At 42.4% G+C, this 57,671-nt stretch carries 56 protein-coding genes (2 of these 56 cut by a window edge); 31 read left to right on the top strand and 25 right to left on the bottom strand.

Annotation, left to right across the window (positions count from 1 at the left end; genetic code table 11):
• The 3 genes from MORIYA_RS21475 to MORIYA_RS18505 form a co-directional block, all read right to left on the bottom strand.
• Positions 1–58 carry the 5' portion of a hypothetical protein gene (locus tag MORIYA_RS21475; RefSeq protein WP_232011667.1) on the bottom strand. The gene continues 98 nt to the left of window position 1, outside the view, so 58 of the gene's 156 nt are visible here — the first part of the coding sequence; its start codon is at positions 56–58; its stop codon lies off the left edge, out of view.
• A gap of 424 nt (positions 59–482) precedes the next feature.
• A complete protein-coding gene (gene erpA / locus MORIYA_RS18510) occupies positions 483–815 on the bottom strand; it encodes an iron-sulfur cluster insertion protein ErpA (protein WP_085983555.1) in 333 nt (110 codons plus the stop codon).
• A 207-nt stretch (positions 816–1,022) separates the two neighbouring features.
• Positions 1,023–1,718, bottom strand: a complete 696-nt coding sequence (locus tag MORIYA_RS18505; RefSeq protein ID WP_112717601.1) for a DUF6776 family protein — start codon at positions 1,716–1,718, stop codon at positions 1,023–1,025.
• Between the two features lie 203 nt (positions 1,719–1,921).
• Here MORIYA_RS18505 and hemL point away from each other — a divergent pair, with 203 nt between their 5' ends.
• On the top strand, positions 1,922–3,214 hold the full coding sequence (hemL, locus tag MORIYA_RS18500) for a glutamate-1-semialdehyde 2,1-aminomutase (RefSeq protein WP_112717599.1): 1,293 nt from the start codon (positions 1,922–1,924) through the stop codon (positions 3,212–3,214).
• 374 nt (positions 3,215–3,588) lie between these two features.
• Positions 3,589–4,263: a TIGR04219 family outer membrane beta-barrel protein gene (locus MORIYA_RS18495; RefSeq protein WP_112717597.1), complete on the top strand. Its 675-nt coding sequence runs from the start codon at positions 3,589–3,591 to the stop codon at positions 4,261–4,263.
• A gap of 115 nt (positions 4,264–4,378) precedes the next feature.
• Here the strand turns inward: MORIYA_RS18495 and mrcB are convergent, their stop codons facing one another.
• Both mrcB and MORIYA_RS18485 read right to left on the bottom strand, forming a co-directional pair.
• Positions 4,379–6,610: a penicillin-binding protein 1B gene (gene mrcB, locus MORIYA_RS18490; RefSeq protein WP_112717595.1), complete on the bottom strand. Its 2,232-nt coding sequence runs from the start codon at positions 6,608–6,610 to the stop codon at positions 4,379–4,381.
• A 128-nt stretch (positions 6,611–6,738) separates the two neighbouring features.
• The gene (locus MORIYA_RS18485) at positions 6,739–7,227 is read right to left on the bottom strand and encodes a GNAT family N-acetyltransferase (protein WP_112717593.1); all 489 of its coding nucleotides are present in this window, start codon (positions 7,225–7,227) and stop codon (positions 6,739–6,741) included.
• A 174-nt stretch (positions 7,228–7,401) separates the two neighbouring features.
• Between MORIYA_RS18485 and arfB the strand changes: the two genes are divergently transcribed.
• Complete coding sequence (gene arfB / locus MORIYA_RS18480) at positions 7,402–7,815, top strand: alternative ribosome rescue aminoacyl-tRNA hydrolase ArfB (protein WP_112717591.1); 414 nt, start codon at positions 7,402–7,404, stop codon at positions 7,813–7,815.
• Here the strand turns inward: arfB and MORIYA_RS18475 are convergent.
• From MORIYA_RS18475 to hrpB, 4 genes are all read right to left on the bottom strand, one after another.
• On the bottom strand, positions 7,805–9,121 hold the full coding sequence (locus tag MORIYA_RS18475; protein WP_112717589.1) for a peptidoglycan DD-metalloendopeptidase family protein: 1,317 nt from the start codon (positions 9,119–9,121) through the stop codon (positions 7,805–7,807). The two genes, arfB and MORIYA_RS18475, sit on opposite strands and share 11 nt — an antisense overlap.
• Before the next feature lie 136 nt (positions 9,122–9,257).
• The gene (locus MORIYA_RS18470; RefSeq protein WP_232011666.1) at positions 9,258–9,551 is read right to left on the bottom strand and encodes a DUF1294 domain-containing protein; all 294 of its coding nucleotides are present in this window, start codon (positions 9,549–9,551) and stop codon (positions 9,258–9,260) included.
• A 106-nt stretch (positions 9,552–9,657) separates the two neighbouring features.
• A complete protein-coding gene (rlmF, locus tag MORIYA_RS18465; protein ID WP_112717585.1) occupies positions 9,658–10,608 on the bottom strand; it encodes a 23S rRNA (adenine(1618)-N(6))-methyltransferase RlmF in 951 nt (316 codons plus the stop codon).
• A 75-nt stretch (positions 10,609–10,683) separates the two neighbouring features.
• The gene (gene hrpB, locus MORIYA_RS18460; RefSeq protein ID WP_112717583.1) at positions 10,684–13,194 is read right to left on the bottom strand and encodes an ATP-dependent helicase HrpB; all 2,511 of its coding nucleotides are present in this window, start codon (positions 13,192–13,194) and stop codon (positions 10,684–10,686) included.
• Positions 13,195–13,307: 113 nt separating this feature from the next.
• Here hrpB and MORIYA_RS18455 point away from each other — a divergent pair, with 113 nt between their 5' ends.
• The 9 genes from MORIYA_RS18455 (at position 13,308) to panD (ending at position 21,417) form a co-directional block, all read left to right on the top strand.
• On the top strand, positions 13,308–14,567 hold the full coding sequence (locus tag MORIYA_RS18455; protein WP_112717581.1) for a sugar fermentation stimulation protein: 1,260 nt from the start codon (positions 13,308–13,310) through the stop codon (positions 14,565–14,567).
• Positions 14,568–14,679: 112 nt separating this feature from the next.
• A complete protein-coding gene (gene sfsA / locus MORIYA_RS18450; RefSeq protein WP_112717579.1) occupies positions 14,680–15,387 on the top strand; it encodes a DNA/RNA nuclease SfsA in 708 nt (235 codons plus the stop codon).
• A gap of 153 nt (positions 15,388–15,540) precedes the next feature.
• A complete protein-coding gene (gene dksA / locus MORIYA_RS18445) occupies positions 15,541–15,984 on the top strand; it encodes an RNA polymerase-binding protein DksA (RefSeq protein ID WP_112717577.1) in 444 nt (147 codons plus the stop codon).
• Positions 15,985–16,068: 84 nt separating this feature from the next.
• Positions 16,069–16,947: a tRNA glutamyl-Q(34) synthetase GluQRS gene (gene gluQRS / locus MORIYA_RS18440; RefSeq protein WP_112717575.1), complete on the top strand. Its 879-nt coding sequence runs from the start codon at positions 16,069–16,071 to the stop codon at positions 16,945–16,947.
• A 148-nt stretch (positions 16,948–17,095) separates the two neighbouring features.
• Positions 17,096–18,595: a polynucleotide adenylyltransferase PcnB gene (pcnB, locus tag MORIYA_RS18435; RefSeq protein WP_408632092.1), complete on the top strand. Its 1,500-nt coding sequence runs from the start codon at positions 17,096–17,098 to the stop codon at positions 18,593–18,595.
• The gene (gene folK / locus MORIYA_RS18430; RefSeq protein WP_112717571.1) at positions 18,588–19,142 is read left to right on the top strand and encodes a 2-amino-4-hydroxy-6-hydroxymethyldihydropteridine diphosphokinase; all 555 of its coding nucleotides are present in this window, start codon (positions 18,588–18,590) and stop codon (positions 19,140–19,142) included. The genes pcnB and folK overlap by 8 nt, the downstream gene beginning before the upstream one ends.
• Positions 19,143–19,160: 18 nt before the next feature.
• Entirely contained in the window at positions 19,161–19,955 is a 795-nt protein-coding gene (panB, locus tag MORIYA_RS18425) for a 3-methyl-2-oxobutanoate hydroxymethyltransferase (protein WP_112717569.1), read from the top strand.
• A gap of 33 nt (positions 19,956–19,988) precedes the next feature.
• Complete coding sequence (gene panC / locus MORIYA_RS18420) at positions 19,989–20,840, top strand: pantoate--beta-alanine ligase (protein ID WP_112717567.1); 852 nt, start codon at positions 19,989–19,991, stop codon at positions 20,838–20,840.
• Positions 20,841–21,036: 196 nt separating this feature from the next.
• Entirely contained in the window at positions 21,037–21,417 is a 381-nt protein-coding gene (gene panD, locus MORIYA_RS18415; RefSeq protein ID WP_006032843.1) for an aspartate 1-decarboxylase, read from the top strand.
• A gap of 221 nt (positions 21,418–21,638) precedes the next feature.
• Here the strand turns inward: panD and tkt are convergent, their stop codons facing one another.
• A complete protein-coding gene (gene tkt, locus MORIYA_RS18410; protein WP_112717565.1) occupies positions 21,639–23,627 on the bottom strand; it encodes a transketolase in 1,989 nt (662 codons plus the stop codon).
• A 398-nt stretch (positions 23,628–24,025) separates the two neighbouring features.
• Between tkt and clcA the strand changes: the two genes are divergently transcribed.
• Positions 24,026–25,411, top strand: coding sequence for a H(+)/Cl(-) exchange transporter ClcA (gene clcA, locus MORIYA_RS18405; RefSeq protein ID WP_112717563.1), 1,386 nt, complete (start codon positions 24,026–24,028; stop codon positions 25,409–25,411).
• A 73-nt stretch (positions 25,412–25,484) separates the two neighbouring features.
• Here clcA and MORIYA_RS18400 read toward each other — a convergent pair whose 3' ends face one another.
• Positions 25,485–26,021, bottom strand: a complete 537-nt coding sequence (locus MORIYA_RS18400) for a YfaZ family outer membrane protein (RefSeq protein WP_112717561.1) — start codon at positions 26,019–26,021, stop codon at positions 25,485–25,487.
• Between the two features lie 579 nt (positions 26,022–26,600).
• Here MORIYA_RS18400 and metK point away from each other — a divergent pair.
• The 6 genes from metK (at position 26,601) to MORIYA_RS18370 (ending at position 30,408) form a co-directional block, all read left to right on the top strand.
• Complete coding sequence (gene metK / locus MORIYA_RS18395; RefSeq protein WP_112717559.1) at positions 26,601–27,752, top strand: methionine adenosyltransferase; 1,152 nt, start codon at positions 26,601–26,603, stop codon at positions 27,750–27,752.
• A 136-nt stretch (positions 27,753–27,888) separates the two neighbouring features.
• Entirely contained in the window at positions 27,889–28,407 is a 519-nt protein-coding gene (locus MORIYA_RS18390) for a SprT family zinc-dependent metalloprotease (protein ID WP_112717557.1), read from the top strand.
• Between the two features lie 149 nt (positions 28,408–28,556).
• Positions 28,557–28,787 carry a hypothetical protein gene (locus tag MORIYA_RS18385; RefSeq protein ID WP_112717555.1) on the top strand — a complete coding sequence of 77 codons (231 nt, stop codon included), beginning with the start codon at positions 28,557–28,559 and terminating at the stop codon, positions 28,785–28,787.
• Positions 28,788–29,040: 253 nt separating this feature from the next.
• Complete coding sequence (locus MORIYA_RS18380) at positions 29,041–29,799, top strand: endonuclease (protein WP_112717553.1); 759 nt, start codon at positions 29,041–29,043, stop codon at positions 29,797–29,799.
• A 94-nt stretch (positions 29,800–29,893) separates the two neighbouring features.
• Positions 29,894–30,145, top strand: a complete 252-nt coding sequence (locus tag MORIYA_RS18375) for a type II toxin-antitoxin system Phd/YefM family antitoxin (RefSeq protein WP_112717551.1) — start codon at positions 29,894–29,896, stop codon at positions 30,143–30,145.
• A complete protein-coding gene (locus tag MORIYA_RS18370) occupies positions 30,145–30,408 on the top strand; it encodes a Txe/YoeB family addiction module toxin (protein WP_006033866.1) in 264 nt (87 codons plus the stop codon). Before MORIYA_RS18375 ends, MORIYA_RS18370 begins: the two co-directional genes overlap by 1 nt.
• A 37-nt stretch (positions 30,409–30,445) precedes the next feature.
• On the opposite strand, the gene MORIYA_RS18365 is transcribed toward MORIYA_RS18370, so the two are convergent.
• Positions 30,446–31,372, bottom strand: coding sequence for a LysR family transcriptional regulator (locus tag MORIYA_RS18365; protein WP_112717549.1), 927 nt, complete (start codon positions 31,370–31,372; stop codon positions 30,446–30,448).
• A gap of 108 nt (positions 31,373–31,480) precedes the next feature.
• Here MORIYA_RS18365 and MORIYA_RS18360 point away from each other — a divergent pair, with 108 nt between their 5' ends.
• Together MORIYA_RS18360 and MORIYA_RS18355 are read left to right on the top strand one after the other, a co-directional pair.
• Complete coding sequence (locus tag MORIYA_RS18360; RefSeq protein WP_112717547.1) at positions 31,481–32,092, top strand: LysE family translocator; 612 nt, start codon at positions 31,481–31,483, stop codon at positions 32,090–32,092.
• Positions 32,093–32,229: 137 nt separating this feature from the next.
• Complete coding sequence (locus tag MORIYA_RS18355) at positions 32,230–33,519, top strand: alpha/beta fold hydrolase (RefSeq protein WP_112717545.1); 1,290 nt, start codon at positions 32,230–32,232, stop codon at positions 33,517–33,519.
• Here MORIYA_RS18355 and dsdC read toward each other — a convergent pair.
• Both dsdC and dsdA read right to left on the bottom strand, forming a co-directional pair.
• Positions 33,516–34,460 carry a DNA-binding transcriptional regulator DsdC gene (gene dsdC / locus MORIYA_RS18350; protein WP_112717543.1) on the bottom strand — a complete coding sequence of 315 codons (945 nt, stop codon included), beginning with the start codon at positions 34,458–34,460 and terminating at the stop codon, positions 33,516–33,518. The two genes, MORIYA_RS18355 and dsdC, sit on opposite strands and share 4 nt — an antisense overlap.
• Positions 34,461–34,616: 156 nt before the next feature.
• Positions 34,617–35,945 carry a D-serine ammonia-lyase gene (gene dsdA / locus MORIYA_RS18345; RefSeq protein WP_112717541.1) on the bottom strand — a complete coding sequence of 443 codons (1,329 nt, stop codon included), beginning with the start codon at positions 35,943–35,945 and terminating at the stop codon, positions 34,617–34,619.
• Positions 35,946–36,270: 325 nt separating this feature from the next.
• Between dsdA and rsmE the strand changes: the two genes are divergently transcribed.
• The 6 genes from rsmE (at position 36,271) to MORIYA_RS18315 (ending at position 40,382) form a co-directional block, all read left to right on the top strand.
• The gene (gene rsmE / locus MORIYA_RS18340) at positions 36,271–37,002 is read left to right on the top strand and encodes a 16S rRNA (uracil(1498)-N(3))-methyltransferase (RefSeq protein WP_112717539.1); all 732 of its coding nucleotides are present in this window, start codon (positions 36,271–36,273) and stop codon (positions 37,000–37,002) included.
• A 10-nt stretch (positions 37,003–37,012) separates the two neighbouring features.
• On the top strand, positions 37,013–37,966 hold the full coding sequence (gshB, locus tag MORIYA_RS18335; protein WP_112717537.1) for a glutathione synthase: 954 nt from the start codon (positions 37,013–37,015) through the stop codon (positions 37,964–37,966).
• A gap of 105 nt (positions 37,967–38,071) precedes the next feature.
• On the top strand, positions 38,072–38,653 hold the full coding sequence (locus tag MORIYA_RS18330; RefSeq protein WP_112717535.1) for a YqgE/AlgH family protein: 582 nt from the start codon (positions 38,072–38,074) through the stop codon (positions 38,651–38,653).
• Positions 38,654–38,698: 45 nt separating this feature from the next.
• Positions 38,699–39,145 carry a Holliday junction resolvase RuvX gene (gene ruvX, locus MORIYA_RS18325; RefSeq protein ID WP_112717533.1) on the top strand — a complete coding sequence of 149 codons (447 nt, stop codon included), beginning with the start codon at positions 38,699–38,701 and terminating at the stop codon, positions 39,143–39,145.
• Between the two features lie 15 nt (positions 39,146–39,160).
• Positions 39,161–39,685 carry a DUF2937 family protein gene (locus MORIYA_RS18320; RefSeq protein ID WP_112717531.1) on the top strand — a complete coding sequence of 175 codons (525 nt, stop codon included), beginning with the start codon at positions 39,161–39,163 and terminating at the stop codon, positions 39,683–39,685.
• A 31-nt stretch (positions 39,686–39,716) separates the two neighbouring features.
• Entirely contained in the window at positions 39,717–40,382 is a 666-nt protein-coding gene (locus MORIYA_RS18315) for a Rossmann-fold NAD(P)-binding domain-containing protein (protein ID WP_112717529.1), read from the top strand.
• Between the two features lie 10 nt (positions 40,383–40,392).
• On the opposite strand, the gene MORIYA_RS18310 is transcribed toward MORIYA_RS18315, so the two are convergent.
• Entirely contained in the window at positions 40,393–41,340 is a 948-nt protein-coding gene (locus MORIYA_RS18310) for a LysR family transcriptional regulator (RefSeq protein WP_112717527.1), read from the bottom strand.
• A 294-nt stretch (positions 41,341–41,634) separates the two neighbouring features.
• Between MORIYA_RS18310 and MORIYA_RS18305 the strand changes: the two genes are divergently transcribed.
• Entirely contained in the window at positions 41,635–43,239 is a 1,605-nt protein-coding gene (locus MORIYA_RS18305) for an isocitrate lyase (RefSeq protein WP_112717525.1), read from the top strand.
• A 134-nt stretch (positions 43,240–43,373) separates the two neighbouring features.
• Here the strand turns inward: MORIYA_RS18305 and MORIYA_RS18300 are convergent, their stop codons facing one another.
• Positions 43,374–44,576: a hypothetical protein gene (locus MORIYA_RS18300; protein WP_174216943.1), complete on the bottom strand. Its 1,203-nt coding sequence runs from the start codon at positions 44,574–44,576 to the stop codon at positions 43,374–43,376.
• Between the two features lie 226 nt (positions 44,577–44,802).
• On the opposite strand from MORIYA_RS18300, the gene MORIYA_RS18295 reads away from it, so the two are divergent.
• On the top strand, positions 44,803–45,687 hold the full coding sequence (locus tag MORIYA_RS18295; protein WP_112717521.1) for a DMT family transporter: 885 nt from the start codon (positions 44,803–44,805) through the stop codon (positions 45,685–45,687).
• 157 nt (positions 45,688–45,844) lie between these two features.
• Positions 45,845–46,738, top strand: coding sequence for a DMT family transporter (locus MORIYA_RS18290; protein ID WP_112717519.1), 894 nt, complete (start codon positions 45,845–45,847; stop codon positions 46,736–46,738).
• Positions 46,739–46,816: 78 nt separating this feature from the next.
• On the opposite strand, the gene cobO is transcribed toward MORIYA_RS18290, so the two are convergent.
• Genes cobO through cobW form a run of 7 tightly spaced genes read right to left on the bottom strand, consistent with a single transcriptional unit; the run spans position 46,817 to position 55,507 of the window.
• A complete protein-coding gene (cobO, locus tag MORIYA_RS18285; protein ID WP_408632088.1) occupies positions 46,817–47,419 on the bottom strand; it encodes a cob(I)yrinic acid a,c-diamide adenosyltransferase in 603 nt (200 codons plus the stop codon).
• A gap of 44 nt (positions 47,420–47,463) precedes the next feature.
• Positions 47,464–48,081 carry a histidine phosphatase family protein gene (locus tag MORIYA_RS18280; protein WP_112717517.1) on the bottom strand — a complete coding sequence of 206 codons (618 nt, stop codon included), beginning with the start codon at positions 48,079–48,081 and terminating at the stop codon, positions 47,464–47,466.
• Entirely contained in the window at positions 48,082–48,624 is a 543-nt protein-coding gene (cobU, locus tag MORIYA_RS18275; protein WP_112717515.1) for a bifunctional adenosylcobinamide kinase/adenosylcobinamide-phosphate guanylyltransferase, read from the bottom strand. It lies immediately after the preceding gene.
• Positions 48,621–49,406 carry an adenosylcobinamide-GDP ribazoletransferase gene (locus MORIYA_RS18270; RefSeq protein WP_112717513.1) on the bottom strand — a complete coding sequence of 262 codons (786 nt, stop codon included), beginning with the start codon at positions 49,404–49,406 and terminating at the stop codon, positions 48,621–48,623. The genes cobU and MORIYA_RS18270 overlap by 4 nt, the downstream gene beginning before the upstream one ends.
• Complete coding sequence (cobT, locus tag MORIYA_RS18265; protein ID WP_112717511.1) at positions 49,403–50,431, bottom strand: nicotinate-nucleotide--dimethylbenzimidazole phosphoribosyltransferase; 1,029 nt, start codon at positions 50,429–50,431, stop codon at positions 49,403–49,405. Before cobT ends, MORIYA_RS18270 begins: the two co-directional genes overlap by 4 nt.
• Positions 50,432–50,465: 34 nt before the next feature.
• Positions 50,466–54,407 (bottom strand): cobaltochelatase subunit CobN, encoded by a 3,942-nt coding sequence (gene cobN / locus MORIYA_RS18260; RefSeq protein WP_112717509.1) that lies wholly within the window; start codon positions 54,405–54,407, stop codon positions 50,466–50,468.
• Positions 54,407–55,507 carry a cobalamin biosynthesis protein CobW gene (gene cobW, locus MORIYA_RS18255; RefSeq protein ID WP_112717507.1) on the bottom strand — a complete coding sequence of 367 codons (1,101 nt, stop codon included), beginning with the start codon at positions 55,505–55,507 and terminating at the stop codon, positions 54,407–54,409. The genes cobN and cobW overlap by 1 nt, the downstream gene beginning before the upstream one ends.
• A gap of 166 nt (positions 55,508–55,673) precedes the next feature.
• On the opposite strand from cobW, the gene MORIYA_RS18250 reads away from it, so the two are divergent.
• Positions 55,674–56,780, top strand: coding sequence for a sirohydrochlorin chelatase (locus MORIYA_RS18250; protein ID WP_112717505.1), 1,107 nt, complete (start codon positions 55,674–55,676; stop codon positions 56,778–56,780).
• A gap of 124 nt (positions 56,781–56,904) precedes the next feature.
• Here the strand turns inward: MORIYA_RS18250 and cobM are convergent, their stop codons facing one another.
• Both cobM and cobJ read right to left on the bottom strand, forming a co-directional pair.
• Positions 56,905–57,666 carry a precorrin-4 C(11)-methyltransferase gene (gene cobM / locus MORIYA_RS18245; protein WP_112717503.1) on the bottom strand — a complete coding sequence of 254 codons (762 nt, stop codon included), beginning with the start codon at positions 57,664–57,666 and terminating at the stop codon, positions 56,905–56,907.
• On the bottom strand, positions 57,663–57,671 hold the 3' end of the coding sequence (cobJ, locus tag MORIYA_RS18240) for a precorrin-3B C(17)-methyltransferase (RefSeq protein ID WP_112717501.1). 768 nt of this gene lie beyond the right edge of the window; only the last 9 of its 777 coding nucleotides appear in the window; the start codon falls outside the window, past its right edge; its stop codon occupies positions 57,663–57,665. The genes cobM and cobJ overlap by 4 nt, the downstream gene beginning before the upstream one ends.

Below are 57,671 nucleotides of genomic sequence, written 5' to 3'. Positions count from 1 at the left end.
AACTGGGCAATAAATCCGCTTCAATTTTTAGTGTTTGGCGGCCATCAACTTTATCCACCGAATCTTTTTTCTGCTCTGCGGTCAGAGTTTAAAATACACTTAATGGTACTTGCCCTGCGGCTGTTTTTAAACGTAAGTCTGCGAGACGGCTGATATGACGGTATTGCTCAGAGAAACGTACGCGAATATCCATCTCGTCATCAACATCTTCAGCGCGATCACTGACGCTTGAAATAATGGCTTCTTAACCATAGTGCAACATATTTAACCAGCGATAAATGCCAACAATAAAAAACAAGACGATCGGTCACAAACATTAAAAATAAACTATAAGCACTAACTTATTTATAATCTGAGTTTTATAATCTAAGACGGGATAACAAAATATGAGGGGGAATAACGGCTATATATAAAAGTGATATAAAATGCCGTACTTAACGACAGTTAAGTACGGCGAATCGTAATTGTTAATGAAACAACGCTTAAATTGAAAAACTTGAACCACAACCACATGTTGTTGTTGCATTCGGGTTGTTTACCAAGAAGCGTGAACCTTCTAAGCCATCAATGTAATCAACCGTGCCATCCACTAAATATTGTAAACTCATTGAATCCACAACCATAGTCACGCCGTTCTTTTCAATAACAGTGTCACCAAAATTAATTTTTTCATCAAAAGTAAAACCATAAGAGAAACCAGAACAACCGCCACCAGTCACATACACGCGTAATTTCAGCGCCAGGTTTTCTTCTTCCGTAATTAATTCTTTCACTCTTGCTGCAGCCGCATCACTAAAATGAATTGGTAATACCATATCATCTGCACTTGCTTCCACAGCAACAGGTATAACAGCTTGTTCAACAACTTCGTTATTGTTAGCCTGAGTTGCACCAACGTCTGTAAATAGTTCCATATCTGATCTCACTTAAACTCGATTTATACATTCAATTATCTAATACCTGACTAATTCAGTCAACTATCGTTTATCAACATTCAACGCTGGTAGCATTAATGGCGGCAATTACCCAGAGATCGAGTCACTGTTTTGTAATACCGCACTCCAGTCAAAGTTCTGTTTTAACTTGATGCTCGAATTCCAACGATTCCCCTTTACCTTACCAATAAACTGCACCCGTTCCGGCACAAAACCCAGTGGGAATTTTATCGATGCTTCTATCGTTTGGAAGTAACGGAATGAAAACTTGAGTTGTTGCTGGATGTCATCGACTAATTCATTCCAAGTGTACTCTGCAGGTTCTCCTGCTAGGCTACCATAGAAAACTAAATCCGCAGTGGCTTTAATATGACGTTTTTTCTTTTGCACCTGCATTAATACTAGCTGCATAAAATAATAGTTTTCACTCACTTCCGGAATGAATGTAAGGCTTTCTAATTTAACACCATTAATCACGTCTTCTGGCGCCATGATGCGTTGATAAAAAATCAACTCACGTTTTAGTTCGGTATTTTCATTCAATAACATACGTTGCTGCTCAGTTAACTGTTCCACTAATATTGCGCTGATTTGCAGTTCAGCTTCGATCTGAGCTTTCATTTTAGTCACTTCTGTTAAACCGGTACTTAATCGTGCAATTTCATCATCTTTCATGACTATTCTTGCTGCTGACGCCATGCTTTTCAGGTAATAAAAACCATAACCCAATAATATAGCGAGCGCTAATAATACGATGTAACGTGGTTTAATAATCTTAAACATGTCAGCCTTTAGTCGTGAAGAAACATAAAATATAGCGCTATTTTAACGATTCTGCTGATGAAAACAAAGCCTAGTTAGATGCCAGTAGCTAAAAATGTAAAAAAACTACGTTTACACCACTTAACAGGTATAATAACGCCCTAAAAATATTTCTTACTATTTCTTATATATGTCGTCTCTGACAGTAGATAAAAGGATTGCAGATGTCTAAATCAAGCCAACTTTTCACGCAAGCTCAAGCCATTATTCCTGGTGGCGTTAACTCACCGGTGCGCGCATTCAATGGCGTGGGTGGTAGCCCAGTCTTTATTCAACGTGCCGAAGGCGCGCGTATCTATGATGTAGATGACAATGCCTATATTGATTATGTTGGTTCATGGGGACCAATGATCTTGGGTCATAACCACCCAGCAATCAAATCTGCAGTACTTGCTGCCGTTGAAAATGGTTTAAGTTTTGGTGCACCGACTGAAATCGAAGTGATCATGGCGCAAAAAGTTCTAGCAATGGTGCCATCTATGGACCAGATCCGCATGGTTAGCTCCGGTACAGAAGCAACCATGAGTGCGATCCGTCTAGCGCGTGGTTACACTCATCGTGACAAGATCTTAAAATTTGAAGGTTGCTACCACGGCCATGCTGACTCACTACTGGTTAAAGCGGGTTCTGGTGCATTAACATTAGGTCAGCCAAGTTCTCCTGGTATCCCTGCTGATTTTGCTAAGCTTACCCTTACAGCAACGTTCAATGATTTAGCATCAGTTGAAACACTATTTGCTGAATACCCAGAAGATATCGCTTGTATCATTGTCGAACCTGTTGCAGGCAACATGAACTGCATTCTACCACAACCTGGTTTCCTACAAGGATTGCGTAGCATCTGTGATAAATACAATGCAGTACTTATCTTTGATGAAGTAATGACAGGTTTCCGTGTAGCCACAGGCGGTGCCCAAGCTCTCTATCAAGTAAAACCAGACCTAACAACCTTAGGTAAAGTGATCGGTGGCGGCATGCCTGTTGGCGCGTTTGGCGGTAAACTAGAGATCATGCAACACATTGCCCCAACAGGTCCGGTATACCAAGCGGGTACATTGTCAGGCAACCCAATTGCCATGGCGGCAGGCCTAGCGGCATTAACCGAAATTGACAAACCAGAAGTGGCGGCACAATTAAGTGCCAGCACCAAGCAATTAGCAGAAGGCCTTAAAGCAGCAGCGGCACGCCAAAACATCGCACTGGCAGTAAACTATGTGGGCGGTATGTTTGGTTTCTTCTTTACCGACCAAGCTGAAGTAACTGGTTTTGCTGATGTGTGTAAGTGTGATGCCGAACGTTTCAAGAAATTCTTCCACCTTATGTTAGCTGAAGGTGTTTATCTTGCACCGTCTGCATTTGAAGCGGGTTTCTTATCAACTGCACATACCAGTGCCGATATTGAAGCGACAATTGCAGCCGCTGAACGTTGTTTTGCTAAGTTAGCGTCACAATTTTAAACCTAAAAGTATGATAGAAGTACCATTTTTATCATTTTGTTAAGCCCTATTATTAGGGCTTTTTTGAGTGTTTTTTTTACCTCGTAAAAATACCAGTCCAAAATAAGCTTACTACTTTAGTTAAAATGATATAAATAACCCATTTAACATGATTATTTAACTGCAAAATGTATAATGACCAGCCAAATTAACTGCATGCGAACGGTTTTATAAAAGTTAACATTAGCGCTAAACTTTTTCCCACACCGGCCGAAAGTATTAACCGTGAGTTAATAGCATTAGGATTTGATGGATAAATATCTAATACTTATTAACTAAGGACGCTTGCTGTTACTGTTGCGCGATTAAATTACATAAATGAACATGGACTCATTATGAAAAAACAACTACTTGCACTAACTATTCTGACTGCTCTTTCAAACAACGTAACGGCTGATATGCTTGGCACCTACTTTGGTGCAGATGTATGGAAATCCGGTGTTGATGGCACACTTAGCTATAATAATACCGATTTTACGACTGATTACGAAGACACTTACAACTACCGTATCTACGCTAAATTTGAACACCCAATCCCATTAATTCCAAATGTGGCACTTAGTCTTTCTAATATTGACATTGAAGGTTCTTCAGCAGGTGAAAACATCAACCTAAAAACGGTTGATTTTACGCTGTATTATGAATTCTTAGACAATGACATTGTATCACTGGATGCCGGTGTTACCTGGCGTCAGCTGAATGGTACTTTCGAAGATGGTTCTACGGATGTGTCATTCTCAGGTCCGTTACCTATGGGTTATGCTTACGGTGAAGTTGGCTTACCTATGTTCCCACTTAAAGCCTTTGCGATGATCAATGCCATTGGTATCACGGGTGATGTATACGGCGATGCTGAAATCGGTCTTGCGTTCATGATCAACCCTGGTTATGTACTAGATTGGTCTATCCGTGCTGGCTACCGTATTCAACAGCTTGATTTTAAAGTTGATGACGTGAAAGCAGATGCAACCATTGACGGGGTATTTGTTGGTTTAGAAGGTCACTTCTAAATAGACAATATTATTACATGACGGTATTTATTGTCTGATGAATTAGATAGATAAACGGTGAGCGCTCAAGCTCGCCGTTGTTAGTTGTGGATGTCACCGACTGAATTCAGTTCAGCTAATTTATCGCCAAACTATCGGCACTACGTAATTTCATGTAATCACCAAATACCGTCAATGCACCGCTCGAACCGGTTAATGTGGAGGTTTTATTATCATCACGTCCCACCCAGACGGTCACTACATCGCGATTATCTAAACCGACAAACCAACTGTCACGTAAGTTATCAGTCGAGCCTGTTTTACCGGCAAAGTTAATCCCCGGAAATTGCCAACTTAAACGACGTGCAGTGCCTTGCTTGGCCACCAATGTCATATTATAAATCGTCAAATCAGTATCTTCACGCGAGAATCGACGGCTACCTTTTAAATTCTGTTGATAAACCAGATCACCGTCTGCATCCACGACTGCCACCAATACAGTTAACTTATAATACACCCCTCCTGTCGCAATGGTTTGATACATTTGTGAAACTTGGAACGGTGACATATTTAACGCCCCGAGCAACATCGACGGATAGTGATTATCGACCTTTTCAACGCCCAGTCGTTTTAAACTTTCAATGACATTATCAATGCCGAGCGCCATGCCTAAATTAACCGTTGGCACATTAAGCGACTGCATCAAGGCTTGGTATAACGGCACTTCACCACGGTATTTACGATCATAATTTTTCGGTTGCCAATTATTACCGTACTGATTATTTAACCGTAGCGGTTTATCTTCTAACGGTGAATTAAGGTCATAACCTTGTTCAAACGCCGTTAAATAAATCGCTGGTTTCACCACCGAGCCAATCGGACGTGAAGCATCAAGCGCCCGGTTAAAGCCGGCATACTGGGTATTACGTCCACCCACAATCGCAATCACACGACCATAATGACGGTCGGTTACCACCATTGCCACTTCTAATCCAGAGATGTGACGGGCTTTCTCTAACCGTGGCAGACCTTGTGTAATGGCGGTTTCAGCGGCACGCTGAGCAAGCGGATCTAAACTGGTAAATATTTTTAATCCCGATTGATCATACAAGGCATCACCAAACGTGGTTTTTAACTCACGGCGTAACAAGGATAAAAACGCGGGTACTTTAGATATACTCATGTGTCCACGCGGAATAATACCTAACGGTCTCGAGATAGCCTCGCGATATTCAGGGGTGCTGATCTTGCCATTTTTAGACAATAAACGAATGATCATGTCACGACGTTCTAGCGCACGTTCTGGATAACGCCAAGGATCATAAAACGACGGTCCTTTGACTACAGCAACCAACAATGCCATCTGCTCTATGGTGATCTCTGGTACTGGGCGACCAAAATAAAAGTAACTCGCTAACCCAAAACCATAAACACCATCACTGTAATTTTGGCCTAAATACACTTCATTAAGATAACCACTTAAAACCGCGTCTTTACTTAAACGGTAGTTAATCAATATTGCCATATAGGCTTCGTTAAACTTACGCCAATAACTACGCTGACGGGTTAAGAAGAAGTTTTTCACTAATTGCTGGGTTAAGGTACTACCGCCTTGTACAGTACGCCCGGCATTCATATTAGCGAATGCAGCGCGGATAATAGCAACCGGTGATATCCCGCTATGATGATAGAAATCACGATCTTCCACCAGCAATAAAGTATCAATTAACAGTTGTGGGTAATTTTGTAATTCAACCAAGATACGATCTTCTTGATTGGGTGCTTGTAAGGTATCAATCAGCATAGGATCGAGGTTAGCAGACTTAAGGTATTTACCGGTTTGCTGATCACGAATGCTGACTAAGCGGTTATCTGCGAAGGTTAAAAACAGCGCTTGATTAGGCTCGGTGCCATCAAGATAGGTAAAGCTGCGGCGAAATAATTCCACTTTGGTCTTGGAAACAGAAAACTGCCCGGCGCTACGCGGTTTTGCTACTTTTAAATAATTGAGTAATACCAGCTCTTCGACCAACTTTTCATGAGGTAAAAACATGCCAGGTGTTAACGCTAAACTACGCGCATAGATCTGCGCTGGTGTTTTCCAAATAGGGCCAGAGAATCGCGCTTGAATTTTACTGTCTAAATACATGCCGTAAAGAATAAAGATAGCCGAAAAAGCCAGACTAAATTTAAGGAGGAAAATGACGATACTGCGAGTCCAAGTGCGATCTTTTGCTTTTTTAGCCTTTTTCTTGGCTATTTTCCTGGCCGGGGATTTCGTTGTGATTTTCTTTGCTGCTGTGCTTGCAGCGGATTTTCGTTTCGTGACAGTCTTTTTGGTGTCATCACTTACGGGACGTTTAGCCAAAGGAAAGGGTCCTAGAAATTGCAGCAAATACGGTCAAATATGATCAAGTACGATCTCATAAAACGACGTAATAAAGAATGGCTAGTTTACCCTGTTCATACCCCACAACTCAACTAGCGCGAGGCAATTTAAACAACCTTTAGCATATATAATTCATTTTCAGTCAGCGCGTCAATCATCCCTGCTGGCTTTGCTATTTGTTGCTTAAATCCAGCGTGTTTATAAAAGGCTATCGCGTTTTCATTGTCTATCATGACGGTTAATTCTAGCTGTTGTAATTTATGCAACCGAGCCCAGGCTTCAACGTGTAACAATAATTGCTGACCAAGCCCCTTACCGATACTCGCTTGCACAATACCCATAACCAAAGATGCAGTATGACTATCGCCACTAATATAACCGGTTATACCAATCGCAAAACCAAGCAGCTTATGGCCGTCCTGCTCTATCACATACAGCACCTGGGTTGCTGAATTGATAAATAAGGCCAGATGCTCACTGAGTTCAGTGGCGTTATTTTTCTCCCCCATGGCCATAAACGGCGTTTCATCATTGAGTTGAGAAAATAACGCAGATAAGGCTTTAGCATCCGTTTCTTTGACTGGTCTAATTATCACTCTCAATATTCTCTAATCGCATAAAAGATAATAACCCCTGACAATTGAAAATTAACAATCGCATCAAACCAGAGTATCATAGGCACATCGCCAACCAGACGCTAGCGGTTACACACAACGAACCCAACGTCGGTCAGCTTAATATCGCACAGTAATATAACACCAAGGTTCATAATGATTTTCATCTCGAGCAATGTATCCATTCCCGATTCCGAAATTGATATCCAGGCCATCCGCGCGCAAGGTGCCGGTGGTCAAAACGTCAATAAAGTATCAACCGCGATCCATTTGCGCTTTGATATTAAAGCCTCGTCATTACCTGAATTTTACAAAGAAAGGTTATTGGCGTTAAATGATCATCGCATCACCAAAGATGGCGTCATCATCATTAAAAGTCAAGATTCGCGTAGTCAAGATTTTAACAAGCAGGTGGCGTTTGAACGCTTAATCGAACTGATTAAGCAGGCCACAGTGATCCAAAAGGCACGTCGTGCTACCAAGCCCAGTCGAAATGCCAAAAAAAAACGTATGGACACTAAAACTCAGCGTGGTAAAACCAAAAACATGCGCGGTAAAGTTAACTTTTAACGTGTTCCCAAGCCGCATGATAATTATTTAACGCCAGTTTAAATGCCGCTTGCTGGCGCTTATCAATCGCTGACGCAATCGGAATATCTGCAGTCATGGCATTCACCGCACGACCGCGCATATGTAGTTCGTAATGCAGATGTGGTCCGGTAATACGGCCACTATTTCCCGATAATGCAATTTTTTGGCCGCGTTTAACCCGTTGCCCTTTTCTCACTAATGCCTTACTCAGGTGCAAGAAACGAGTACGGTAGGTTTGACCGTTTGAGATCTCGATATACAAACCAGCATACTTATGATTAAGCACACGAGATACCACACCATCGCCGGTAGCGAAAATAGGTGTACCAATCGGCGTCGCAAAATCGGTGCCATTATGCGGACGTAATAAACCGGTCACTGGGTGTAAACGCTTTGGATTGAAGCTTGATGATATACGGTATTTACTGCTAACAGGACGACGCACAAAAGCACGTTCAATGCTTAAACCAGCTTCGTCATAATAAGCACCTTCGTACAAATAGGCACTAATATTACGGCTGCGATTATTAATACTCACCGCATCAATACGGTTTTCGCCCGTCAGTTGGTCACCTATATATTGACGAGATACCAATACTTTAAACGTATCACCAATACGGAAATCACGGCTGAAATTGATTTTATCTTTTAATAAACTGGCAATAAATTGCGCTTCAAATAACGATAATCCCGCTTTTTTTGCAGATCCTGAAAAACTGTACTCAATCTGGCCAATGTAGCTGTGCTCGCGCCATTCACCATCAACATTTATCTGTTCAAATTCAAAACCACTATCACCTTGGCGTTTATAAATTATTTGCTGCGCTAAGCTTATGTGTAATTCCAAACGCGTTAATTCCCCTTCAAATTCAGTAAAGATTAACATTTGTCCCGGTTTAATACTGTCTAATGCCAGCACGTTTAAATCCACTTCCAGAATTTGGTAAAGACTCTTTTGGCTTAGATCTAATTGCTCAAAAATAGCCCCTAAGGTGTCACCCTTTTGGATCACATAGTTAATTGTTTTGGGATAAGACTTGGCCAATTCTACTGCGATTGATGCCACTGCTGATTCGGTAACCATCGAGTTCGTCGTACTTGCTTCATCAAGTGGCGATGCTGGTTCATCGATAAGCGCGGTTGTCGCAATCGGCGCAGCCTTTATCGCAGTATTGGTATCGACTTTATCGCTCACCGGTAATAACGCGACAATACCAAGCAATACGCTGGTTAATAGTACCCACATCAGCACTAATTGTAATTTATTGTTCTTAATTGACGACATTAATGAATACCCAGTCTTCGTTAAAAATAGCCGTAATTAGCATAATAAGGCCGAAATGGTATAACACAACAAAACAAAGGCATAGTATAGATAACGTAAATATGTGTAAATCAGTTAAAAAAATTGAAGTCAACAATTAGCTCACTATCACATAACTCGGATCTATTTGAAAAATGCCGAGTACAATGAGTACATTACCAACAACAGTTAACCAAAAAATACGTTTGAAGCTTATTTTACTTTTTTTATGAGAAAACAGTTTTTGTCCGACGAGCGCACCCGGCCAACCACCGAACAGCGCCAACAAGTGCAATGTACGCTCTGGTGTACGCCATACCTGTCGTGTCGCTGCCCATTTATCTTTTCCATATACCAGCAAGGTAATAATGCTCAATACCAAATAACTGTAACCTAGCCATACCAACATCATTTTATCCTCTGATATAAAAACGGCAAGCGCGATGCTTGCCGTATTAATCTACCTAAATATAACGCCGACTACCCGTGTGTTTTACCAGTACCCTTACCCATGTTTTCTACCAATTATCGGCAGCCCATTGTTGTTGCTCATCAGTATCCATAAAGCTCCACGCTAATATACGACTGACTTTCTGGCCTTGCGACATCGGGATCACACGGATTTGTTTTACGCCAAGTCCTTGTAAATACTGTTCAAGCTCTTCGATATGCTCACCTTTTGAGATAAGACTGGTAAACCAACATACTTGCGCCGTGAAATCTTTACTTTCTTTCGCCATGTCTTTGACAAAGCGTAGTTCGCCACCTTCACACCAAAGTTCAGAATGCTGACCACCGAAGTTCAACTTAGTGGTGTCGGTTGGCGCTGCTTTACCTTTGTGCAGATTTTTAATCTTACGCTCAGTGCCTGCTGCCGCATCCGCCATCGATGCATGGAACGGCGGGTTACAAATCGTGACAGCGTATTTGTCGTTATATTTAATCACACCTTTAAAGGTACTGCCTGGCGTTTTCTTTAACACGATTTTGATCGCTTTGCTTAAGCTCGGGTTTGCTTGCACGATCACATTCGCGGTTTTTGCGGCAACCGTATCAATATCGGTACCCACAAAACCCCAGCCATAACTGCGATGACCAAGAATAGGGTAAATACAGTTAGCGCCTGTACCAATGTCTAACGCTTTAACACGTTTACCGGTTGGTACTTCGCCATTATTCATGTCTGCCAGCAAGTCGGCAATATAATGAATATAATCCGCACGCCCTGGGATTGGCGGACATAAGTAACCCGGTGGGATCTGCCAATTTGGTACTTGGTAAAAATGGGCTAACAATGCACTGTTCAAGCAAATGACGGCTTTATCATCACTAAAATCGACCGTATCTTCTCCACTAGGATTTAGCGTTATGAACGCTTTTAACGCTGGGTATGTTTTAACTAAGGCGGTTAAATCATAACGTCCCTGATGTGGATTACGGGGATGCAATGAGGCAGTTTTTTTAGTCATGATAAATCTTCTTTTATGGTACTGGAACGAACTCTGCGGGATAATAGCAGATTACCCATAATAATTACTGCTTTCCTACATATGTTTTTTAACCCGTCGAGTGGGCATCGCCTCAAGTGGATTATCAGGCCAATAGTGCTTTGGATAACGGCCTTTCATTTCTTTTTTAACCTCGGCATAACTGCCATTCCAAAAACCCAGTAAATCTTGGGTTATCTGAAGCGGACGTTGAGCCGGTGACAGTAGTTCAATCACAATCGGCACGCGACCATTGGCAACCGTGGGTTTATTGGCTTGACCAAACATCTCTTGAATACGCACGGGTAAACTCGGCGCGGCATTATCACTATAACGTAATTTTATTTTTGAGCCTGTAGGCACGGTGAAATGAGTTGGCAATTCACTATCCAAACGCTTTTGCAACGACCACGCTAATCGCGATAATAATGCCTCGATAATGGGTATTTTTTTCATCTGCGCAGGTCCTGTTACGCCCGTTAAGTAGGGTAATAACCACTTGTCTAAATCCGCCATCAGCGCCTCATCGCTGTAATCAACAAAGCCTAACTCTGGCAGCCATAAATGCGCACAACGTAAACGCGTTAATAGCGCCTTACTTTGGTCATTCCATGGTAATACCGATAATCCCGCTTTACGAATACCAGCCAACACCGCGGTTTGTTTTTGCGCTGGGGTAATATCGGTTAATACTTTACGTGATAATACTAACTTGCCTAAACATTGACGTTGCTCAGCAATCAACTTCTGAGCTTTTAAATCCCATTGTACAAATGCCTGCTGGCTAAACAGTTGCGGTAACCAGGTCTGTAATTCAACTAAATCGATTGCACAGGCGTTATATACCATGGCATCGGCACCTTGTTCGGTTAAGGATAAATCAGCAACAACCAATAACTCGGCACTGGTTAAACTGGCGTCGTTCATCAATTTAACCCCGAGTCCATTGCTTAACATATACAACACATCTTGGCCGTGGCCAGCTTGCCCCCGTCCAGTATTGTCTCGACGTTGGGCGATTCGGTCTGGATAGGCTAACGCTAATAACAACCCGGTATAGGTGTTAGTGTTTCGACACTGACTGCTGCTTTTAACAAAACCAAAACGTTGTGCCCATTGCTGTGCTTGACGTTGCGCTTGTTCAAATTGCCCCGATGCCATTTGTTGCAATGCAAAATCTAAATCCAGTGGTAAGCGTTCACTACCTTCAAGTAATGCAATTAATCGACACGCTAACCAACTAATACCCGGCCGTTCACGTTCCCAGTCTTTTGCCGTTAACAACATATGGGCTAACCGTGGTGACATACCAAATTCAGCCAATGCTTGGCCATGTTTACTACAATTCCCCGCGTTTAATGCGCCAAGGTCAGTTAATAACGCTTCAGCATATTGCACATTTGCCACTGAAGGTTGATCGAGTAATGCCAGCTCAGCAAAGCTGTTAACACCCCATACCTTTAATTCTAAGCAGGTCGAGGTTAAATCCGCGGTGATAATTTCTGGTTCTATTTGCGCATCTAAGCGGCTGTGATCTTCTTCGCGCCATAAACGATAACAATGCCCGATTTGTAATCGCCCTGCTCGTCCGGCTCTCTGCGTTGCCGATGCTTGGCTAATACGCTTTGTTTGTAAGCGGCTGACACCAGAACGTGGCGAGAAGCTGACTCTGCGTTCAAGCCCTGAATCAATCACCACCGAAATACCGTCAATGGTTAATGAGGTTTCGGCTATATTGGTCGCCAATACAATCTTGCGCAGCCCTTTAGCAATAGGATTAATTGCCGCCTGTTGCTGTTGCTGAGTCAGTTGCCCATATAAAGGCAATACTTGTAGATGCGCATTCACCAATTCCTGCAACTGCTGCTGACAACGTTTAATTTCACTCACCCCAGGCAAAAATACCAGAATATTACCGCCCTGCTGTTGCAGTGCTAATTTAACCGTGGCGACTATTGCTCCGGTCAACGCTTGCTTGATCGTACGGTGCTGTAAATTCATCGGATGATAACTATAAGAAACAGGGAAACAGCGTCCTTCAGCCGTCAACAGTTTCGCATCAGGCAACATTTTCTGTAACCCTTCGCTGTCGAGTGTTGCTGACATCACTAATAATTTTAAATCATCGCGTAGACCTTGCTGCACTTCCAATGCAAACGCCAAGCCAATATCCGCATTCAATGAACGTTCATGAAACTCATCAAAGATAATCAAATCATAATCGCTTAGTTCCGGATCTTGCTGGATCATCCGGGTTAAGATCCCTTCCGTTACCACTTCCAATCGCGTTGATTTCGATACTTTGGTATCTCCACGCATACGATAACCCACGTCCTCGCCGACCTTTTGTTGTAACTGCGACGCCATAAACGTGGCAATATTCCGCGCGGCAAGACGGCGCGGTTCTAACATCAAAATGCGGCCACTAAAGATCTTCTCTTGCAGCAGTTTTAACGGCAATAACGTTGACTTACCGGCACCCGGAGGCGCTTGCAGAATAACTTGATTCGATGATTTTAAGGCCGTAAATAGACTTGGTAATACGGAAGTGATCGGTAACTCTGCCACAAAGGCCTCTCAGGATAGAATGAATTAATCAGTAATAGGATGATTTTACCCTAAAAACACCAATCATTAAATTTAAGTCTATTATTTATAAGGAATAGCAAAAGGAACTTACTATGCGTTTATTTCTGTCTATTATTTTACCTTTATTAGTGATACTCAGTTATAGCGGTAGTGCTATTGCTCACGTGGGATTTTGGTCAAAAACCTATACTATTACCCACCAACTCACTAATGGTGAAAGCATTGCTAGCGCCAAACAGATTATGATCGAAAAAGCCCGTATCAAAGCCAGTTTTGATGTGCGTAATTATAAGTTAATGAACAAACCCGTTGATCTCACCAACTACAAACATTATGTGCCTATTATTCAAGCCGCTTACATTAAAATCACCCCGCAAAACAAACCTCAGATAGTCAAAGATAAGGACGTATATAAAGGTCAGATATTTGTAGTACAACAAATACGGGTAACATTTGATGAGCATTACATTGGTCGAAGTATGGCGATATTACGTAACAATGTCAGCATAGAAAAAAGTCTGATCACGCTGGATAACGAATTCGATAACAGTTTAAAAAATCTAGGCGAGATCAAATTAGCGATTGCCGAACCACAGATCACCACGCAGCAAAGCGCCCGCTTAATTCGCCAACAAGATCATGAAGTCATGCAACTGACGTCGGTACTCGATGATGTGAAACGATTGTTTTCAGCGCATGGCCGTAGCCCGAAATTCAACCTGGCGCAGTTATTAAAAATACGCGACAGCATTGATACTCAAGTCATCGAGCCCATCCTCAATACCAAAGTACAAACCCGTATTACCGCTGTTGAAGAACTCAGTAATGGGAATGTCAAAGTGCAAGTACGAGTGGGCTGGAAGCTACCATTACATCATATGCATATATTACATAAATATGTACGTTCTGCCGATGTAACTGCACCTGGGGGCAGCTCTACCTACTTAAAACTATCACGCTTTTATAACGAAAAAGAACGCGCCCCATCAGTACTTTCCGCGAATATCTATCATTACCTCGCCAGCCAAAAAATTTACTTTGACATTTCGATTGGCAGTCAACATCAAAGGTTAGGTGTACTCTATCCGAACGGCGGCGATATAATGAATAATTGTAATAACCCTCTCGCGCGGGATGCCGACAGTCAAGATAAAACCTCAGTGTGTATCGTCGAGCAAGTATTTAACGACCAGCAGATTTTATCGCAACCCAATATCGCCAACCCACTCACGTTCACCCTTAATGCCAATGAGATTGATGGTCAGCTTAGCGTTAAAGTAAAACAAATATGGCAAAAAGCGGATGTTGAAGAAGATAAACAATGGCGACGGGAGCTATCTCAATTCAATTAATTTCCTTACCACCTCAAACCTAGTTATGGTGTTTTAACATCGTGGTTGTGTATAGCTTTATCTGCAAAAAATTATTATGCTCTACGCTAGTTTTCTATTATCGAGCATTATTATGCAGTATCCAAGTCCATTACAGCCCGCAACGTTAATAAAACGCTACAAACGCTTTTTAACCGATGTCATTCTTGAGAATGGTGAAGCAGTAACAATTCATTGTGCCAATACTGGTGCAATGACCGGCTGTGGCGATCCCGGTGATACCATTTGGTACTCAACATCGGATAACCCCAAGCGGAAATATTCACGCTCTTGGGAACTCACCGAAAAAGCCAATGGCGATATGATCTGTATTAATACCATGAGGGCAAATCAACTCGCTAAAGAAGCCATAGCATCAGCAGCGATAGCGCAACTCACTGGTTATGAACACCTAACCACCGAAGTAAAGTACGGCAATGAGAATAGTCGGATTGATATTTTACTCGATGATCCAACACTCGGTAAATGTTATATCGAAGTGAAAAGTGCCAGTTTATTAGAAAATGACTGTGGTTATTTTCCTGATACGGTCAGTGTTCGGGGGCAAAAACATCTTAGAGAACTGATGGCTGTAAAGAAAAACGGACACCGAGCAGTCTTATTATTTGTCGTTCAGCATACCGGAATTAAGACCCTAAAACCTGCGAAACACTTAGATAGCGACTATAGTGATCTTGTTAAGCAGGCCATTAACCAGGGAGTTGAAGTATTCGCATACGCGAGTACAATAGAAACAGACAATATTTCACTGGTAGAACAAATTTCATTCAACTGTGACTAAAGTCACACCAATACTAACCCGAAAGAGGAGCAATTGAACAATTTGCCAGTTTAGTTTGCGCATTTTGTGTGTTTCTGGTATTTATACCGCCCATAAATATTGCTTAGCAGTGCTCGGTAATATTGTGGCGTAATGCGGACTAGGAGAGATATCATGCCTGAAGCGAAAAAATTACTCGGTGTTTTAGCCATCGCAGGTGTAGACGCTTACCAATTACAATCTGGTGAAGAATACATGAGTGTGAAGCAACGCAATCACTTTAAAAATATTTTAAGTGTTTGGCGTAATGAACTACGTGAAGAAGTTGATCGCACAGTGGTTCATATGAAGGATGAAGCGTCAAACTTCCCAGATCCAGTGGATCGAGCAGCCCAAGAAGAAGAATTTAGCTTAGAACTTCGCGCTCGTGATCGTGAAAGAAAACTGATCAAGAAAATCGAAAAAACACTTCAATTTATTGAAAATGATGAATTCGGTTTTTGCAACACATGCGGTATCGAAATCGGTATCCGCCGTCTAGAAGCACGACCGACTGCAGAACAATGCATTGACTGTAAAACGCTTTCTGAAATTAAAGAAAAGCAAATGGTTGGCTAATCAGTTTCTACTGACATGATTTTATTGAGGGCTTATTAGCCCTCTTTCTATTTGTAGCTTTTTTTATTTAAAGAACTCTATATTATGTCCAATAGCTATGTAGGACGCTTTGCGCCCTCACCTTCAGGACCATTACATTTTGGCTCCCTGATTGCTGCTGTTGGCAGCTACTTACAAGCAAAAGCCAACCAAGGTACTTGGTTAGTGCGTATTGAAGATCTTGACCCACCACGCGAAGTCGCCGGTGCGGCAGCCAATATTTTAACCACTCTCGAAGCCTTTGGCTTACACTGGGACCGTGAGGTTATCTATCAAAGCCAACGCAGCGCCGCTTATCAAGACGCTATTGCTCAACTTAGCCAGCAACAGCTAACCTATTTCTGCAATTGTACGCGTAAGCAGAACCACGCTCAGGGCGCTTTTTATCAAGGTCAATGTAAGTATAAACAACTTAGCGCTGACAATGCCGCGTTACGGGTAACGACAACAGCACCGGTTAATTATTTTATCGACGAACTGCACGGTAAAATTGATATTAATAAAGCACTGGCCGCAGAAGACTTTATCATTCATCGTAAAGATGGCCTGTTTGCTTATAATCTTGCCGTCGTGGTTGACGATATTTACCAAGGTATTACCCAGGTTGTGAGAGGCGCAGACCTCATTGAACCGACGGGTCGACAATTATATTTGTTTACTCAATTTGCACAGTCCGCACCGTCATATTTGCATTTACCTTTGGCCAGCAATGTCGATGGCTCAAAATTAAGTAAACAGAATCACGCCCCCGGTTTAGATCGACGTCAGGCTAAGATGGGATTAATTGATGCGTTTAGATTTTTAGCCTTGCCAGCAAGTAACGAACTTCAAGATCTCTCTATCCCTCAGCTTGTAGAATGGGGAACAGAACATTGGTCCGTCAAAAACCTACCCAGACAGAAATCAATCGTATTAGGTCAATAAGGCAAGATTAATACTAAATTTCGTCAACAATCTTTGTCATTTTATCAACACAGCGCTATTATGTGGCGGCATAAATAATTCAACCTATTTTAATATTAATTCGAGGTGTACCATTTTCACTCAAATCACTAGATTCTGTAAAAACATACTGAGCAGAAAGCAGATAGATCAAGCATCAGATGGGCAAGAAACTACTTCTGAGACAGCGTCAAAGACACGCAACGATCGTGATGTCGCGAGTAAAAAAGCACCACACGAGACCCGTTCGAATAAAGCTGCGGTTGCAGTACCTGCGTCAGTTGTACCACAAAACACACAGAATTTAGGCTTAAATGAACTGAAATTGGAAAAGGGTCAACACCCGGTAAACCATAATCTAATTAGTGAAAACGCCCTAAAAGTACTCTACCGGTTACATAAATCAGGTTATCAAGCTTATCTTGTTGGTGGTGGTGTACGTGATATTTTTATTGGTCAAGAGCCAAAAGATTTTGATATTGCGACCAATGCGGAACCAGAGCAAATCAAAAAACTATTCCACAACTGTCGCTTAGTTGGCCGCCGTTTCCGTCTTGCTCACATCCTATTTGGCCGTGACATGATCGAAGTTGCCACTTTCCGTGGTCATCACGTTGAAGAAAAAGAACAAAATCAACAAACATCAAAGCAGTCTGATGGTGGCATGTTGTTACGTGATAACGTCTACGGTACCATCAATGAAGATGCTGAACGTCGTGACTTTACCGTTAATGCACTTTACTACAACATTGCCGACCGTGCTGTTTACGACTTTACTGGCGGCCTTGCCGATTTACAAAGTAAACAACTACGTTTAATTGGCGATCCCGTGACTCGTTACCGTGAAGACCCAGTACGTATGTTACGGGCAGTGCGTTTTTCCGCTAAATTAGACATGCAAATTAGCCCCGAAGCAAAAGCACCTATCAAACAGCTAGCCAACTTGCTACAAAGTATTCCTGCCGCCCGTTTATTTGAAGAAACATTAAAACTATTCTTAAATGGTCACGGTTTAGCAACATACAAGCTGATGAAAGAACATGGTTTATTCCAGCCATTGTTCCCACTGGTTAGCAAGTATCAAAATGAAGACGGTTCGAGTAACTGTGATAAGTTCATCGAAATTGCACTCGAAAATACCGACCGCCGTATTAATGCTGGTAAGCGTGTGACGCCCGCTTATTTATATGCCGCAATGTTATGGTATCCACTAGAAGCGCTCGCTGAAGAACGCGTAATTGACAGCGGTCTTAACTACAGTGATGCCTTGTTATTAGCCATGAATGACGCGCTAGACTCACAAACGAAGAGCATTGCGATTCCACGCCGCTTTACTTCAACAATCCGTGATATCTGGCATTTACAAGGCCGCTTACCACGTCGCCAAGGTAAACGGGCAGAAAAAGCCTTCGAACACTTAAAATTCCGTGCTGGTTTTGATTTCTTAGAAATGCGCGCCGAGATCCAAGGTGGTGACTTAGTCGAAGTAACGCAATGGTGGCGCGATTACCAAACTGAAAATGCCACTGGCCGTCAGAGTTTAATTAAAGAATTGAATGCACCAGCGGGTAAAAAAACACGTCCACGCCGCGCGAAAAAGAAAAAGCCCGCAAGCGAAAGTGATGCTTAATCGTATCTCATCTCTAAAAGAACATGCTATTAACGAACATGTTATTAACAAACAGGGTTATACCCGTTGTTATATCGCGATCGGCAGTAATCTTGCCGATCCGGTAGCGCAAGCCAAAGCCGCAATCACAGCGCTAGAGACATTAACGGCAAGTCGTTTTATTTGCGTTTCATCCCTGTATGCAAGTAAGCCAATGGGGCCACAAGAGCAACCTGATTATATTAATGCGGTTGCCTGTGTCGATACCCGGTTAGCACCCATTGAATTACTCGATGCGCTACAGCAGATTGAGAATGAACAAGGCCGTGTACGTAAAGAACATTGGGGAGCAAGAACCCTCGATTTAGATATCTTACTGGTCGGTAATGATATCATCAGTACACCACGCTTAACCGTGCCACATTACGGCATGAAAAAACGTGAATTCGTACTTTATCCATTAGCAGAAATAGCACCACAATTGCAGTTACCTTGTGGTCAAGTATTGTCAGCATTACTTAAGGACTGTCCTCGTAATGACTTAGCTATTTATCAAAACACAGAATAATGTGAAGAAGGATTTCCAATGAGCAAGGTTACCGTATCGAAACTGCTTAAGATGAAAGAAGCAGGACAAAAATTTGCCAGTATTACCGCGTATGATGCGAGTTTTGCCGCATTATTTGATGAAGTCGGCATGCCTGTATTATTAGTCGGTGACTCGATGGGCATGGTATTACAAGGCCATAATGATACATTACCTGTCACAGTAACAGATATTGCTTATCATACCCGTTGTGTGCGTGCAGGGGCGACAAATTCACTGGTTATCGCTGATATGCCCTTCATGAGTTATGCCACTAAAGAGCAGACCTTAACCAATGCCACAATCCTGATGCAAGCCGGTGCCAATATGGTTAAAGTTGAAGGTGGCGAATGGTTAGTAGAAAGTGTTGCAGCATTAACTGAACGAGGCATTCCAGTCTGTGGCCACCTTGGTTTAACACCCCAGTCAGTACACGTCTTTGGTGGTTTTAAAATACAAGGCCGCGCACCCGATAAAGCCGATGAAATGGTAGAGCATGCGCTGTTATTACAGGCCGCTGGTATCCAACTGTTAGTTGTAGAATGTATCCCAGCACCACTGGCAAAACGCATCACTGAAGCCTTAACGATCCCAGTGATTGGTATTGGCGCTGGTCGTGATACTGATGGTCAAATCTTAGTCATGCATGATGCGTTCGGTATTTCAAAAGGCTTTATACCTAAATTCTCCAAGAATTTCTTAGCCGAAACCGGTGATATGCGCAAAGCAATTAGCGCTTATATCGATGAAGTTGCCGCACAGACGTTCCCTGCCGATGAGCACATGTTTTCATAACATACCCGCCCCATTTTATTAGGTAATTCATATATGGATATTATTGCAAATATTGATGTTCTTAGAGAGCAAGTGATCGCTTGGCGTCGTCTTGGTCTATCTACCGCATTTGTGCCGACCATGGGTAATTTACATGATGGTCATTTAGCCCTGGTTAAAGAAGCACAAAAATTCGCAGACCGAGTTGTCGTCAGTATCTTTGTTAATCCGATGCAGTTTAACCAAGCTGCCGATTTAGCCGCTTATCCGCGCACCTTAGACGCAGATTGCCGGGCATTACAAAGCGTTGATACTGATTTGGTCTTTACCCCAACACCAGAGCTAATGTATCCACATGGCTTAACGTCACAAACCTTCATTCAAGTACCGGGGATCTCTGAGGTACTAGAAGGCGTGCATCGCCCAGGTCATTTCAACGGTGTGTCGACTATCGTGGCTAAATTATTTAACTTAGTGCAGCCTGACGTGGCTTTGTTTGGTGAAAAAGATTTCCAGCAATTAGCGTTAATTCGTCATATGGTCGATGATCTTGCAATGCCAATTCAAATTGTTGGCGTGCCGACTGTACGTGAAGAATCGGGCCTAGCAATGAGTTCTCGTAATGGTCTGTTAACAGCTGAAGAACGTACTATTGCGCCTCTATTAGCGGATGTAATGCAGACCATTGCTGATCAAGTTACTATTGATGAACAAGCAAATAAAGCATTAGTCACGCAAGCCACAGCACAACTCAATGCCGCCGGTTTTAATACCGACGCGATTGATATTGTCGATGCCGATACTTTAGCGATTATTACTAAAAACAGTAAGCAAGCCGTTATTTTAATGGCTGCATTTTTAGGGAAAGCACGTTTAATCGATAATAAAGTAGTTAAATTAAGTTAATCATAAACGCAATAGTACTGATAACTAGGACTATTTACCTGATCAAATAGTCCAATTGCGCTAATTAAACAAATACGCTACTATGGACGCCGGTACATATTTTGTACGGTATATATATATCCCCAAGCGACTCTAAGATGAACAATCAGTAACTTGGGTATATTCATAAACTATTAATGGAATGGGTTTTAGAACAATGCAAACCACAATGCTAAAAGGTAAATTACACCAAGCGCGTGTAACACATGCAGAATTAAACTATGAAGGTTCATGCGCAATCGATCAAGATATGCTTGATGCGTCAGGGATCCTAGAATATGAAGCAATCGATATCTATAACATTGATAATGGTGAGCGCTTTTCAACTTATGCTATCGCTGGCGAACGCGGTTCAAAAATCATTTCAGTGAACGGCGCTGCAGCGCGTAAAGCAGCAGTAGGCGATCGTATCATTATCTGTGCATACGTACGTATGGACAATGAAGAAGCGAAACAGCATAAACCTTCGCTTGTTTATCTTAATCAAGTTAATGACATCGTTCGTACCAGTAACGATATTCCAGTACAGGTTGCCTAGTTAGCAAACCGATACGGAATAATGAAAAACCAGCGTTATGCTGGTTTTTTTGTATCTGGCATCTACCATCTAGCCGATAATGTATTAAATTCTATTACTGTAAATAACTCACTATTACCGTCAATAAATTACAGACAATAAAAAAGAGCGCGATGCGCTCTTTTATCGTTACCGTAACACATTAAATCTGTGTGCTATGTTATCAACACACAGTACTTAAATTACAGTGATTCAGCAGTTGCAACCACGTTAGCCACAGTGAAACCGAACATTTCAAACAGTTGGTCAGCAGGTGCTGATTCGCCGAATGTTGTCATGCCGATGATCTTACCGTTAAAGCCAGTGTATTTGTGCCAGAAGTCAGCGATACCCGCTTCCACCGCAACACGTTTAACAACGTCAGACGGTAACACAGATTCACGGTATGCCGCATCTTGCTTGTCAAATACGTCTGTAGCAGGCATAGATACAACACGAACCTTACGGCCTTTCGCTGTTAGTTCTGCCGCTGCTTTCGTACAAAGTTCAACTTCAGAACCGGTAGAGATAAGGATAATTTCTGGTTTTCCATCACAATCTACTAGCGTGTAACCACCTTTAACAACGTTCGCTAACTGTGCATCAGTACGCGGCATAGGTGCTAGACCTTGGCGACTGAAGATTAGTGCAGTTGGACCGTCTTTACGTTCGATTGCATATTTCCATGCTACCGCAGATTCAACAGAATCACATGGACGCCATGCGCTCATGTTTGGTGTTAAACGTAGACTTGCAACTTGCTCTACTGGCTGGTGAGTTGGACCATCTTCACCTAGACCGATTGAGTCATGAGTATAAACTTGGATGTTCTGAATTTTCATTAATGCAGCCATACGCATTGCATTACGCGCATACTCCATGAACATCAGGAATGTTGCACCGTAAGGCATTAAACCACCGTGTAAAGACATACCATTGATGATTGCCGTCATAGCAAACTCACGTACACCATAATGCAAGTAGTTACCAGATGCGTCATCAGCAGTAATCGCTTTAGTACCAGACCACATAGTTAAGTTAGATGGTGCTAGATCAGCTGAGCCACCGAGTAGTTCTGGTAACATTGCACCAAACTCTTCGATACAGTTTTGCGATGCTTTACGTGTGGCTATTTTTACAGAATCAACTTGTAACTGTTTGATGTAATTAGTTGTTTTTGTTTCCCAATCTGCAGGTAGTTCACCAGAAGTACGACGTAGGTATTCTGCAGCTAGTTCTGGATATGCCGCTTGATAAGCCGCAAATTTTTCATTCCATGCCGCTTCCGCTTGTGCGCCAGCTTCATTGGCATCCCACTCAGCATAGATATCTGCAGGAATTTCAAATGCAGCGTGTTTCCAACCCAGTTTTTCACGTGTAGCTATGATTTCAGCTTCACCCAGAGGAGCACCATGACAGCCATGCGTACCTTCTTTGTTTGGTGAACCAAAACCGATCACTGTTTTACAACAGATAAGACTTGGACGTGATGTTTCAGCTTTAGATGCGTCGATTGCCGCTTGGATTTCTGCCGGGTTATGACCATCTACAGAGACTACATGCCAGCCGTAAGCTTCAAAACGTTTTACTGTATCGTCAGTGAACCAACCATCAACTTCGCCATCAATTGAAATACCGTTGTCATCCCAGAATGCAACTAGTTTACCTAAGCCTAATGTGCCAGCAAGTGAACATGCTTCGTGAGAGATACCTTCCATTAGACAGCCATCACCTAAGAAAGAGTAAGTGAAATGATCAACAACTTCATGTTCTGGTTTATTGAACTGTGCTGCTAAGGTTTTTTCAGCAATCGCCATGCCTATAGCATTAGTGATACCTTGACCGAGTGGACCAGTCGTGGTTTCAATACCAGGTGCATAACCGTACTCTGGGTGACCAGGAGTTTTTGAATGCAATTGACGGAAGTTCTTCAATTCTTCAATTGGTAGTGCGTAACCGGTTAGGTGTAGCAGTGAGTAAATAAGCATTGAACCATGACCGTTAGACAGAATAAAGCGGTCACGATCAACCCAGTTTGGATTTGCTGGATTATGGTTTAGGTTCTTACGCCATAATACTTCGGCAATATCTGCCATGCCCATTGGTGCGCCGGGATGGCCTGAATTTGCTTGTTGAACCGCGTCCATACTTAGGGCACGGATCGCGTTCGCTAGCTCTTGACGAGATGGCATAATTTGCTCCTGCAGAGATTAGTTTAAAATACTTTTAAGCTGTTATATTGTCATAAAATTATCTTATGTATAACAAGTTTCTTTAGTTTATTTATGTTTCTTGAATTTTCGATTAATTAATTTAAATTAAACCAAGTCTGTATTATACATACAGACTTCAAACCAACCAACGATGGTTTCAAATGAAATCATATTACCGCTCAAATGAATAAAACTCATTATTTTATTGGTAATTATGTGAGCATGACACGTATTAACACTTTTTAGTCCGTAATTAGCTTTATTAGCATAATTAGCTAGCAACAGGGCAGTATCTGCTATGCAACCTACTCATTATTGACTATAATGATTTGTTATTTATTTTTCTACCATTAGATTCGCTCAGGTTCTACACACACATGCCTAAATCCCCCAATTTCAGATTTTTTCAAGGTGGTCTTCTTAAACATCGTACGACCCCGAAACTACTTTCGACAAAACATGACTACATCGTATTACTGGCACTTTCTGCTGGTGTCGGCGCTTTAACAGGGTTGATTATCGCCCTCTTTGAGGCTGCAATATTATGGGTCAATGCGCATCGAATGCTTTTATTTGAGCAGTTATCAGGGCCGCTGTTTGTGAAGGTATTACTGCTAATGCTGCTCGGAGGGATCATGACGGGCTTTGCATTTTGGTTAACACGGCGTTTTGCACCCGAAGCGTCAGGCAGTGGCATCCCTCATATCGAAGGGGCGCTTGATGGTATTTACGATATTCGCTGGCGCCGCGTGCTGCCAGTAAAGTTTATTGCTGGTACTCTGGCGATAGGATCTGGAATGGTATTAGGTCGAGAGGGACCTTCAATTCAGATTGGAGGGGCAATTGGCCGCATGTTGTCAGATACAGCCAAACGCTATGCACATGCAACTCATATTCTCACAGCAGCAGGCGCTGCGGCGGGCCTTGCAGCAGCCTTTAACGCACCTTTAGCAGGCATTCTTTTTGTCATTGAAGAGATGCGTCCGCAGTTTCGTTACAACATCACGTCAATAAAATGCGTTACCCTTGCTGCAGCTATTGGTACTATTGTAATGCGCTCATTTCATGGTCAACAAGCCGTGATGCACATTCCCCATTTTACCGTGCCGCCTTTAACTTCTCTGTGGTTATTTCTGCTTCTGGGTACTCTTTTTGGCTTTATTGGCGTGGGTTTTAACCATTGGATATTAAGTGCAACGAAACACTTAAAGCATCACCAAGATAATAAACTCAGCCGCATTGTCATGACTGGGGTCTTGTTTGGCAGTATCTTTACTTTATTACAAATCTTGCTGCCAGATGCAGCGGGCAGTGGTATCGAACTAATTACCAGTATAATTCAGGACCCTTTGACCTGGCTGCTTTTGGTTGGGTTGTTCATGGTGCGATTACTGGGAACTGTCGCTTGTTTTGCTTCCGGAGCCCCAGGCGGCGTATTCACCCCGATGCTGACATTAGGCACTTTGTTTGGTTTGGCATACGGTGTGATAGCTGCTGATTTATTCCCCGGATTTGTTGCCGAACCCGCAGTTTATGCGGTTGCCGGTATGGGCGCATTATTTGCTGCAACGGTGCGAGCCCCTGTAACCGGTATTATTTTAGTGGTGGAAATGACCGATAACTATGCACTTATTTTACCGTTACTGATGACTTGCTTAGGTGCAACATTTATCGCTCAAGCGTTAGGGGGCAAACCACTATATTCTGAATTACTGAAATTATCCATACGCGATCATAAAGCAATAGATAACTCGACTACCTAGTTACACTTATTTATAGATACAAAAAAGCATCGAAAACGATGCTTTTTTGTATTCTTACTGTTTCAAATGATAACTAGAAAACCCATTTCAAGCCAAATAATATGTCGCTTGATAAACGTTCATCTGGCATCTTTTTATATTCAACCGTGGTGTGATTATATTCAACAAAGAAATGTGCAGTAGGCATAACAGCATACTCAGCACGAACGATCCATTGCGTGTAGTTCTCTGTATCACCAAATGCCAATATTTCAGGGCTAAAATGGAATTCAGCCTCCAAGCTAAATTCTTCAGTTAAGCGTAAACCAGCTAAGCCACCAAATGCTAATGCATAGCCATCACCATTGTCGTTATCCATTCTCATTGCTTTAGCGCCGAGTTCAAAGAATGTAGCACCCGCATCTTGAAACGCATAAAGACCTGTATCTAAGGTATAACCATTGTCGATAGTCTGTAGGTAGTCACCTTTTAGCTTAAGTGCTTCTTGCATCTCAATATCATAACCCAAAATAATATTGTCGTTATTGAAAGCGAGTGAGACATTTGATGCAGCACTACTAAAGCTAGCAAGTAATGCGGCAGTGATAACTAATGATTTTTTCAATGACACTTTATAATTCCCAATGGCAAATGAGTGTTGTTATACCCAAGTTACTTCAAGATGCTATATCAGAGACGAGCAGGGATATCAAAACAAGGCGCTATATGTAGATAATGGTTATTCCATTTTCAAATATTGCAACGCAGTGCTGCTATTCCTGCTCGCCTCCCACAGGGCAAGCCGAACGAAGGCATCTTCGGCGTTATGACGTCTTGATTTAGAATAACTAAATCCTCGACTTCATGCCTTGAATATACTCTTCATTCGGTTTGCTGATTGTGCATCTTGAAGTAGCTTGGGTATATATTTAATGATAGTGAACGGTTATTTATTTTCAGCTAAAAACTCATCACTTCATACTTTTAATACTTTCGTTCTATGCTACTGCATATTGCCCGTTTATAACATATATACATAAATAATATCCGTTAAAAAGAATGCTTTTAAACCATATACAAAATTAATATGAATTAGGGTCTATCTTAATACTGACAAAATAGTTTAGAATAGCCGTCTAGATGTTAAAACTTCTACACATATAAACGTACATCACGTCTATTGTGTTTAAATTAAGAGAGAATTAAAACCATGGCTAAACACTTGTTTACCTCTGAGTCAGTATCAGAAGGTCATCCTGATAAAATTGCAGACCAAATCTCCGATGCTGTACTTGATGCAATCATCGCTCAAGACCCGAAAGCACGCGTAGCCTGTGAGACTTATGTTAAAACCGGTATGGTTATGGTTGGCGGTGAAGTAACGACTAACGCGTGGGTTGATATCGAAGAAATCACCCGTAAAACAATACGTGAAATCGGTTACGTCAACTCAGAAATGGGTTTTGACGCCGACTCTTGTGCAGTATTAAACACCATCGGTAAGCAATCTCCAGACATCAACCAAGGTGTTGACCGTGATGATCCGCTAGAGCAAGGCGCGGGTGACCAAGGTTTAATGTTCGGTTATGCAAACAATGAAACTGAAGAGTTAATGCCTGCTCCGATCACTTACTCACACAGATTGGTTAAACGCCAAGCTGAAGTACGTAAAAACGGTACGCTTCCTTGGTTACGCCCAGATGCAAAAAGCCAAATCACCTTTGCTTATGATGACGGCAAAATTGTTGGTATCGATGCAGTGGTTCTTTCAACACAACATTCAGAAGATATCAAACAAGCAGATCTAGTTGAAGCCGTTATGGAAACAATTATTAAGCCAGTATTACCTGCGGAATGGTTAAATAAAGAAACTAAATTCTTTATTAACCCAACCGGTCGTTTCGTTATCGGTGGCCCAATGGGTGATTGTGGTCTAACGGGTCGTAAAATCATCGTCGATACCTATGGCGGCATGGCTCGTCACGGTGGCGGTGCGTTCTCTGGTAAAGATCCATCAAAAGTAGACCGCAGCGCAGCATATGCAGCTCGTTATGTCGCTAAAAACATCGTTGCAGCTGGCCTGGCTGACCGTTGTGAATTACAACTGTCTTACGCAATCGGTGTTGCCGAGCCAACGTCGATCAGTATTGAAACGTTCGGTACGGGTAAAGTAAGCGAAGAACTACTGATTAAATTGGTACGGGAACATTTCGAATTACGTCCACACGGTCTCATCGAAATGCTCGATCTTATGCGCCCTATTTACCTAAGTACAGCGGCTTATGGTCACTTTGGTCGTAGCGAATTCCCTTGGGAAGCGACTGACAAAGCTGAAATCCTACGTGATGCAGCAGGTATTTAATTAACATTAGCTTTTAGTTAGCTCTTGCTAGTTAATAGTTGTTAGTTAATAGTAAAGGCGCTTTTGGTGATATAACCAAAGCGCCTTTTTTATAGATTATTTGTAGATAACCTTTAGCCTGCCATTAGACAAAACTATGCTTGATGATATATCCCAGCAACAACATGACAGTTCACAAACCATTGAACAGTTAGTTTTAATTAAGATAGCAACTTGCTATCAACACGCTGAGTTACGCTTAAATAGAACCTTTCCTCGCCCTCATATTAATTTCAAGCAACGTGGCAAAGCAGCCGGCAGTGCGCGATTACAAACCAATGAGTTACGCTTTAATCCTGTTTTATTGCAAGAAAACCAGCAGCATTTTATAACGCATACAGTCCCTCATGAAGTGGCGCATTTATTAGTTTATCAACTTTATGGTCGTACTAAGCCGCATGGTAAAGAGTGGCAACAAATCATGAATCAAATATTTAACCTCACAGCCAAAACAACACATCAATACGATGTCTCGAATGTAAAAGGTAAAACCTTTACCTATGCTTGTCAGTGTGCAGACCATCAACTAACTATTCGTCGTCACCATAAAATTATACGGGACAATATCAAATATACTTGTCGTTTATGCAAACAAAGTTTAATCATAAAGCATTAAATACTATTTAATAACAATCAGTTAACTTAAACCTATAAATGTGACTATTTGTTATATAACTATCTAAAAAATTAACCTATATAGGTGTATTTATCTAAAGTCATCAGATAAAATGACGCCATACATACCATTGTGAAGAGAACTAGGTTATGACTCAAACGTTAGATACTGCAAGATCAACCGATTATGAAATGGAAAAACTGATAACTGCAATTTTAAAGCGTAACACCCATCAAGCTGAGCAAATTGCTCGTACTCTTGATCTTAGTGCTTTATCCATCTCTCAACGTATTTTCATAGCTAAATCAGGTGTGTTAAAAGAAACAATGTTATTAGATTCAGATATCGCAGTGCGTTACGCAGCTTCTCGCGCCAACTAATTCACCTAGAACTCTAATCTAAAGAGCAGTTGCTATCATCTGCTCTTTTTTATACCTGCTTTTTAGTTCTCATTTTGATACCGCTATTTCCATACCCGAAAAATACCTAGTCTAGCCCAAATAACTCATCTCAGTATTATGTATGAGTCGTCATTAAATGAACCCAGTAATTGTAAACCCACTAATTTCACAATCCTATGGTCTTGTTTTAGCTATGCTACAATGCTGTTTTATTACATTATAGCAGCCTTAAATGTTAAAACATCTTAGTATTATAGTTATATCAACCGCGTTAGCATTCTCTTCCTTGTCTCATGCTTCTAACAATGGTAATCAAACCAATCAATCCTTTAGTAAAGCCAAAAAGATGCTTGAACGACAGGTTTACAATGATGTACCGAAACTGACTATCTATTGTTTGGCTGATTTCAATAGTAAAAAGAAGATCACCGATCACAATGGTTTCACCTCAACCAAACATGTTAAGCGCCAAAAAAAAATAGAATGGGTACACGTGGTGCCTGCGGAGAACTTCGGTCGTCACTTTAGTGAATGGCGAGAAGGTAATAGTGCTTGCGTGAATAGCAAAGGCAAAAACTTTAAAGGTCGTCGCTGCGCGGAAAAAATCAATATTCCTTATCGTTACATGCAAGCGGATATGTACAATCTCTATCCTGCCATTGGCGCTGTAAATGCGCTGCGCAGTAACTATAATTTTGCTTCAAAAGTAACGGCTGAAAAAAATCAATTCGGCAGCTGCCCAATCAAAATAAAAAATAAAACGGTGCAACCACCAAATTATGCCAAAGGCCAAATTGCCCGTGCTTATCTATATATGGAATCCGCCTACCCTATGTACAAGATAGGTAGACAAAAACGTGAACTGCAAGCCTGGAATAAACAATATCCAGTAACCCGCACTGAATGTCGACGCACGCAACTTATTGAAAATTTGCAAGGCAATGAAAATAACGTGGTTAAGTCTGCCTGTTTAGATCGTGGTTTTTGGTAAATAACAAACCAAAGTTGTACCATATCTTGTACAAGTTATATGTATGAGCTAATATTGTTTTATTAACTGATAGTTGTAAATAAGGTATTTAATTATGAGCGTCGTAACATTTTCAGAAGCTCGCAATAACTTTAAATCAATCTGTGATTCAGCCGTTGATGATTGTGAACCAGTGCATATACACAGGCGTGGGGGCGAAGATGTAGTCTTATTATCTGCATCTGAATTCAACGCTTGGAAAGAAACCATGTACTTGATGGCGAACCCGAATAATTCAAAACGTCTACTTGAATCAATTGCCCAAGCAGAGCACGGAGAAGTACTTAATAAAGAATTGTTAGATTAATGCGGAATATACTTTTTACCCCACATGCTTGGGAAGATTATACATATTGGCAGACGCAAGATAAGCGAACGCTGAAACGCATCAACAAACTCATCGAAGCGGTGCAACGTATGCCATTTGAAGGCATAGGCAAACCAGAACCCCTTAAAGAGAATTTAACTGGTTATTGGTCTCGACGTATTAATGATGAACATCGCCTAGTATATAAAGCGGGCGATGATGTTGTTACGATCGTCAGCACTCGATTTCATTATGGTAAATAGCTAACTTAGCCAGCCAACAATTAAAATCTGGTTATTGTTACTGACTCGGTACGCACATAGCGAGATTCAGTTGCAGCCAATTAATGAAGTTTCGCTGTAAAGTATCAGATTCACTGTCTTTAGCTAACAAAGTATTGCCTTGCTTTAATAAAACGTCATCTTGGCTTAATAAAATATAGTTGTACCCTGAGCGTTTAAAGCCAAACGGGGCAACTAAATTACCCCGTTCCAGATCATCCATGACTAAGGGGTATGAGCCTATCGCCGCCCCTAAGTTATCAACCACCGCTTGTAAGCAAAAATAGAAATGTGCGAATGTCTGTTCGCTTTGCACTTTCAGACGTTGTACTTTAAGGCATGATACAGCGTTACCTTGTAACCAATTATCCCAAGCCTGTGGGCGTGTTTGACTGTGTAATAACTTGATCTTACCCGCGTCATTTTGCACCTGTTGCCAATACTCAGGTGAAAAAACCGGCCCAACCCACTCTTCAACTAAGGGAGTCTGTTGGTAGTCATGCAATAGCGGAAAGTCATCCCGTCGTATCGCCAACGACAAACCATTACTACCGAGTATCACAGGGCCACCGGCTGTTGATAATCGCACATCCGCATCGATATTATCTTGATAAAAATAACTCAAGCGAGGCATTAACCAACGCATTGTTAATGTTGGCTCACACGATACTTCTAAGTGTTTATGCGTAACTTGAGTCACATGCTGGACACCTGCTTCCAAGGCATTAAATGCTTGTTCGGTATAACCAGATAACAGTTTACCAGCAGGCGTTAATTTCACATTTCGCCCGTCACGATAAAACAGGCTCACCGCTAAGTGAGCTTCTAATGTTTTGATCTGCTTACTCACCGCGCCATGGGTAATACACAGCTTGTCTGCTGCTTTGCTGTAACTTTCCAGCGCAGCTGCTACATGAAAAACATGGAATGCTTTTAAATGCCTCATTGGTGACTTTTTCTCACATATTTATTGAAATCTATTCGATTATAGCGAACCCATAATTCACCTACAATGCATGCTTATTAATAATTATGGATCATATAGGAAGTCGTTATGGAAGTATTTAGCCTGGCTATATTAGGCATATTAATCGTTATCAGCCCCGGAGCTGACTTTGTTCTCGTGTTAAAAACCAGTATTAACGATGGACGTAAAGCGGGGATTCTTACTGCACTAGGACTAAGCCTCGCCATCTGCGTTCACATCAGCTATTCAATGTTCGGCATCAGTTATTTAATCTCACAGAATGAATTTCTGTATAATATGATCCGCTATGCTGGGGCAGGCTATTTGATCTACCTTGGCGTCAAAGGTATTTACTCGGCGAACAGTCCACTAAATACCACGTCGACAGAACAACCGAAAAATAAAAACTGGCAATATCTCGCGCAAGGTTTTCTGTGTAATGTTTTAAACCCTAAAACAATGCTGTTTTTCTTAAGCGTGTTTAGCCAAGTGATCTCACCAGACTCAAATGATAATACCTACGCCTTCATCTACGGGGCTTATATGATTGCTTTACATGGCATCTGGTTTGCCATCGTCGCGATATTATTTACCTCTGCGGCATTACAAACGCGATTATTACGCGTTAGAAAACGATTGAATCAGCTATGTGGCGTTGGGCTTGTCAGCTTTGGCGCATTACTCGCGTTGAAATCATAGCAAGCAGATAATGCACATCCACCTCTAGTAATTAACTGAGGCTATTTATCCAGAGTTGATACCCGGCATTAATACTTAGCACTCATTTAAGGTTACAATAACCTATATCATTACCTTATTGCTAACAAAGGATTGCCATGAAAATTGATCTCATATTAAGCGGCTTAGTTGCACAAAAGCACACATTCACCTTGCCACTTGATTACAACAAACCTGACGGTGACACGATTGACGTATTTGTACGTGAACTTGTCGCCCCAGATAAACAAGATCAAGACCTGCCGTATTTGGTTTATTTTCAAGGTGGTCCAGGGTTTGGGGCGGTGCGTCCGATGGCAAATGGCGGTTGGATAAAACGCGCATTACAAGAATATCGGGTATTGCTGCTAGATCAGCGTGGCACAGGGTTATCTTCTCCAATCAGCGCGGTGAGTCTTGCCCACTTAACTGCCAATGAACAAGCTGACTACCTAACTCACTTCCGCGCGGATAATATTGTCCGTGATGCTGAAGCGATCCGCGCACAACTATCACCGTTTAATACCTGGAGCATCATCGGTCAAAGTTTTGGTGGTTTCTGTGTATTACGTTATTTAACCGCTGCGCCAGAAGGCTTAACACAAGCTTTCATCACTGGTGGATTACCATCACTGACACGCACTGCAGATGAGGTTTATCAAAAAACCTATAAACGCGTTCAAGCAAAGAATAACGACTTCTTTAGCCGTTTTAGCGATGCGCAAGAGCTTGTCACTGCATTAGCAACACACATTACCGAACACGATACTTACCTGGCGACAGGTGAAAAACTCACGGTTGAAATGCTGCAACTACTTGGCGTTAACCTAGGCATGGAAGAAGGCCCAGAAGCGGTTTATTATTTACTTGAACAAGCGCTTATCACGACGCAAAAAGGCACCCAAGTTAACCCTCTGTTCTTGGCTCAGTTTTGTCAGTTCCTTGATTACAATACCAACCCAATTTTTGCCTTACTGCATGAGTCTATCTATTGCCAACAGCAAGCGTCCGATTGGGCTGCACATCGCGTTCGCGCAGATTATGCTGAATTTAATTATCAAGCGGGTCAGCCCTTCTTATTCACTGGCGAAATGATCTACCCGTGGATGTTCGAGCAATTTAATAACTTGAAACCACTGCAAGCAGCGGCGCAACAGTTAGCGAAAAAACAAGATTGGTCAGATCTTTACGATCTTGAGGTACTTAAAAATAACCAAGTACCCGTGGCTGCAGCAATCTATAGCGAAGATATGTATGTTGAAATGCAATACAGCCTCGAAACAGCGGCACGCGTTAACAACCTTAAATATTGGTTAACTTCAGAGTTCGAGCACAATGGTATCCGTATGGACGGTGATAAAGTACTGAGTAAACTTATCGACTTAAATAAAGGTATTATTCTGCGCTAATAACGGGACTGTTGCTCAGCCTGTTGCTGTAACCAGTCTAATAACACCTTCACTCTTGGATTAGGGGTAATGTCTGCGCTATATACGGCATGATATTGATAGGTTGCAGGGCTAATGAGTGCCGGAAAGGGCGCGATTAACTCACCACTACGCAAATGTTTATCGACTAATCGTTTACGCCCGATTGCCAAGCCAGCATGATTCATCGCGGCGACCATCGCCAGATCAGAACGGTCAAAACTCAAACCGCGATTATAATTCACCTCACGGACCTGATGGCGCTCTGTCCACTCTAACCATTCCGCATTATAAGCGGCTTGTGGCCACGCCTTACAATCATGCAATAAGCTGCAATTGCGAATATTTTCGGGGTTATCAATAAGGTCGTGTAACTCCGCATAAGCGGGAGAGCAGACAGGTGTAACCTCCTCAGACATCAATTCGATGTTCGATAATCCAGGAAAGGGACCTGATGTATAATAGAGTGCGACATCAATAAACTGGGTATGAAAATTAATATCGTCATTACCGGTGAGAATATCCAACTGAATAGCCGGATATTGACGATGAAAATCATGGATCCGAGGCACCAGCCAACACAGTGAAATAGAAGGACGGGCATAGATGGTCAGACGACCGGATAATTCATTGCTGCGAATATCATTTAACTCTTCATCCAGTGAATTAAACAACCGCTCGCAACTGCGGCATAATCTCGCGCCCTCGCTCGTCAATTTCAATTGTTTATGCAAACGATGAAACAGCTTAAAGCCGAGTTCTTGTTCCAACTTGGCAATACGATGACTAACCGCGCTGGGGGTGATAAACAGCACCTCAGCCGCTTGCGTAAATGAACTGTACTGCGCCGCTTTGACAAAGGTATCTAGGTTAGCTAATTGGCTACCGTTAAATTTTTTATGACTGCCGAATGTTAGTTCCATAACTTCATACCCAAACTCCTTCAAGATGCTATATCAGAGACTCGCTGGGATATCAGAACAAGGCTCAATATGCAGATAATAATTATTCCTTTTGCAAATATTGTAACGCAGTACTGTTATTCGAGCGAGCCTCCCGTAGGGTAAGCGAAGGAAGGATCAATGTTTAGCTTGCTGTAAGTAGGCTGTCATTTCCGCCTCTGGCACCATGCCACCACCGGTTGCCCACACCAAATGTGTGGCATTAGCCAAACTATCACTCAGTTGCATCCGTTCAAGATAGTCTGAATTGGTGACCACATGCATAATACCCGGCATACCAGCCAGTGCAGAAGGTTCAAGCTTAAGCTGCTCAGTATCATGAACTAGCCCTAATAACTGATACATGTCAGCATCCGTTAACGTAATATAGCCATCTAACATACGCTCCATGGCTTTACCAATAAAACCCGAAGCACGACCGACAGCAAGACCATCGGCAGCCGTGATATTATCAATACCGAGATCCTGAACGGAGATCTGATCATGCAGGCCAGTATAAACGCCTAATAACATACACGGCGAATGCGTCGGTTCGGCAAAGATACAATGCACATGATCGCCAAAAGCCAGCTTAAGGCCAAAAGCGACCCCACCCGGGCCACCGCCCACACCACAAGGCAGATAAACAAAGAGCGGATGCTCGGCATCAACAATAATATCTTGCTCAATAAACTGCTGCTTTAATCGCTCTCCGGCAACCGCATAACCCAAGAACAAGGATGTCGAGTTTTCATCATCAACAAAATGACAGAATGGATCTTGTAGCGCTTCTTCACGACCGTGTTCGACCGCAATACTGTAGTCAGATTCATATTCAATCACATTAACGCCATGACTTCGCAGGCGATCTTTTTTCCATTGCCGCGCATCCGCAGACATATGCACACTAACCTGAAACCCTAAGCTGGCCCCTATAATACCAATAGATAAACCTAAGTTTCCGGTTGAGCCAACTGCAATTTTATACTGGCTGAAAAATGCCCTGAATTGCGCTGAATTAATCTTACTATAATCATCATCTAAACTAAGTAGACCTGCTGAAATTGCCAGTTTTTCGGCATGCTGCAGAACCTCATAAATGCCACCCCGCGCTTTAATTGACCCCGATATCGGTAATTGAGAGTCTAACTTGATCATCATACGACCTGGTAATGACGTCTGATAGTAATCGCTCAGCGCCGCTTGCATAGCCGGGATCGTCTGTAGCGGTGATTCAATAATACCGTTACTTTGCTGTGTCTCAGGAAATGCCTGACAAAAGAAAGGCGCGAAACGCAGCAAACGTTTACTCGCCTCCTGCACATCAAGGGCAGTTAAACCAACATACGGTAAGGCTTCGGCATAACTCGTCACTTTAGGATTAAACCAACTCAGAGGTTTAAGATCTATCAGTGATTCCAACAATGGAAATTCATTTATTAATTGTATGTTTCGAGTCTGATTCATCATATGCCTTAACTACACAGTAAAATAAAAAGTAAAATACCGACCATCACAGAGCCAATATAAGACGCTTCAGCTTGTCACTTACACGCTTCATAACTTATTCTTTTCAATGTAACGAGTATGCATCGACCCCGCTTAAACGAACAAAGGATCAATTTTTAACCTTAGGATGAATCTGACGATGCCAGTAATGAGACTAAGATCACCCTGGCTTATTACGGCCCCAAACAACTTTTTTATTTGTTAACGGATAAATTTCATCAGCAAATTAAAAAAGTGGGTATAATCATTTTATTAACTACATATTTAAATAAAGGTAAACAGCATGCGTCATCCTCGCATCTTCGAATCCGGCGAATTAATCGTGGGTTCTAGCTTTGAATTATCACCAGACGGCGCAGGCCACGTGGGTCGTGTATTACGTATGATTACAGGTGATACGCTAACTTTATTTAACGGTAAAGGTGGCCAATACCATGCCACAATTGAACAGACCACAAAAAAATCGGTGACCGTTCACATTGACGAATTCCAAGATATCGACAGTGAATCACCACTCAAGATCCACCTTGGTCAAACAATATCTCGCGGCGACAAAATGGATTTCACTATCCAAAAAGCTGTCGAGCTGGGTGTAACAGCCATCACCCCACTGTTTAGTGAACGTTGTGGTGTTAAGATCTCTGGTGAACGCTTAGAGAAAAAAGTACAGCAATGGCAAAAAATTGTCATCGCTGCTTGTGAACAAAGTGGGCGTAATTTCGTACCACAAGTATTAGCACCAAAACAGTTAAAAGACTGGGCAGCAGAAGACACGACTGAATTAAAACTGAACCTGCACCCACGCGCAAAATACAGCATTAATACCTTACCCGAGCCTAAGCATGGCGTGCGTTTATTAATTGGTCCTGAAGGCGGTTTATCTGCGGATGAAATCAACATGACAGAGCAATTTAACTTTGAAGAAACGTTATTAGGCCCTCGAGTATTACGAACAGAAACAGCAGCATTAACAGCGATCACCGCACTACAATGCCGCTTTGGCGATTTAGGATAGGATAAAGAATATGACAATTAAACTTGGCATCGTGATGGATCCCATTGCAGACATCAACATTAAAAAAGATTCTAGCTTTGCAATGTTAATGGAAGCGCAAAACCGTGGTTACGAACTTTTCTACATGGAAATGCAAGATCTATCTATGCTTGAAGGCCGTGCATATGCTTCGTCTCGTTCATTAAAAGTACAACAAGACCCAGCATGCTGGTACGAACTAGGTGAAGAAACTAACCATCTTCTATCCGATCTTGACGTGATATTAATGCGTAAAGATCCGCCGTTCGATACTGAATTTCTTTACGCAACTTACATGCTTGAGCGTGCTGAAGACGAAGGCACATTAATCGTGAACAAACCGCAAAGTCTACGTGATGCCAATGAAAAGCTATACACAGCATGGTTTAATGAATTCACGCCAACAACACTAGTAACACGTCGTAAAGACAAATTACGCGCATTCCACAAAGAGCACAAAGATGTGATCTTAAAACCTCTTGATGGTATGGGCGGCGCATCAATTTTCCGTCTTAACGAGCAAGATAAAAACGTCAGCGTGATCATCGAAACACTGACTGAACACGGAACGCGATACTGCATGGCACAAAAATTCATTCCAGAAATTAAAGATGGCGACAAACGTATCTTAGTGATTGATGGCGAACCGGTACCATATTGCCTAGCACGTATCCCAGCAAGTGGTGAAACGCGCGGTAATATCGCGGCTGGCGGTCGTGGTGTCGCACGCCCATTATCAGACAGTGATTGGAAAATTGCCAAAGCAATAGGGCCTAAATTAAAAGAAAAAGGCTTAATTTTTGTTGGTCTAGACGTGATTGGTGACAAGCTTACTGAAATCAATGTAACGAGCCCAACGTGTATCCGCGAAATCGAAGCTGCCTATGACATAAGCATCACAGGTATGTTGATGGATGCGATCGAAGCGCGTTTAAACAAAGATTAATTTATCCGCAGCTCTTAAATAAATCATAGCTTATAGTGAATTCCACCGCTTAAGCTATGATTTTCTGCCATAATAAACTCACCGCTAACAACAGAGGATAGGCTTATGGACTCTTTACAAGATCACTTCCTTATCGCAATGCCGAGCATGAAAGATGGCATTTTCGAACGCGCTGTTATCTATATTTGTGAGCATAACGCCGACGGTGCGATGGGGATCATCATCAACCTTCCCGTCAACATTTCTATCGACGAGTTATTATCACAAACAGTCATAGCAGATCTCGACGATGAGACTGCTGCACCAGCAGAACCGAAAATAACCATCAATGAACGGGTATTTAAAGGTGGTCCTGTATCTGAAGATCGTGGCTTTGTATTGCATACTGCCTACCCAGGGTTTAGCTCGAGTTTACAAATCAATGATGACTTGATGATCACCTCATCACTTGATGTATTAGCAACACTTGGCACCAACAAACAACCTGACAATTATATTGTCGCGTTAGGTTATTCCGGTTGGACGAAAGGCCAATTAGAACAAGAAATAGCTGACAACAGTTGGCTAACCATTAATGCAGACGAAAATATTTTATTTAACGTGCCCGTACACCAACGCTGGGAACAGGCCGTGCAGAAAATAGGTATCGACGTCAGCCAATTATCGAGTCAGGTAGGTCACTCTTAATATATACCAAGCTACTTGGGTATAAAGGACCCTACGGAGAAAAATATGAGTAATGCAGAAAGCGGACAACGAACCCTGCTTGGTTTTGATTTTGGTACTAAAAGTATTGGTATCGCCGTTGGTCAAGAGATCACAGGTACAGCACGCCCGCTTGTGGCTTTTAAAGCCAATGATGGTATTCCAGATTGGGATTTAATCGAAAAGCAAATTAAAGAATGGCAACCGGATCTTGTGATCGTCGGTAAACCATTAAACATGGATGGTACCGAGCAAGAGATCACCAAACGTGCGACTAAGTTTGCTAATCGTTTAACGGGTCGCTTTAATGTCAAAACCGAAATGCATGACGAACGCTTAACAACCAAAGATGCCAAAGCACGTTTGTTTGAAGAAGGTGGTTTTAAAGCCCTACAAAAAGGCGCCATTGATAGCGCTTCCGCAATGGTGATCTTAGAAAGCTGGATGGAAGCACAATACGGTGCAGAGCTATAACAGGACACGCACAGCATGACGTTTATTAATGGTTTACTACAACGCTTATTATTCACTTTTGGCGTCATGCTATTCATGCAACTACCGCAATTTATTGATCATTACAGCCAGCAACTTTCCGGTTATTACCTCGCCCAACAAAACCAACTACAACAGTTTCAATTAATTGCCGATAGCAACTTTAATGGTCAGCTCGACACTCTCATTGCCGATTTTAATGCCAGTCCAGCTCCCGCCGTGCAGCAAGTGGGTAAGCAGGTACTCACATTACAGCAAGCATTGCCCGTATTAGCGAGTGATTTGGCGATCCTAACAGAAGGTAGTTATATAAATAAGCTCACTTATTTTGTTACTCGCATAGACAGTAAATTAGCTGAAAATACCTTATCACTGTTCACACCTGGCATACCATTAAGCCAAGCTGCAATAGTGACGGGATTAATTGGCGGCATAACCTTAAATCTACTTTGGCTATTCAGTTTAAAACTACTCTCACTGATTTTTTACCGCAAGCATACCCAGACTAAAAAATCTGTTTAACAAAAAATGGAATGATAAATAAGGGAACACTATGAAAAACGTCATTATCGTCGGCGCTACAGGGGCAACAGGTAACCAACTCATGCAGCAGTTACTCAATGATGTGACTATTGAGAATATCTATGTCGTCCATTATCGACCGACACCGTTTGAGCATCAAGATAAAGTAACGGAGATTATTATTGATTTAGCCAATTTTGATGATTTGGTAATTACCGTAGATAGTGACGCTGAGATTGACTGCGCTTATTGTTGCCTTGGGACCACACGTAAAAAAGCAGGATCATTAGCGGCATTTAGACAAGTGGATAAAGACTACATTGTTAACTTTGGCACTTGGGTAGCAAACCATACTAAAGCACAATTACATGTCATTAGCGCTGTTGGTGCCAACGCTAAGTCTGCCAGTGGTTACTTACAAACTAAAGGCGAGACAGAGCAATTATTACGTCAGTTACCGCTATCAGCACTATACCTTTATCAACCTACCCTATTACACGGAAAACGTGATGAATTTAGATTAATAGAAGCCGTCGCTTATTATCCACTGGCGATAATATCTTTGTTACCTTTTACGCTATTAAAGCAGCAAAAACCGATAGCCATTGAGCAACTTGCGAATGCTATGTATCAACTGAGTCAGCAAGTAACAAGTGGCCATCACGTTATCAGTAGCTTAGAGATCCAAGAGTACTGATTGCCAGCCCCTATTCATTGTCAGCACGCAGCTCCGTTGCCGCTTCAAGTACCAACTGGCGGAACCAAATATGGCTAGCGTCATGATGCAGCAACGGACTCCAGATCATTTTCAATTCAATATTCGGGATCGGGAATGGCGGTTCAAGCAAAGTATAGCAACTGTTGTTTTTATGAATGAGTGCTGCCTGAGTCGGTAATGTCGCGATTAGCTCATCTTGTAGCGCCAGTTGCATCGCGACATTATAATTACGGGTAAATACTGTAATATCACGTTTTTTACCTAAGCGATTGAGTGCTTCATCAACCCAACCTAATTTTTGTACATCGTTTGGGTTCATGCCGACACCTACACCAAAACCAGTCTTCGATACCCACACATGTTTTGAGGCTAAGTAATAATTCAAATTAAACTTATTTACGATCGGGTTATCTGCATTCATCATGCAAGTAAACGAATCATGCCACAGTGTTTTTTGATAAAACGATTGCGGTAATTCATCAAAGCGATTAATCGCCATATCAATCTTGCCTTCCTCAACATCATGAAAGGTCACATCCGACGGTGTCATTATATCCAACGTCATGTTTGGCGCTACTTTGCTTAACTTACTCAGTAAACGCGGGACCAGAGTCGACTCAGCATAGTCACTGGCCATAATACGAAAAACACGTTCGCTACTTTGATCAAATTCTTTTTCTTCTTGTAAGGCTTCTTCGAGTTCCAGTAGTAACTTTCTGATCACAGGGGCTAATTTACGTGATTTTTCAGTCGGAGTCATACCATTAGAGGTACGTACTAAAACAGGATCATTAAGCAAGGTACGTAATCGACGCAAACCATTACTCATTGCCGGTTGAGTAATGTTAAGCATACTTGCAGCACGTGTTACGTTTTTTTCACGTAATAAAACATCGAAGTAAATCAATAAATTAAGATCAATCCCTGATATATTCATAAAATAAATACCCACAATAAAAAATTAATAAAGCAACATTAACCCAATGATTTAGCCACTTACATTAAGTTAAGCTTGTTCGTAAATAACAATTGTCACCAGAATACACCATAAATAAGTGAAATTAACCGTCTCGAGTATTCACGATGTGAATGGTGACTATAGAAATTATAAACTAACTAAATATTAATTGAGCGTTTAATATTTACTCATCAAAACGCAAACGAATAAAAGGCTTTAGTCGCTGCGTTTCAATTTAATTAATCATCACTTGATCACTGTAAAGGATTTGCTATGTCAACATACAACAATGATATCGATTCAGTTGCCACACTAAAAGCTGAACAAGGTTCTAAATGGGCTGCTATTAACCCAGAATATGCCGCGCGTATGCGTACTCAAAATCGTTTCAAAACTGGTCTTGAAGTGGCACAGTTTACTGCTGATATCATGCGTGCAGATATGGCGGAATACGACCAAGATTCTTCACAATATACGCAGTCTTTAGGTTGCTGGCATGGTTTCACAGCCCAACAAATGATGATGGCTGTTAAACGTCACGAAAAAACCACCAAGAAAAGCTACGTTTACCTTTCTGGTTGGATGGTTGCGGCACTGCGTTCTGAGTTTGGTCCGTTACCAGACCAATCAATGCACGAAAAAACCTCGGTACCGGCACTAATCGAAGAAATTTATACGTTCCTACGTCAAGCAGATGCACGTGAACTCGATATCTTATTCAACGAATTAGATGATGCCCGTAACAACGGCGGTGACGTAGTCGCAGCACAAGCCGCTATCGACAACCACGAAACACATGTAGTGCCAATCATTGCTGATATCGATGCCGGTTTTGGTAACGAAGAAGCAACGTACCTCCTGGCTAAGAAAATGATTGAAGCCGGTGCATGTTGTATCCAAATTGAAAACCAAGTATCTGATGCTAAACAATGTGGTCACCAAGCAGGTAAAGTAACGGTTCCACACGAAGATTTCCTAGCGAAAATCAACGCGGTACGTTATGCATTCCTTGAATTGGGTATCGACAACGGTATTATCGTGGCACGTACTGACTCATTAGGCGCTGGCCTAACGCAAAAAGTGCCGGTATCACAAACGCCAGGTGACTTAGCATCGCAATACAATGCATTCCTAGAAACAACACCAGTTGAATCTGCAGCAGACGTTGCCGAAGGCGACATGATCATCAAGCAAAACGGTAAATTAGTGAAACCAACCCGTTTAGCATCTGGTCTGTATGCATTCCGTGAAGGCACCGAGATTGACCGCGTGGTACTTGATTGTATCGTTAGCTTACAAAACGGCGCTGATTTATTGTGGATTGAAACTGAAAAACCACACGTAGGTCAAATCGCTCACATGGTTAACGAAGTACGTAAAGTGGTTCCTGATGCGAAATTGGTTTATAACAACTCACCATCATTCAACTGGACGCTTAACTTCCGTCAACAAGAATACGCAGCATGGGTTGAAGCAGGTAAAGATGTATCAGCCTACCCAGACCCAGCAACAGACCCACGCGGCCTGATGGATGAGAAGTTCGATACGACAGAACTTGCCCTTGCAGCAGATAAGAAAATACAAACGTTCCAAGCGGATTCAGCACGTGAAGCGGGTATCTTCCATCACTTGATCACATTGCCGACTTACCATGAAACCGCACTGGGTACAGATATTCTTTCTGAAGGTTACTTCGGTGAACTGGGTATGCTTGCATATGTACGTGATATTCAACGTAAAGAAATCCGTCGTGAACAGGCTTCTGTTAAGCACCAAAACCTAGCGGGTTCAGATATTGGTGATGCTCATAAAGGTTACTTCTCTGGTGATAACGCGCTTAAAGCTGGCGGCGAAGACAACACCATGAACCAGTTCTAATAATCGTTAGACACGCATTGTTTTAGAATGATTTATTCGTTAAAATAAAAAGTCAGTTAATATGAAAAAACCAGCTTCGGCTGGTTTTTTGCTTTCCCCCCTCCTTTACTTTAAGGGGAGGGTTAGGGAGAGGTCTATTTATCTTTCAGCAACAATATCCGCGCTTCAAAGTAATCAGGGAAAGTACGATAAGTATTAATATAGTCATCCCAGTTTTTAAAATAACCACCTAAATAGTCCAGCTGATATTGGTTGTTTTCAAATGCACCACCCGTGTCTGCTAATACCGTTAATCGACTTTCGCCATCATGAGTGAGCATGATCAACTTACCTAAACCTAAATGCGCTAGATCACCTGCAACTGTCACTAACGGATAAACTGGGATCTTATAATTAGCATCTTTACCGTAGCCCATTACAGAGTTCGTTTTCTTGAAGTACCAGTAACGACCTTGTTCTTCTTTCTTTAGATTACGCTGATAACCAATGCCGTTATTACGATGTACATTAAAAAACTGGCTAGTGATCTCGCTACTATCGTCACTGGTACTCTCATTATTAGTAATGTCGACTTTTACTGTGCCTTGCATTAATGAGTCTTCTAAATCGTAACGCGACAACCACACCATAGGGTTGGCTAATTTATCTTGATCTAAAATACCCGTAATTACATCCTGTTTAGTAAATTGATGGCGAGTCAAACCTAGTTCAGCATTAGCTTGCTCAAGCGTTAGATCTTTTTCATCATTCGGAATGGCATATAACGCATAAGGGGTTTCAGGGGTTTGCTTCGCCGTTCCTTTCGCTAGTTTAATATAATATTTGGTCAGTAAAATTTTATCGTCAGGCATGTTTTTTAACAGCGGTTTATTTTTGGCAAAGCCCTGCGCTTGCTTTTTATCTGGCATCCAGCGGATCACATCAAAATGTTGGACAATAAACTCAGCGTCCATCAAACGGCTTGGCGCACCGGTTAATTTATCTTCTTGCTCTATTTGGCAAATAAAATTGAGAGTGCGTTTTACTCGTTCTAAATCACCACCAAATTGCGCCGTCATGCCAGCGGTAATAATACCGGGATCGTAATCTTTACCTAAGCCAAGATAATCCACCGTGCCTTTAGCAACACTACAGAGCTCGGCGGTAGATGGTGTGACCATCTTGCCAATAGCAGGACTTTTTTCTAGTTGGTAAATACGCTTTGCAGATGATGTTACTGCCGCACCAGGGTTTAAGTTAAGCTTTATGTTTTGGTGACTAACAGTTGCAGTACTCGCATAAGTACTCCAGGCCACCAGCACATTCATGGTAAAGAGAAATAAAGCACTAAATTTCATTGTTTTATAAATCTCGCTGTCATTGGTCGCTATAAAATAATAGTCATGGTGATGAATAGGCTTAATTGTTTACAAGTGTGCATTTATCACCCCGATGTAAATCTAACCATCAAATTACAAACACAAAACTGTAATGCAATTTAGACAAAATATAAACTCTAAGACGAGTAATTTACACTTTATTGACACCTGCAACCCCATACAAAATTAATTAAGGTAACCATCAATGCACTTTTTAATCATTACAAACTTGGTATGGGCTTTTTCATTTAGCCTTATCGGCGTTTACCTGGCGGGTCAGGTTGATGCTTGGTTCTCGGTACTATTCCGCATTGGCTTAGCCATGTTGGTATTTATCCCATTCTTAAAATTGGGCAATTTATCGCGTACTACAATGGCTAAAGTCATGGCCATTGGTGCTTGTCAGCTGGGTATTATGTACGGATTTTATTATCAATCCTTCTTGCTACTATCTGTACCTGAAGTGTTGCTGTTTACCGTATTTACCCCGATTTACGTGACCTTAATTGATGATTTATTACATTCTCGCTTCAACCCTTGGTATTTAATTACTGCGATCATCGCGGTATTGGGTGCAGTGGTCATTAAATATGCCGGTATTAACGAAGGTTTCGTCGTTGGTTTCCTCGTAGTGCAAGGTGCGAATATGGCCATGGCGATTGGCCAAGTGGCTTATAAAAAACTATCTGAAAACGAATTAAAAGATGTGAAACACAGTGAAGTATTTGGTCTGTTCTATATTGGCGCATTCCTGGTTGCCGTTGTCGCGTTCATGTTACTGGGCAGCACAGAAAAAATGCCGACGACTACTACACAATGGGGGGTATTAACTTACCTTGGTATTATCGCATCCGGCTTAGGTTATTTCATGTGGAATAAAGGCGCATGTTTGGTGAATGCCGGTACGTTAGCAGCAATGAATAACGTGCTAGTACCATTAGGTTTACTGGTTAATCTGGTGATTTGGAACCGTGATGCCGACTTAGTCAAACTGGCGTTAGGCGGTGGTATCATTTTGCTATCACTGATATTTAACGAAACCGTGGGAAAGCAAAAAATAAAACAAAAAGAATTAGCGCAACAAGGCTAATTGCTTAATGACTTGAATCTAGCAATACCCTAGGTGATTTTTGTATACATATGAAATTATCTAGGGTAACCACCCCTCCAAACTTTAAAAAATGAGTACTTTTCAATAACGCCGTAATCTCTGCTACAATCGCCTTTTTACACGCGAGCAGATCTCCATGTACTTTTTACTCCCGCTATTCACCGTTATCATCTGGTCAGGCAATTCAATTGTTAATATCTTATCGACCAATGTCATCGCTCCCGAAACTATTTCCTTCTATCGCTGGTTTATTGCCTTAATGACGCTTACGCCTTTTTTGATCAAACCGGTATGGAAAAAACGCCACGCGATTAAACCCTATTTAACTAAATTAGCATTCCTGGCATTACTGGGCATGGCGATTAACCAATCCCTCGCCTACTTTGCAGCAGCGACCACGACAGCAACACATATGACGCTGATTTTTGCCTTAGTACCGTTATTAAGCTTAATATTTAGTGTGCCATTACTCGGAATATCATTGACTAAAAAAGCATTGATCGGCGCGGCTATTTCAATGACGGGTTTGGTGTATATGTTAAGCCACGGTAAAATTAGTAACTTACTGTCTGAGGGTATTAATATCGGTGATACCTACATGCTGATTGCAGCCAGTAGTTACGCCCTTTACGGGGTTCTACTCAAACGCTGGCGTCTGCCGTTTAATAACTGGATAGCGCTGTATGTGCAGATGGTATTTGCCGTCATCATTTTATTACCTGTACTTACGTATAACGGCCAAGTTAGCCTGAGCAGTGAATCATTACCGTTAGTATTGTATGCGGCGATCCCAACCTCGATATTAGCCACTTGGTTATGGATGCAGAGCATTCACCATCTCGGCGCAGATAAGACCTCCATGTTCATGAATTTATTGCCGGTATTTACCGCGATCATGGCGACCTTCATTCTCGATGAACAGCTATCAAGTGAGCAGTTCATCGGTGGTGCATTGGTATTGGCTGGGGTAATCATGACCCAGTTAAAATCCAAGAAACCAGCAACGAAAGTGGTAACGAACCCGTCTTAGTCGAGCACTTATATCAAATAACCCCCAAGTAATAACATCACTAGGGGTTATATCCACTAACCAATAATCTAATTCAAACTACCAATCAACGCCTTTTCTAATTTTAATTCCAGCTCTGAATGCATGTTTGGTATCTTGAATATCACTGACGGTGTCAGCCATTTCAATTAACTCAGCACTGGCTCGGCGGCCAGTGACAACCACAGATTGCTCGCGTGGGCGGTTCTTTAATGCATCAAGAATTTCGTCTTTTGGCAAGTAGTCATAACTTAACATGTAAGTGAGTTCATCCAGCAATACCACGTGAATATCTGGGTCTTTTAAAAACACTTTAGCCTGTTCCCATACGATTTTTGCGGCGGAGATATCGACTTCTCGGTCTTGGGTATTCCAGGTAAAACCAGTGCCCATCACCGCAAAAGGTACACCAAGTTTTTCTAACAGGTTACGCTCACCGCAATCCCATTTACCTTTAATAAACTGCACCACTGCGGCTTTATAACCATGACCGACACAGCGCGTGACATTACCAAAACCCGCGGTGGATTTACCTTTACCATTCCCCGTGATCACCAACATAATACCGCGCTCTTCTTTGGCTTTTTCGACGCCTTTTTCAACCTTGATTTTACGGTTTCGAGATTTACGTAAATGCTTTTCTACTTCGGTCATTGCTGTCATTATTTTACCCTTCCCTGTCATTCTATTTGCTTTGGCAATGTTTGCTATTTTGAATCTGCAACTTTATTGGTGTAACACAATTGCGGAAAGTGTTCACCTTCGTGGGCGAATACACTGATGTGGCTAATGCTGGCATAATCAATTTTAAGCCGCTGAAATTGTACGCCTTGCAGATAATCTATTTTTAAACACCACGCGATTAACGTGCGGATCACGCCTGAATGCACAAACAATGCAATACGCTTGCCTTGGTGCTGTTGTAATACACTCAGTAATGCAGTTTCAACACGTTGTGAAAAGTCCGCTAATGACTCCCCATTCGGCGGCGTATTGTTACCCGGGTCAATAAAGAAGTTGTGCATGTCTTGCGGAAAGTCATTGTGCAAATCCTGATAAGAACGGCCATCCCAATCACCAAAATCAAACTCAGCAAAGTCAGATTTAATATGCACAGGCAATTGTTGTTGCGCTGCTATGTATTCAGCGAATAACGCACAACGCTGTAAGGGTGACGAGATCATCACATCAATATCAGTAAGATTGGCGCTATTGCCAAGCATTTGTTGCCAACCTAATTCAGATAACTCCGGATTGGTACGGCCTAATAATGCATTACGGATCTGCGGTTCACCATGACGCATTAAATACAATTCAGTCTGCATCTAACCCCCTTTCAATGCTAACGGTAACCCTGCTACTACTAACGTCGCTTTATCAGACACCTTCGCTATCGCTTGGTTTAACCAACCAGCATGATCAACAAAACTGCGGGACAATGCCCCCATTGGCACAATCCCACTGCCGACTTCGTTACTGACGATCACACAATCACCCTCGAACGTCGTTAACGCAGTGATAAACGCCTGACGCTGTGATTCAAATTCGGCAAAATTCTCAGAACAAATCCAATTGCTTAACCACAAGGTCATGCAGTCAATCAGTACCACAGCATTGGTGCCCGATAGTGTTTGCAAACAACTCGCCAGTTGCAAAGGTTCTTCCACCAGCAACCAATTCTGATCACGACGTTGCTTATGCAGGTCAATGCGTTGTTGCATTTCATCGTCGTAAATGGTGGCAGTGGCGAGATAAATTAATTTTTTAGCCGGGCTTTGCTTACCAGGGCTTTGGCTTAATTCACCCGCGAGGGTTTCAGCATGGACACTCTTGCCCGAACGAGCACCACCAATGACTAAATGGATCATCCTTGTAGTCCTATAATTAATACCATATAAATTAATAGCTCACTGAGTTGCTGCGCTAAACCAAGTAAATCACCGGTAATACCACCCACTTGTTTATGCACAAAATGACGGAAACAAAACACAAAAATCACTAATACAAACAACATTGGCAAGATTAGTTCAGGCCACAGTAACAGAGGTAATAGACCCAGTATTAAGCTGATCACCAAATCACTATTGTGCTTAGGTTCCGCGACAGATTTAGATTTAGTATCCGCAGTTTCACGCACATATGGCGAGATAAACATCATCACAGTTGCTACCGTCCGACTGAGCGGATGGGCAATAAGCAATGCCAACATAATACTGTTATAACTAGAGACACTGATGCTGCTATAACTCAATAACAACGCAAATTTAAGCGTTAATACAAACCAGATTGCGATGGAACCGTAACTGCCGACTCGTGAGTCTTTCATGATCGCGAGTTTCTGTTCGCGCGTCCAACCACCACCGAGTCCATCAGCCGAGTCCATCAGACCGTCTTCATGAAACGCACCAGTAAGCAATACTCCAGTAAGCATGGCAAACAAGATGGCAATTTCGATACTGAAATAGAGCTGAGTAAAGTAATATACCGCGCTACAACAACCGCCAATTAACCAGCCCACCACCGGAAAATAACGACAAGATTGATTTAGCTTCCTGGCACTAAAATCTAAATTAGCGGGCACTGGAATACGAGAAAAGAATCCCAATGCCAACCAAAATAGTGCTAACTCAACTTTGAGTCGATTCATCATACCGCGTCAATACCTGCCGCTGCAAAGCTCGCCATATCATTATAAAAACTAGCGGCCGCTTGTAATAATGGATAAGCCAACGCCACACCTGTGCCTTCACCTAAACGTAGATCTAACGTCAGCAGTGCATCAACATTAAGGTGCTTAAGCATTAATTGATGACCTTGCTCTTGGGATTGATGGCAGAACACCATGTATTGCTGGCAATTAGGCTCTATCATCACCGCTAACATTGCTGCAGCAGTGGTAATAAAACCATCAACTAGGATGATACTTTGACGCTGCGCCGTTGCTAACATAGCACCGGTTATCTGCACAATTTCAAAGCCGCCAACATTGGCCATGATATCCATCGCAGTATCAAGTTTACCTTCATGTAATACCATTGCCTGTTTAATCAACGCGACTTTCTTAGCATAAGCTTCATCACTGATGCCGGTACCACGACCAACACAATCTGCAACAGGTAACTTAGTAATGGCAGACATGATCGCCGCCGCAGACGAGGTATTACCTATGCCCATTTCACCAAAACCTAATACATTACTGCCATTATTCAAATGTTTAATCGCCACATCAGCACCAAACTGTAAACCTTGCTCAACGCTGGCTAATGTCATCGCCGCTTGTTGAGTAAAGTTAGCCGTGCCATTTCCTAGTGATTGCATGGTTAAGCGTTCATCCGTCACCGGTAATAAAATACCGGCATCGATCACGTCCATGGCGATTTGGTTACTGCGACAAAAACAATTGATTGCCGCGCCACCGTTGAGAAAATTCAGCACCATTTGCTGCGTCACCGCTGACGGCGCAATACTGATACCTTCTTCGGCAATGCCATGATCACCAGCGAACACCAGTATCGTTGGCTGCTTAAGGCTGATCGTGTCTTTGCCCGTGATAAGCGCTAATTGCAGCGCTAGCGATTCTAACGCCCCCAATGCGCCCGGAGGTTTGGTTTTATTATGGATCTTGTTCTGAATAAATTCTTGGTCAGTGCGATCCAGCGTTTTAACATCAAACATACGGTACCTTTCATCCCTGTAAATAAAATCTGTTTTAATTCGAGCTTTCTTGTTTGGCATCGAGCTCTAACAATAACGATTGTAACTTACCACTGTAGTCACCCGGTTCCTGCCATAATCCCCGTTGCGTTGCTTCTAATAATCGCTCGGTCATCTCCTCTAACGCATTAACATTATGTTCCAGCATAAAGGCTTGGTTTTCTTGATCAAAAATTAATGCATCCGCCACTTTTTCATATTGATAATCATCGATCAAATTGGTTGTCGCATCATAAGCAAACATATAATCAATACTGGCCGCCATTTCAAACGCGCCTTTGTAACCATGTTCACGCATCGCGGCAATCCATTTCGGATTTAATACCCGAGAACGAATAACCCGGTTTAATTCTTCTTTTAAGGTTCTGATCTTGGGCATTGACGGATTAGAGTGATCGTTATGATATACCACCGGCATTTCATTTTTTAACACCCTAACTGCATTGGTCATGCCGCCCTGAAACTGATAATAATCATCAGAATCCAATAAGTCATGTTCACGGTTGTCCTGATTGTGCATCACCACATCAAGTTGCGATAAGCGATTTTCAAAGGCGTCTCTGGCAACCACACCATCAACATCCTCGGCAAGACTGCCGTAAGCATAGCCGCCCCAATTCAAATAGGCATCAGCCAGATCTGATTCTTGTTGCCAACAACGTTCATCAATCAGTCCCTGTAAACCGGCACCATAAGCCCCGGGTTTGCTGCCAAATACTCGATAGGACGCTTGGCGTTTTGCGTCAGCTTCGGTCAGGCCTTGCGCAGATAACTCTTGTACTCGCTGCTTAATATTTTGTTGAATGGTATTTTGTGCACCGGGATCGTCATAATCCGCTAATGCCAATACCGCTGCATCAAACAGTTTCATCACATTGGGAAAAGCATCGCGGAAAAATCCAGAGACCCGCAACGTCACATCAACACGAGGACGACCTAATAATGCACAGGGAATGATTTCAAAATCGATAACCCGTTGCGAACCTGGTGCCCAAATGGGTTTGATCCCCATGAGTGCAAATGCCTGGGCGATGTCATCACCGCCAGTACGCATAGTGGCCGTACCCCAGACCGATAACCCTAGTTGTTTAGGATAATCGCCATGTTCTTGTAAATGGCGTTCAATAACAGCTTGCGTTGACCGTTGGCCAATTGCCCATGCGGCAGGTGACGGTATCGAGCGATTATCTACCGAGAAAAAATTACGGCCCGTCGGTAACGTATCTAATCGACCTCGGGTGGGTGCGCCACTCGGTCCAGGCTCCACAAATAAACCAGCTAAGCCATCTAACAAGGCTGAAATTTCATTCTCAACACTTTGTTCTAACGCTGTTAATAAGGTGTTTTTGACGTAAGTCAACTGCTGCATGGTGCGTGGCAACGCTGTCATTAAACTATTATATTTATCGGTCGCAATGGTCGGTGCAATTGTCGCTTCATTCACTAATACCAGCTCACTGACTAACTGCATGGCGAGCAGTTCTAGACGTTCATGGGTATCAAACTCTGTTCGCCAACTGTCATCACTGAGATCAGCTAACAGCGATGGTTTCGCCCCTTGCCAAACATCACTACTGGCCGCCAACGGATCAAATATCTCACCCGCTTGTTGTAGATTAAGATCTAACGCCAGATTATGTAATATGCCCTGACTGTGATGCTCTTTACCGCGTGGTAACCGTAACAGGGCCACGATGGTATCGCTGAGTTTATCCGCTTGCGGTAATACCCCAAGAATATGCAAACCGTGACGTATTTGCGCTTCTTTGATGTCACATAAATAAGTATCGAGTTCAGCAAACATGTCATCGCTGCTATCACTATCACCATAACTATCACTATTACCACCGAGCTCTTCGGCGACATGCGAGTTCTTCACCGCATCTACGATCGCCTCACGCAACCAAAGTTCGCGTGGTTCATCCATGCCCATGGCTTGGTAATATTCATCCACCAGCCCTTCAAGTTCAGCCAGTTCGCCATAGACTTCCGCGCGGGTCATCGGCGGCATTAAATGGTCGATAATCACCGACTGAATACGCCGCTTAGCCTGTGCGCCTTCCCCCGGATCATTAACAATAAAAGGATAAAAGTTCGGCATCGGCCCCAATACCAGATCAGGCCAGCACGTCTCTGATAATGCATTACCCTTGCCCGGTAACCATTCTAAATTACCGTGTTTACCCACATGAATAATGGCATCCACTTGATAGCTATGACGTAACCAAAAATAAAATGCCAAATAACTGTGTGGCGGAATTAAATCGGGATCGTGATAATTAGCGGCTAAATCAATATTAAACCCCCGCGCGGGCTGAATTCCCACAAAGGTTTGGCCTAAGCGAATACCGGATAGCATTAAGCGACCGTCCCGATATTTAGGATCCTGCTCTGGCCCACCCCATTTATCCAAAATAGCCTGTTGATTCTCAATCGGTAACTGTTGTAGATACTGCATATATTCATCAACCGCAATACTTTGCCAGCAACCTAGATGGTGCAAAGTATCTGGATTGTTAGTAATAGAGCCGAGTAACTCATTGATCAGCGCAGTGCCATTTTCAGGAATATTATCGACCGGATAATTAGCCGCGGCTAACGCCGTTAAAATATTCACCGTTGACTCGGGGGTATCTAAACCAACGCCATTACCAATACGCCCATCTTTGGTGGGATAATTAGCAATAATCAAGGCGATGCGTTTGTCTTGATTGGCTTTTATCGATAACTGACAATATTTAAAGACCAAGGTCACCACAAATTCTGCCCGTTCGCGGTGTAACTGATATTTAACAATGGCGGTTTGACAGCGCTCACTAAAATTAGCGGCGGTTTTAAAGCTTACCGCCCGGGTCTGAATACGGCCATCCATTTCTGGCAATACCACTTGCATAGCAATATCACGACTGCGTAAACCTTGTTTGTAATCCAGCCAATCTTGTTCGGTACTACTGGATAACACTAACTGAAATACTGGAATGTTAAGGCTAAACGGTGAAATGAATGAGCTAGGTTCAGCGCTTAAATCGGGACTAGCGGCGCGGTTACAAGAAAAACCAGTGGTATTGATGATCACTTTCGCTTGAGTCTGTAATAATAACTCATTCACTAGGCCAATAGATTCATCATCTTTCAATGATTGGATCGCAATCGGTAATGGCAACATGCCCTGCTGCTCAATACAATCGATTAAACCATCAAACATCGCGGTATTGTCACTTTGTAAATGACTGCGATAAAACAGCAATAAACAAATAGGTCGATCTGATTCACTCACATCAGCGCGATCCGAGACTTGCTGCCAACGCTGCTGCCAATCATTCAAACTGACTTGTTGATACGATTTGTTATCATGTCTTAGCGCTGCCTGTATCGCTTTGGGCATATACAACATGCAATTTGGCAGCACTTGTGGTGGCCGCCATGCATAATTGTGGTTGAGGTATTGGCTGGCCAGATAATGATACAGGTTGTTTATATTGACTTCGCCACCCTCTCGCAAATAACGCCACACTGCAACCGCGTCATCACGAGCGACACTTGATGCCGAAAATAATGCCTCATCAGCTGTATCATCACCCGGCACTATGATTAATTGGCGAGGATTTCTGACCGAACCCGCCGCTAACCATGCCTGTAATTGCGCAAAACCATACTGCCAGTAATTTTCGCCGCCCAATAAAGACACCACCACCACTTTAGCGTGATCGAGTACTTTATCTTGATAGAGATCGAATGCGGCAGGTTTTAATAATTGCATCCAGTTAGCTAACCGGATGGAGGGGAAATCAGGGGCTAATGCTTCAGCGGCACTGGCCAGTGCCGCCAATGAACTATCGGCAGCTGACAAAATAACAATGTCCGCCGGTGATTGCTCAAGATCAATGATACCTTCGTCATCGGTGAAACCACCGGGTTGTGCCGCCAATAAATGCATTAGGCAGTTACAGCATCATCGGCGCCAATAACGGCTTGTTGCAGTGCACTTTCCAGCACCTTACGGTCAAGATTTTTACCAATCACCACTAACTGAGTCTGACGTACTTCATCGCTATTCCACATCCGATCAAAATGCACATTAAGGCGTTCACCCACTGCTTGTAGTACCTGACGCATAGGTTTACCCGGTAAGGCCGCAAAACCTTTGGCCCGGAAGATATTATGCTCGGTTAATAATTGCGTTAAGATCTGCTGTAAACGCGGACCATCCACTTCACCAAACGTCAACACAAAAGAATCGAAGTGGTCGTGAGCGTGGTCGTGATGTGCGCCATGCGCATGATGATGATCATGATGGTTATGCAGATGATCAATTTGCTCTTCTGCCGCCGAATCTAAACCCATGATAACGTCTAGGGCAATGTCACCATTGTCGACATAAATGGTTTTAACGGCATCGGGAACCCGGTTAGCGACCACAATTTTAACCTGTTCACGCTCAGCGTCGGTCAATAAATCGTTTTTACTGACCAGCACTAAGTCTGCCGCACTTAATTGATCATCCAGTAATTCTTGTAAACTTGGATCGTGATCTAAGCTTTCATCAGCCAAACGCTGTGCTTGTACCTTGTCGGTATCATTGGCAAAACGACCCGCAGCCACAGCCGGGCCATCAATCAGGGTGATCACCGCATCGACCGTACAATATTGCTTTATTTCCGGCCAGTTGAATGCCTGAACCAAGGGTTTAGGTAATGCCAAACCACTGGTTTCAATCAGAATATGGTCGATATCATCACGACGTGCGACTAACTCTTTCATCACAGGTAAAAATTCTTCTTCTACCGTACAGCAAATACAGCCATTGGCTAATTCATAAATACCGTTCTTGCCCTGCCGTTGCGGGGTCGATTCATCGTCACAATCGAGTGGGCAACTGCGTAATAAATCCGCATCAATATCCAGTTCGCCAAATTCATTAACGATAACTGCGATACGTTTGCCCGCAGCTTGTTTTAAAATATTAGAAAGTAAGGTGGTTTTACCACTGCCAAGAAAACCGGTAACTACGGTAACGGGGATTTTTTTTAATTGCATGTATAGCTCCAAACTGCCATGTTGATGAGCGAAAAGTGCTGAAATTATAATTTGAGTCCTGGGTTATTACAATGTTTGTTTATTATTATAAGTTGGAGGCAAACGCTATAAAGCATTATCAGTGTTTAACTATTTTGTCGTATACTGGCGCGCAGAGGTATTAATCATGACAACAATTGCAACATTGCCTGAAACTTCAGGTGTTCTTATTTGTGGGCACGGCAGCCGTGCGAAGATCGCAGAAGAAGAGTTTTCTTTATTAGCAAAGGGACTAAAAGAACGTCATCCAGAATTGAAAGTTGAATATGGCTTTCTGGAATATTCTGCGCCGAATTTGCATACCGCGTTAGATCGTTTAGTGGCCCAAGGTGTCACTAAGATCCATGCAGTACCAGGCATGCTATTTGCGGCAACCCATGCTAAAAATGACATTCCATCGGTATTAACGACGTATCAAGCCAAGCACCCTAATCTGACTATCGAATACGGTAAAGAACTAGGCTTACATGATGAAATGATCATGGCGTTTCAACAGCGTATTCTCAATGCACTTGGTCACGACACGATCCCAGCTGCGGGTGAACTTTACGACACCATGTTGGTTGTGGTTGGTCGTGGTACATCGGTTGTTGATGCTAATGCCGATGCAGCTAAACTGACTCGTATCGCTTGTGAAAACCTGGGTTTTGGTTGGTCAGAAACAGTTTATTCTGGTGTTACTTTCCCGTCTGTAGGCCGTGGTTTAGAAATGGCACTAAAACTGGGCTTCAAAAAGATCGTGGTGGCACCTTATTTCTTATTCGGTGGCAAGCTAATCGACCGTATCTACAATTATGTTGATAAAGTGGCCAATGAAAACCCTGATGTTACGTTTTTCAAAGCTGATTACCTGCGCGCGCAAGACCATGTGATCAATACTTTTGAACTACGTATCAATGAAACTATTGCCGAACCAGCGCCAAGTATTACCCTAATGGCCGATTTCCAAGCGCGCCTAGCACGTGGCGAAGTAGATGTTCATCACCATCATGCCGAATTTAAAGCTGAAGGTGAGCACAGTCATGAACACAGTAATAGTCATGAACACAATAATAGTCATTCACATGACCACAGCCACTCTCATCGTCACGGCCATCATCATGCACCTTACAAGCATATTGCTCATCCACATGGTCCACGTACCATGGTGAATGACAATATCTGCGGATACTTCATGAGCCAATTACCAGAACAGATCATTGCCGAAGAAAAAGCGGCGGGTGATAAAAACTAATACCAGCGATGCCATTACATTGCTGAATGCCACGTTTTTTTGTTTCTCATTTTAATTAAAAAAACAAAAAAGCCAATTAAGAGCTACTCAATTGGCTTAGTTACGGCAATAAAAAACAGCGTTATTATTTCACTGGTGGGCGATAAATATGTGGCTGGTCTTTGTCATATAAATACGAATCATCAAACTTCTGCGTACCTAATACATGGCCGACCAGAATAAGGGCAGTTAAAGTAAATTTCTTCGCTCTGACCTTTTCAACAATATCTTTTAACGTACCAATCACTTTGTCCTGGTCTGGCCATGAGGTACGGTAGCAAACGGCCACAGGGCAATCTTCGCCATAAAACGGAATAAGTTCATCGACAATTTTAGCAATCTTAGTCACGCCTAAATGGATCGCGAGTGTCGCACCACTGGCTGCCAATGCGGGTAAACGCTCACGTTCTGGAAACGGAGTTTTGCCTTCATAACGGGTAAAAATAATAGTTTGTGATACCCCAGATAATGTTAACTCTTTACGTAACCACGCCGCTGAGGCCGCCGTTGCAGTCACCCCTGGGATCACTTGATAATCGATATCCAATTGCTCTAAACGGCGGATCTGTTCGCCAATCGCGCCGTATAAAGAAGGATCACCAGAATGCACGCGAGCAACGTCTTTGCCTGCTGCATCCGCCACTCGGATATGTTCAATGATCTCATCCAGGGCTATTGGTGCGGTATCGATAATCTGCTCCGCAGTCTCTTCCACATCCGCAAATAATGCCCGAGGCACCAATGATCCTGCATATAAAATTACCGGACAGTTATTAATTAATTTCTGCCCTTTGACCGTGATCAACTCGGGATCACCCGGTCCTGCACCGATGAAATAAACTGTCATAATTT

It is taken from the genome of Moritella yayanosii, from assembly GCF_900465055.1.
GTDB classification, from domain to species: Bacteria; Pseudomonadota; Gammaproteobacteria; order Enterobacterales; family Moritellaceae; genus Moritella; species Moritella yayanosii.
This window is presented reverse-complemented; position numbering and strand designations above follow the sequence as displayed.

Excerpts from the sequence above, each read along its gene's own strand:
- MORIYA_RS18495 (WP_112717597.1), top strand. The coding sequence starts at position 3,589 with ATGAAAAAACAACTACTTGCACTAACTATTCTGACTGCTCTTTCAAAC.
- MORIYA_RS18455 (WP_112717581.1), top strand. The coding sequence starts at position 13,308 with ATGCGTTTATTTCTGTCTATTATTTTACCTTTATTAGTGATACTCAGT.
- hemL (WP_112717599.1), top strand. The coding sequence starts at position 1,922 with ATGTCTAAATCAAGCCAACTTTTCACGCAAGCTCAAGCCATTATTCCT.
- panB (WP_112717569.1), top strand. The coding sequence starts at position 19,161 with ATGAGCAAGGTTACCGTATCGAAACTGCTTAAGATGAAAGAAGCAGGA.
- MORIYA_RS18270 (WP_112717513.1), bottom strand. The coding sequence starts at position 49,406 with ATGATGAATCGACTCAAAGTTGAGTTAGCACTATTTTGGTTGGCATTG.
- MORIYA_RS18295 (WP_112717521.1), top strand. The coding sequence starts at position 44,803 with ATGCACTTTTTAATCATTACAAACTTGGTATGGGCTTTTTCATTTAGC.
- panD (WP_006032843.1), top strand. The coding sequence starts at position 21,037 with ATGCAAACCACAATGCTAAAAGGTAAATTACACCAAGCGCGTGTAACA.
- panC (WP_112717567.1), top strand. The coding sequence starts at position 19,989 with ATGGATATTATTGCAAATATTGATGTTCTTAGAGAGCAAGTGATCGCT.
- MORIYA_RS18330 (WP_112717535.1), top strand. The coding sequence starts at position 38,072 with ATGGACTCTTTACAAGATCACTTCCTTATCGCAATGCCGAGCATGAAA.
- MORIYA_RS18355 (WP_112717545.1), top strand. The coding sequence starts at position 32,230 with ATGAAAATTGATCTCATATTAAGCGGCTTAGTTGCACAAAAGCACACA.
- MORIYA_RS18315 (WP_112717529.1), top strand. The coding sequence starts at position 39,717 with ATGAAAAACGTCATTATCGTCGGCGCTACAGGGGCAACAGGTAACCAA.
- cobN (WP_112717509.1), bottom strand. The coding sequence starts at position 54,407 with ATGCATTTATTGGCGGCACAACCCGGTGGTTTCACCGATGACGAAGGT.
- folK (WP_112717571.1), top strand. The coding sequence starts at position 18,588 with ATGCTTAATCGTATCTCATCTCTAAAAGAACATGCTATTAACGAACAT.
- cobU (WP_112717515.1), bottom strand. The coding sequence starts at position 48,624 with ATGATCCATTTAGTCATTGGTGGTGCTCGTTCGGGCAAGAGTGTCCAT.
- dksA (WP_112717577.1), top strand. The coding sequence starts at position 15,541 with ATGCCTGAAGCGAAAAAATTACTCGGTGTTTTAGCCATCGCAGGTGTA.
- MORIYA_RS18310 (WP_112717527.1), bottom strand. The coding sequence starts at position 41,340 with ATGAATATATCAGGGATTGATCTTAATTTATTGATTTACTTCGATGTT.
- MORIYA_RS18360 (WP_112717547.1), top strand. The coding sequence starts at position 31,481 with ATGGAAGTATTTAGCCTGGCTATATTAGGCATATTAATCGTTATCAGC.
- cobM (WP_112717503.1), bottom strand. The coding sequence starts at position 57,666 with ATGACAGTTTATTTCATCGGTGCAGGACCGGGTGATCCCGAGTTGATC.
- cobW (WP_112717507.1), bottom strand. The coding sequence starts at position 55,507 with ATGCAATTAAAAAAAATCCCCGTTACCGTAGTTACCGGTTTTCTTGGC.
- dsdA (WP_112717541.1), bottom strand. The coding sequence starts at position 35,945 with ATGAATCAGACTCGAAACATACAATTAATAAATGAATTTCCATTGTTG.
- tkt (WP_112717565.1), bottom strand. The coding sequence starts at position 23,627 with ATGCCATCTCGTCAAGAGCTAGCGAACGCGATCCGTGCCCTAAGTATG.
- erpA (WP_085983555.1), bottom strand. The coding sequence starts at position 815 with ATGGTATTACCAATTCATTTTAGTGATGCGGCTGCAGCAAGAGTGAAA.
- MORIYA_RS18290 (WP_112717519.1), top strand. The coding sequence starts at position 45,845 with ATGTACTTTTTACTCCCGCTATTCACCGTTATCATCTGGTCAGGCAAT.
- gluQRS (WP_112717575.1), top strand. The coding sequence starts at position 16,069 with ATGTCCAATAGCTATGTAGGACGCTTTGCGCCCTCACCTTCAGGACCA.
- MORIYA_RS18320 (WP_112717531.1), top strand. The coding sequence starts at position 39,161 with ATGACGTTTATTAATGGTTTACTACAACGCTTATTATTCACTTTTGGC.
- MORIYA_RS18305 (WP_112717525.1), top strand. The coding sequence starts at position 41,635 with ATGTCAACATACAACAATGATATCGATTCAGTTGCCACACTAAAAGCT.
- MORIYA_RS18300 (WP_174216943.1), bottom strand. The coding sequence starts at position 44,576 with ATGAAATTTAGTGCTTTATTTCTCTTTACCATGAATGTGCTGGTGGCC.
- MORIYA_RS18380 (WP_112717553.1), top strand. The coding sequence starts at position 29,041 with ATGTTAAAACATCTTAGTATTATAGTTATATCAACCGCGTTAGCATTC.
- MORIYA_RS18365 (WP_112717549.1), bottom strand. The coding sequence starts at position 31,372 with ATGAGGCATTTAAAAGCATTCCATGTTTTTCATGTAGCAGCTGCGCTG.
- clcA (WP_112717563.1), top strand. The coding sequence starts at position 24,026 with ATGCCTAAATCCCCCAATTTCAGATTTTTTCAAGGTGGTCTTCTTAAA.
- rlmF (WP_112717585.1), bottom strand. The coding sequence starts at position 10,608 with ATGACTAAAAAAACTGCCTCATTGCATCCCCGTAATCCACATCAGGGA.
- ruvX (WP_112717533.1), top strand. The coding sequence starts at position 38,699 with ATGAGTAATGCAGAAAGCGGACAACGAACCCTGCTTGGTTTTGATTTT.
- MORIYA_RS18385 (WP_112717555.1), top strand. The coding sequence starts at position 28,557 with ATGACTCAAACGTTAGATACTGCAAGATCAACCGATTATGAAATGGAA.
- MORIYA_RS18475 (WP_112717589.1), bottom strand. The coding sequence starts at position 9,121 with ATGTCGTCAATTAAGAACAATAAATTACAATTAGTGCTGATGTGGGTA.
- MORIYA_RS18375 (WP_112717551.1), top strand. The coding sequence starts at position 29,894 with ATGAGCGTCGTAACATTTTCAGAAGCTCGCAATAACTTTAAATCAATC.
- rsmE (WP_112717539.1), top strand. The coding sequence starts at position 36,271 with ATGCGTCATCCTCGCATCTTCGAATCCGGCGAATTAATCGTGGGTTCT.
- metK (WP_112717559.1), top strand. The coding sequence starts at position 26,601 with ATGGCTAAACACTTGTTTACCTCTGAGTCAGTATCAGAAGGTCATCCT.
- arfB (WP_112717591.1), top strand. The coding sequence starts at position 7,402 with ATGATTTTCATCTCGAGCAATGTATCCATTCCCGATTCCGAAATTGAT.
- MORIYA_RS18505 (WP_112717601.1), bottom strand. The coding sequence starts at position 1,718 with ATGTTTAAGATTATTAAACCACGTTACATCGTATTATTAGCGCTCGCT.
- MORIYA_RS18250 (WP_112717505.1), top strand. The coding sequence starts at position 55,674 with ATGACAACAATTGCAACATTGCCTGAAACTTCAGGTGTTCTTATTTGT.
- cobT (WP_112717511.1), bottom strand. The coding sequence starts at position 50,431 with ATGTTTGATGTTAAAACGCTGGATCGCACTGACCAAGAATTTATTCAG.
- sfsA (WP_112717579.1), top strand. The coding sequence starts at position 14,680 with ATGCAGTATCCAAGTCCATTACAGCCCGCAACGTTAATAAAACGCTAC.
- MORIYA_RS18280 (WP_112717517.1), bottom strand. The coding sequence starts at position 48,081 with ATGCAGACTGAATTGTATTTAATGCGTCATGGTGAACCGCAGATCCGT.
- MORIYA_RS18470 (WP_232011666.1), bottom strand. The coding sequence starts at position 9,551 with ATGATGTTGGTATGGCTAGGTTACAGTTATTTGGTATTGAGCATTATT.
- cobO (WP_408632088.1), bottom strand. The coding sequence starts at position 47,419 with ATGACAGCAATGACCGAAGTAGAAAAGCATTTACGTAAATCTCGAAAC.
- MORIYA_RS18370 (WP_006033866.1), top strand. The coding sequence starts at position 30,145 with ATGCGGAATATACTTTTTACCCCACATGCTTGGGAAGATTATACATAT.
- MORIYA_RS18390 (WP_112717557.1), top strand. The coding sequence starts at position 27,889 with ATGCTTGATGATATATCCCAGCAACAACATGACAGTTCACAAACCATT.
- gshB (WP_112717537.1), top strand. The coding sequence starts at position 37,013 with ATGACAATTAAACTTGGCATCGTGATGGATCCCATTGCAGACATCAAC.
- dsdC (WP_112717543.1), bottom strand. The coding sequence starts at position 34,460 with ATGGAACTAACATTCGGCAGTCATAAAAAATTTAACGGTAGCCAATTA.